Here is a 56149-nt window from a genome sequence, read left to right on the forward strand (position 1 = left end):
GGGCGCCGGCCAGTGGCTGGAGGCCATGGCGCAGCTCGATTGCGAGGTGCTGGGCCTGGACTGGACGGTCAACCTGGCCAGGGCGCGCGCCCTGGTCGGCGAGCACGGGCCCCAGGCCAAGGCGCTGCAGGGCAACCTGGACCCGAACGTGCTGTTCGCCAACCCGGCCCAGATCGAGGCCGAGGCGGCCGCCGTGCTGGACAGCTTTGGCGCCCCCCATACCGATACCAGCCGGCCCGGGCCCACCCATATTTTTAACCTGGGCCACGGCATCAGCCAGCACACGCCGCCCGAAAGTGTGGAAGTGCTGGTGAACGCAGTGCACGCTCACTCTCGCAGCATGCGCACCGCGCGTAGCTGAATCCTTTCGCCTACCCCTTATTCCAGCCGGCCCGGGGCGTATTTCCACCATGGCTAGCACAAAACCGGGCCCCGCCGGCTGGACTTATGCACAAAAATCTTGTTGCGCCGCCGCAATGCAAGCACCCCGGTTCACCTCGCGCTATCAAAGCAATAGCGCGCGTAAGTTGTTGATTTATATAGAGACTTTAAATTGCTTTTTTTACGGGCAATTTAAGAAAAGCCTTGATTTACAAGGCTTCGCGACCTTCGCCGACAAGCTGTCAACAAAGTTATCCACAGAAAATCTGGAAATCTGTAAAGTGGCGCCAAATCAAGGACTTAGCGCATTGTCTGGATGTATTTCTCAAGAATTAAACACATTTAGTTACTCTGAATGAGCTATTGGCTGCAAGTCGTCGTCGCGGCGCCCGCGCACAGTTCCATCGCCGGGCCGCTGACTTACCAGAGTGAGTCGCCACTGCCGGTGGGCACGCTGGTGCGCGTGCCGCTGGGCCGGCGCGAGGTGCTGGGTGTGGTCTGGGAGCTGCAGGCCGACAGCGGCGCGCTGCTGGAAATGCAGACGCGCCACGTGGCCGGCGCGCTGGAAGGCCTGCCGCCCCTGTCCGCCACCTGGCGCAAGCTGGTGCAGTTCACCGCCACTTATTACCAGCGCTCGCTGGGCGAGGTGGCGCTGGCGGCGCTGCCGCCCCAGTTGCGCGACCTCAGCAATGTGCAACTGGCGCGGCGGCTCAAGCGCCCGGTGGCCGACACCAGCCGCGCGCCCGACGGCCGGGCCCTGTGGGCGCTGAGCGCGCAACAGGCCGCCGTGCTGGCCGAATTCCATGCCGACAGCCGGCCCGCGCTGCTGTTCGGCGCCACCGGCAGCGGCAAGACCGAGGTTTACCTGCGCGCCGCGGCCCGTGTGCTGGAGCTGGACCCGGCCGCCCAGGTGCTGGTGATGGTGCCCGAGATCAACCTCACGCCGCAGCTGCAGTCGCGCTTTGAAGCGCGTTTTGCCCACCTGGGCAAGGAACGCGTGGTGGCCCTGCACAGCGGCCTGACCCCGGCCCAACGCCTCAAAAGCTGGCTGGCGGCCCACGCCGGCCATGCCCGCCTGGTGCTGGGCACACGCATGGCGGTGTTCGCCTCCATGCCCAATCTGCGGCTGATCGTGGTCGACGAGGAACACGACCCCAGCTACAAGCAGCAGGAAGGCGCGCGTTATTCGGCGCGTGATCTGGCGATTTACCGCGCCAAGATCGAAACCGAAGACGCCGTGCATGCGCATGGCCCCTGCCGCGTGCTGCTGGGCTCGGCCACGCCCTCCCTGGAAAGCTGGCAGGCCACGCTGGCCGGACGCTACCAGCGCCTCATCATGGATGAGCGCATTGGCACAGGCATAACGCTCTCAACCGGCGAGGAGGTCGCCGCCTATCCCGCCGGGCCGCAACCGGAGCCCTACACGCCGCCCAAAGCCAGCGAACCCGGCCCCCCGGGCGACGCCGGCAGCCTGCCCACCGTGCGGCGCGTGGACATGAACCACCAGCCCAAGCACTGCATCATCGCGCCGCCGCTGCTGGACGCGATCGCCCAGCGCGTGGCGCGCGGCGAGCAGTCGCTGATCTTTTTGAACCGGCGCGGCTATGCGCCCGTCCTCGCCTGCCACGACTGCGGCTGGAAAAGCGAGTGCCCGCATTGCAGCGCGTTTCGCGTCTTCCACAAGATAGACCGCACCCTGCGCTGCCACCACTGCGGCTTCACCGAGCGCGTGCCGCGCGCCTGCCCGAGCTGCGGCAACATCGACATCGCCCCCGTGGGCCGCGGCACCGAGCGGCTCGAAGAGCACCTGGCCGAACTGCTGGCCGGCGTGAAGCGGCCCGACGGCGAGGCCGTGCGCATCGCCCGCATCGACGCCGACAGCACACGGCTCAAGGGCGCGCTCGAATCCCAGCTGGCCAGCGTGCACGCGGGCGAGGTCGACGTGCTGGTGGGCACGCAGATGATCGCCAAGGGCCACGACTTCCGCCACATCACGCTGGTCGCCGCCATCAACCCCGACGGCGCGCTGTTTTCCAGCGACTTCCGCGCGCCCGAGCGCCTGTTCAGCCTGCTGATGCAGGCCGGCGGCCGGGCCGGCCGCGACGCGCGCCACAGCGGCGCCAGCGAGATGTGGGTGCAGACCTTCCACCCCGAGCACCCGCTGTTCGCCGCGCTCAAGCGGCACGACTACGCGGGTTTTGCCGCGCAGCAGCTGGCCGAACGCGAAGCCGCCGGCATGTCGCCCTTCGGTTTTTCGGCCCTGGTGCGCGCCGAGGCGCGCACGCAGGAGGTGGCGCAAGGTTTCCTCAACGCGGCGGCGGCGCAAGCCGAAGCCCAACAACTTACCGGCAACGGCCAGGTCACGGCCTACCCGGCCGTGCCCATGACGATACAGCGCGTGGCGAATATCGAGCGCGCGCAGATGCTGGTGGAGAGCCCCTCGCGCGCGGCGCTGCAGCGTTTCCTCGCGGCCTGGCAACCGGTGCTGTTCGAGACGCGCCAGCAGGTGGAATTCAAGAGCCTGATTCGCTGGGCGATTGATGTGGATCCGATTGCGATTTGATGGAGTGGTGGACGGCTCGCGATAGCTTCAAAGCAACCGCCATGACAAATGATATGAAGGACCAGACGGCGTGTAGCGGCGATCGCTTTCAGTAAACGTCATTTCCGCCTTGGCGCGCCTTGCGCCGCTTGGTATTGACTCTCGGCTGGTCTTGAGGACGGAGTTGATTTCATCCCAGCGCTCGTTTGTACCGGGATTGCCCGGGTGTTTCTCGACACCCACTCTTCCCGCCTCGTAATCGTCGTTCCAGCTCACAAAGATTTTCCACTGCTCTTGCTCAAGCGAAAGCTCTGCCGCCGGGATGGGCCATACGAGGAACGTCGCCCCATATTCGTCTTCCTGTTCATCGAACTGGGACACGAAGCGATGAGGCTTGCCGTCAATGCTGGCGACCCCAGCGCGTGGCCCGTCGTACCACTCATTTTCAACATAGACCTGTTCTGGTGGACCAAACTCTGTCATAGGGTTAGAGGGCTGGGGGCCGGTTGACCTGGGCATGTCCTCGATTGAAAGGTTTAGGCGCTTGCTTCAATTGGGGACGGCGATTGAGCGACTGCATCGATGAACCCTGTACAGCCAGATTGCGTGCATGCGTACCAGCGATTTTCAGTGAAATGGCAGTCTCCGCCCAGGTTGCTTTTGGCGAACACGCAGTCGATGAATTGGCATTCAGTGAAGCTGCAGCCTGCAAATGAGGTCCCGCGAAAGATGCATCTTTTGAATTTGACGTTCACAAATGTTGCGGTGTTGAACAGGCCCCAATACCACTCCGATTCTTCAATGACACAGCCAACGAGAACACCGCCGAAACCGCTACCTTCAATATCAAGCTTGCTGAAGTTGCAGTATTTGAACGACCCTTCATCCCAGCCTTTTGGCAGTGAGCCTTGGTCAAAATCAGTGCTCTCAACGTAGATGTTCATGGGGAATCTGACATAAGTGGTTTGAGTAAAGCGCCTGACGTAATGTATGCCGCAAAATGCCGCGGCATGAGTTGGCGGCTTCAACCACAAAAAAAGGTTGCGGGTGCGGTGCTCACACGGCCACGGTCCGCCGCTCCTGCCGCGCAGGAAACGCATTCCCTTCAGTGACCTGCCGCCAGCTCTCCTGCCCCATCCAACCACGCAGCGCCATCACACCCTTGGGCGTGATCTCCAGCGCCCGCATGCCCTGGCGGCGCAACAACCAGCCGCGCTCCAAGCTGTGCGTGCAAATCAGCGTGCCCAGTTGCCCGGCCACGTGGAAGCGCCGCTCGCTCCAGTCCAGGCACGGCCGGCAATAAGGACGCCGGGTGCCGGTGCCGGGCAGCGAAGCCGCCAGGTCAATGCCCAGGCGAGCCAGCACGGCGCCGGCCTTGTCCGTTGCGTGGCCGGCCTCGCCGTCAAACACAACCGCGCCGTCGGCGACCAGGTGCTGGGCAATGGCCACGCCGAGCCGCCCGGCGATGTGGTCGTAGCAGCTGCGCGCCATGCGCATGGCGGCGTCCTTGGGGCCGGGCACCACGGCGCGGCGCAGCGGGGGCGCGTTCTGCGCCGCGAGCTGGGTGATGCCTTCGAGCACGCGGGCCACCTCGGCCGAGGCCAGGCGGTGGTAGCGGTGCCGGCCGTGCTGCTCCACGCGCAGCAGGCCGCCTTCGACCAACAGCGCCAAGTGGCGGCTGGCGGTTTGCGGCGACACATTGCCGGCGCCGGCCAGTTCGTGGGCGGTGAGGGATCGGCCGTCCAGCAGTTCCATCAGCATGGCGGTGCGGGCCGGTTCGCCGACCAGCGAGGCGATGTGGGCGATCTGGTTGGTGTTCATAAATAAGGTCTCTTTAGCCCCCACCTTAGCAGCATCAGGGAGCCCATGCTTCGCTCCAGGGCGAAGCATGTCGGGCCCTCTTCACCGCACCATGGGCGCCATGCCCTACAAGGAGAAACCCATGGAACTGCCCATCACCCCCACCCTCCAGCCGCCCGCGCCACGCGCCTTTTTTGGCGCCACCGTGGTGCGTGCCGCTTTTGTGCTGGCCATCTTCGGCTGGGGCATAGGTTTTTACAGCCCGGCGATTTTTCTGCATGCGGTGCTGGCGCGCACCGGCTGGGCGCTGCCGCTGGTATCCAGCGCGGTGACCTTTCATTTTTTGTTCGGCGCGGGGGTGGTGGCCTGCCTGCCGCGCATACACGCGCGTCTCGGCGTGGCCGCCACCACGGCCGCCGGCGCCGCCGCGCTGGCGCTGGGCCTGATGGGCTGGGCGCTGGCCGCGCAGCCCTGGCAATTGTTGATGGCCGCGCTGCTGACGGGCGGCGGCTGGGTCACCATGGGCGCGGCGGGCATCAACGCCATCATCTCGCCCTGGTTTGCGCGCGGCCGGCCCATGGCATTGGCCAAGGCCTATAACGGCGCCAGCCTGGGCGGGGTGATTTTTTCGCCGCTGTGGGGTGCGCTGATTGCCGCGCTGGGCTTTACCGCCGCCACCGTGCTGGTGGGCGCGGCCATGCTGGCCGTCGTGGGCTGCCTGAGTTTCTGGGTGGTAGCGCAGACGCCCGAGCGCCTGGGCCAGCGGCCCGACGGTGATGCGCCGGGCACACCCTCGCCCAGTCTCACCTCGATGCACGCCAGGCCGCTGCCGGGCCGGCTGCTGTGGCGCGACCGCGGCTTTCGCACGCTGGCCGCCGCCATGGCGCTGAGCCTGTTCGCGCAGGCCGGGCTGATCACGCACCTCTATTCGCTGCTGGTCTCGGCGCTGGGCGCCCAGGGTGCGGGCCTGGCGATGGCGCTGGCGACGGCCTGCGCCATTGGCGGGCGCACCGTGGTCGCCAAATGCATGCCGGCTGGCGCCGAGCGCCGGCTGGTCGCGAGTGTGAGCTATGCGGTGCAGATTGCCGGCTCGCTGGCCCTGGCCTGTGCGGCGGAACACCAGACCGCGCTGATCCTGCTGGGCGTGGTGCTGTTCGGTGTCGGCATCGGCAACGCGACTTCGCTGCCGCCGCTGGTGGCGCAGGTGGAGTTCGTCAAGGAGGACGTGGCGCGCGTGGTGGCGCTGATCGTCGCCATGTCGCAAGGCCTGTGGGCGCTGGCGCCGGCCACGTTTGCGCTGCTGCTGGTGACGGGCAACGGAGGCCCGGCGCACCTGGGTGCGGGCACAGGCCTGTACTTCGGCGCGACGGTGCTGCTGCAACTGGCAGCGATTGCCTGCATGCTGGGCGGCCGCAAGCCCGCGGGCTGAACGCCCGTCAACCCAGGCGCGGCGTGGCGTCCGGCAAACAGGCCGCGGCGCGCGCCAGCAGCAGCTCGCGTTCACGCAGGTTGCGCGTGAGCGAGGCGGCGCGTTCGAACTCGGCATGGGCTTCGTCAAAGCGGCCCAGCTTGAACAAAAAGTCGCCGCGCACGCTGGGCAGCAGGTGGTAGTTTTTCATCAAGGGCTCGGCCAGCAGCGCATCGGCCACCTCCAGCCCGGTGGCCGGGCCGAAAGCCATGGCCAGCGCCACGGCGCGGTTGAGTTCCACCACCGGCGAGGGCGCGAGCTGCGCCAGCGCGTCATACAGCGCGGCGATGCGCTGCCAGTCGGTATCGGCGCCGGTAGGCGCGCGCGCATGACAGGCGGCGATGGCGGCCTGCAGCGCATACGGCCCCAGCGCGCCGCCCAGGGCCTCGGCGCGTGCCAATGCGGCCAGGCCGCGGCGTATCAGGATATGGTCCCAGCGCGCACGGTTCTGGTCCAGCAACAGAATCGGCTCGCCCGAAGGCCCGGTGCGCGCCTTGGCGCGCGAGGCCTGGATTTCCATGAGGGCGACCAGGCCGTGGACTTCGGGTTCCTGCGTCGCGAGTTCGGCCAGCACGCGCCCCAGCCGCAAGGCTTCGTCGCAGAGCGCGGGCCGCATCCAGTTGCCGCCCGAGGTGGCCGAGTAACCCTCGTTGAAGATCAGGTAGATGACCTCCAGCACCGAGGCCAGCCTTGTGTTGCGCTCTTCGGGGCCGGGCACCTCAAAAGGCACGCGCGCCTCGGCCAGGGTGCGCTTGGCGCGCACGATGCGCTGGGCCACCGTGGGCTCGGGCACCAGGAAGGCGCGCGCGATCTCGTCGGTGCTCAGGCCGCCCAGCAGCCGCAGCGTGAGGGCGATGCGCGCCTCGGTGGACAGCACCGGGTGGCAGGCGGTGAAGATCAGGCGCAGCAGGTCGTCGCCGTAGTCGTCCGCGCCGTCGTCGCCGGAGCCGGGCTCGTCTACATCGGCAAAAGCCATGTCCTGCTCCATCTCGAGTTCGCGGCCCAGCTCTTCATGCTTGAGCGCGAGCAGCTTGCGCCGCCGCAGGTAATCGATGGCGCGGTGCTTGGCGACGGCCATGAGCCAGGCGCCCGGGTTGTCCGGCACGCCTGTCTTGGGCCAGCGCTCAAGCGCCGTGACCAGCGCGTCCTGCGCGATCTCCTCGGCCAGGCCCACCTCCTGCACCATGCGCGCGACCTTGGCGATGACCTTGGCCGACTCGATGCGCCAGACGGCGTCGATGGCGCGGTGGGTTTCATGCGACGCCATGCGGCCTCAGGCGCCCTTGCCCTGGTTCTTTCCGCTGGGCGCCTGCTGCATCTCGGTGAAGCCGGCGGCCGCTTGCTGCACGTCGGGCGGGAAGTCCGACATCTCCTGCACCTGGCGCACCTCGATGACCTCGTTTTCACCGCCGGGGCAACGCGAGGCCCAGCGTATGGCCTCCTCGCGTGAGGCCACGTTGATCATCCAGAAGCCGCCCAGCACCTCACGCGCTTCGGCAAACGGGCCGTCGACCACGCGCGGCTTGCCGCCGGGAAAACTCACGCGCGCGCCCATGGAGGGCGGGTGCAGGCCTTCGAGCGAAAGCAGCACGCCGGCTTTTTGCAGTTCTTCGTTGTATTTCATCATCGCGGCCACGGCGTCGGCGCTGGGCAGGGTGCCGGCGGCGGCGCTTTCGTAGCCTTTGGGGATCATCAGCATCATGAATCGCATTTGAATACTCCTTGGGTGTGGGGTGGGTGGGTCAGCCTTGCTTTTCCGCGGCGGCCTTCATGGCGGCCAGGCCGTCCTCAAAGTCCTTGCCCACCATCTTGTCCATATTGAAGAACACCTGCATGACCCTGGACAGCAGCGGTGCCGGGCCGGCCATCTCCCAGCTCACGGTGGTGCTGCCGCCGGCCTGCGGCTGGATGCTGAACACCACCTTGTTGTGGGCCTCGAAGGGCTTGCTGAAGTTGAGGTCAATCCTGACCACGGAGGACGGCACGGACTCGGTGATCAGCATGTCGCCGACGCCGACCTCCTTGCTGTCCCAGGCGTAGGCCGCGCCCTTGCCGGCGGCCGGGCCGCTGAAGCTGCGCTTCATGGCCGGGTCTTTCTTTTCGTAAGGCGACCAGGCGCCCCAGTTTTTGTAGTCGTTGATCAGCGGAAAGATTTTTTCGGGCGGCGCCTGGATGCTGGCCTGGCGCTGGACGCGGAAGGTGTCGGGCTTGCCGGAGGCAAGCACCAGCACGGTCACGATAAAAAGGACTATCGCGACGGCGGCAATGATGGCTATGGTCTTGAACATGTAAATCCCCTTGTTGGTGTTCGTTCACTTCATGAATGGCGAGCGCCGGGTTTAGGGGCCCCACGCTGTGCGGCCCGCAAAAAAACGTCTGCTCACCACCACGACGAACGGAAAACGCGAAATCGACATGCCCGGCCAAAAAATTTCAAAAAATTTTTGGCCGGGGCCCTGAGGCTCAGGCCATGCCGAAGTCAGCCATTTCATAGAGCAGCCGGATTTCGACCTCGACCTCTTCCGTATCGCGGAACGGGAAGGGATAGTCCAGCGCCCAGTCCACCGCCGCCTGCAGCGAGCGCGCCTGGATGATCCAGAAACCCGCCAGCAATTCCTTGGCCTCGGCAAATGGCCCATCCATCACGCTCGGTTTACCCCGGGTGAATTTGAGGCGGGATGCGCTGGCGCTGGGCTTGAGGCCCTCGCCCATCAGCAGCACGCCGGCCTTGACCGCTTCGTCGTTGTGCCGGGCCATGCGCCCCAGCCACTGGCTGTCGGGCACGATGCCGGCTTCGGCCCTGTCATTGGCCTTGAGCAGAATCATGAAACGGCGAAAGCCCTGAGGCAGGGCCGGCGCGCCCTCACCGGCCACACCGCGCAGGCCGCCGGGGCAGCCGCCCTCGCGGATTTCCAGCGCGCTGTTGCCATCGGCATCCTCCTGCGGCCAGCGTTTGAGCCATTCAATGACCTCCTCGCGCGAGGCGGCTTCCACCATGGTGAAGCCGGCGATCAGTTCCTTGGATTCGGTGAAGGGGCCGTCTATCACCGTGGGCTTGCCGCCAGAAAAGCGAATGCGCGCGCCCTTGGCGCTGGGCTGCAGGCCAACGCCTCCCAGCAACATGCCGGCTTTCGCCAGCTCCTCGTTGTAGGCGCCCATGGCGGCCAGCAGCGCGGGGCTGGGCAGTTCGCCGGCTTCGGTCGCGGCATCGGCTTTGCGCAGGATCATGAATTGCATGCGTGCTGTCTCCTAAAGACGGCGACCCCAATGCCGCCGTCCCCCGGTTTTTACCTCAAACGCAAGACCCGCGCGTTTCAGCGCTGCGCCTCGACCTGCCGGCGCAGGCGCTCCTCGGCCTCGCGCAGTTCGGGCGTGAACTCGGCGCCGAAGTCTTCGGCCGAAAACACCTGGCGGATCTCGATTTCAGCTTCGCTCTCCAGCGGAAAGGGGGCGCGCTTGACCCATTCAATCGCTTCCTCTTTCGACGAGACCTGCAGCATCCAGAAACCGGCCACCAGCTCCTTGGTTTCGGGGAAAGGCCCGTCGGTCACGGTGCGTTTGCCGCCGGAAAACTTGACGCGCGCGCCTTTGGCGCTGGGGTGCAGCCCCTCGCCCGCGAGCATGACGCCGGCCTTGACCAGCGATTCGTTGAACTTGCCCATATCGGCCAGCAGCTGTTCGCTGGGCATTTCGCCGGCTTCGCTGTGTTTGTCGGCTTTGACGAGGACCATGAATTTCATATCGGACTCCTTAGGGGTTGTGTAGGGAGCGGAGAGCCCGGACCACCCGGGCAGAAACATCCTGCTCTCAGGGGTACGACGAATGGTTTGAGCGAAATCGACAGTGTGGATACGCTTTTTTCACAATATCCGACAAATAAATGGAAGCAGTCCTGGCCGGAAATTGAGTCTGAATTTATCCGCAGATTTCGCAGATTTACGCAGATTGAAAACAGCATCGTCGTCGTCAAAACGACACTTTTATCTTCCTGTGCCACTCGCCCGACTTTTCACATGAAGGTCTTTGTGTGCGTAAATCTGCGTAATCTGTGGATATGGATTCTTCCGCAGTTTCTGCGGATAAATGCAAAGGGTTTGTGTGCGGGTTCTCAGGCCAGCAAGGCCACGGCCGCCGAGAAGCTGAAGAAGGCGAGCACGGTGGACAGCAGGATGATGCGCGCGATGCGGCCGTTGTCGGCGCCGAAGCGCTCGGCCAGCATCGCGACATTGCTGGCGCTGGGCAGGGCCGCCACCAGCACGATCACGACGAGCGCGGAGCGCTGCAAAGGCACGCCCAGCGCGATGGCGCCCAGCCCCACCGCGCCCACCAGCAACGGGTGCAGCACCAGCTTGACCAGGACAACCGGCACATAGTCCCTGAGCGGCGTGGCCTGCGTGCTGTTCATCTGGGAGCGGGCCAGCACCGCGCCTATGGTGAACAGCGCCACCGGCGAGGCCGCGTCGGCCAGCAGCCCCACGGTCTGCATCACCGGCCCGGGCAAGGCCAGGCCCAGGCCGGAGGACAGCGCGCCCAGCACAATGGCCCAGGGCATGGGATTGAGCGCCACGCCCTTGAGCGCGTTCTGCGCGGCGACCTCGGCGCCGTGGATGTCGGCCGAGTCCAGCCGAGACAGCGCGATGCACAGCGAACTCGTGACCAGCAGGTCGACCAGGATGGTGACGATGGCCGGGCCGGCGGCCTGCGCGCCCAGCAGCGCCACCAGCAGCGGCACGCCCATGAAACCGGTGTTGGGAAAGGCCGCGACCAGCGCGCCGAAGGAGGCGTCGTTCCAGGCGATGCGGCCTTTGCGCGTGAGCACCACGGTGAAGGCCACGATCAGCAGCGCGCACAGCAGGTAGACGGCGACCAGGCTGGCATCCAGCAGCTGCGCAATCGGCGTGCCGGCGCCGAAGCGGTAGAGCATGCAGGGCAGCGCGAAATACAGCACAAAGGTGTTGAGGCCGGGAATGGCCAGCTGCGGAAGCAGGCCGCGGCGCGCGGCAAGGTAGCCGCACAGCACCAGGGCGAAAAAAGGGAAAGTGACAAAAAGAATGCTGAGCACGGCGCTGATTGTCGCCCACGCCTGGCGCAGGGGCGCGCGGCAAGGCTACGCCTGCCTGTCGAGGGAGAAAAAATGGCGGCAGCGCAGGAAGCTCCTGCGCTGCCGCTACTTATGACAGGGCAAATGATGGCGGGACAGCTGGCAAGCGGCGTGAACCAGACAGGAATCCCGCCGACCTGTCGCCGAACGCCTGGCATTCGCCCGGCGCCGCCGCTTTAAAAGCTGTGCGCAATGCCCGCATAAATGGTTCTTTGCGACTGGTTGACCGCCGGATTGCCCGAGACCCCGTCCACCCCGAAGTTGGCGCCATTGGAGTTGCTGACGTTGCCGAATGTCGCGTACAGCAGCGTGCGCTTGGACATGCTGTAGTCCGCGCCCACCATGCCCAGGGTGGCCTTGCCGGCGACGCGATCGGACTTGACGTGGAAGACCGAACCGATCAGCGTCAGCGCGGGCGTCACGTCGTAGCGAACGCCGACCCAGGCATGCTTGAGCTTGGACGCGGCGGCGAGGGTCGCCTCGGGTGCGGTGATGTAGTCGTAGGCCGCATACAGCTTGGCCGGGCCGAACTTGTAGGTGCCGCCGATGATGGTTTCCTTGGAGGTGCTGAAAACATCCGTGAAGGTGCCGGCGGCATTGTGGCGCTGGGAATAGATGGCGCGCAGCATCAGGTCCTGGTTCGCGTAGGTCAGCGAAATACCTTCACCGCGGTTGGCCTTGCTGTTGCCCGCCTGTTCGCCCAGCGAGATCTGCGCGGTGGCGTTGAAGCCGCCCATGTTCGGCGTTGAATATTCGACCACGTTGTTGGCCCCGGGCCAGTTGCGGCCCCTGACCAAGGTGGCGCTGCCCACCCACTGCTGGCCGGTCGGGTCCAGGTCCCACACATCATTGCTGATGAACAGGTTCTTGCCGAGGCGGAAGCTGCCCCAGCTGTCGTTGGACAGACCGACATAGGCGCGGCGGTTGAACAGCGCCCCGCCGGTCGAGCCGTTTTTAAGTTCGAAACCGCTTTCGAGAAGGAAGTTGGCCGCCAGGCCGCCCCCCAGGTCTTCTTTGCCTTTCATGCCCCACATGCTGGTGCCCCACTGGTTGCTGGCCACCATGGATTTGGAGAAGCTGGCATTGGCCACCGGGTCAAACACATGGTCGATATAGGCCAGGCCTGAAACGACCCGCCCATACAAGGTGACGGTGGACTGGGCAGAGGCTATTTGTGGCGCCAGCACGGCCGCGCAGGCAACACCCAGGGAGATAGTACGTAAAGCAGCTTTCATGGTTTGTCTCTTTTCTATGGTTGGATTGAGTCGGTTGAAGAAGTCCGGATATGCCCATTCGCCGGCATGGCTGCCCAGAGCGAACCCGGTTCGGGCGGGGAAACTTGGTCATTGCGGTCAGCGGGCAGGCAAAGCCCGGTCCAGGTGCACATAACCGCCATCGGGATGAATCCACTGGCCGGTGGTGTGTGAAGCGCGGTCGGACAGCAGGAACACCACCGTGTCGGCAATTTCGCGGTCGCTTGTCATGCGCTGGCCCAGGGGAATGCGGGCCGTGATGTCGGCGAGCGCCGCCGCCGGGTCTGCGAAGGTCTTGAGCCAGCTTTCATAGAGCGGCGTCATGACTTCGGCCGGCAGCACCGCATTGACGCGCACGCCATGCGGCGCCAGGGCGGCGGCCCATTCGCGCGTCAAGCCCAGTTGCGCCGCCTTGGCCGCGACGTAGCCGCTGGTGTTGCCCTGACCGGTGAGCGCCGTCTTGGAGGAAATATTGACGATGGCGCCGCGCCTGGCCTTGAGCTGGTCCAGGCACAGGTGGGCCATCAGGTAGCAGTGCGTCAGGTTGGACTCCAGCGAGCGCACAAAGGCCTCACGGCCCGCCTCCAGGCCGACGCTGTCGTTGACGCCGGCATTGTTGACCAGCGCATCAATGCCGCCGAATTCAGCCACGGTGCCCTGCACCGCGGCCCGGCAGGCGGCTTCATCCTCAAGGTTCAGCTGGAAAAATCCGTGGCGGCCGCCGATCTCGCGCAAGGCCGCGGAAAACGCCGGCAGCAAGGGACTGCGGCCGAGGATCACCGGCACGGCGCCCTCCCGCGCCAGCTGCAGACTGATGGCCCCGCCGATTCCGGCGCCCCCGCCGGTGACGATGACAATTTTGTTGTGAAGGTGCAAATCCATCAACGGGCTCCGGTCCTGGGTGTTGCCTGGGGGTTGGTCAATTAATAAGGGGGGGGGCGGAGGGCATCAGCCCCTGAAGGTGTAGCGGGCCAGCGATTCGGGCTTCATCTCGATCGAATAACCCGGCCGCTGCGGCGGCATGTAGGCGGCGTTGCGAATCACGCAGGGGTCCACGAAATGCTCGTGCAGGTGGTCCACGTATTCAATGACCCGGCCTTCCCTGGTGCCGGCGATGCAGAGGTAGTCGATCATCGACAGGTGCTGCACGTATTCGCACAGGCCGACGCCCCCGGCATGCGGGCACACCTTGAGCCCGTATTTGGCGGCCATCAGCATCACGGCCAGCACCTCGTTGACCCCGCCCAGCCGGCAGGCATCAATTTGCACCACGTCGATCGCGCCGCGCATGATGAGCTGCTTGAACATGACGCGGTTCTGGCACATCTCGCCGGTGGCGACCTGCATGTCGCCCTTGACCGCTTCACGGATGCGGCGATGGCCCTCGATGTCGTCGGGGCTGGTGGGCTCCTCGATGAACCAGGGCTTGGCAAAACCCAGGTGGCCCAGCCACTCGATCGCCTCGTCCACGTCCCATACCTGGTTCGCATCGATCATCAGCGCGCGATCGGGGCCGAGTACCTCGCGGGCAACGCGCAGCCGCCGGATGTCGTCCTGCAGGTCGCGGCCCACCTTGAGCTTGATATGCGAGAAGCCCGCATCCACCGCCTCCTGGGCCAGCCGCCTCAACTTTTCGTCGTCATAGCCCAGCCAGCCGGCGGAAGTGGTGTAGCAGGCGTAGCCTTCCCGCTCTAGCGTGCGCAGCCGCTCGTCCTTGCCGGCGGCTTGCCGCGTCAAGAGCGCCAGCGCCTCGTCCGGCGTGATGCAGTCGGTGATATAGCGAAAGTCGATCAGCCTGACGATCTCTTCAGGGCTCATGCGGGCCACCAGCTTCCACACGGGCAGGCCCTCCTGTTTGGCCCACAGGTCCCACACGGCATTGACCACGGCGGCCGTCGCCAGGTGGATCGCACCCTTGTCCGGGCCTATCCAGCGCAGCTGGCTGTCCGAGGTGATGTGGCGCCAGAAGCGGCCCATATCCTCGGTCACCCAGTCCATGTCCAGGCCGACCACCCGGTGGCGCATGGCTTCGACGGCGGCGCAGCAGATTTCATTGCCGCGGCCTATGGTGAAGGTCAGGCCGTGGCCTTCGAGCCCCGGCCGGCCGGTCTCGAGCACCACATAGGCGGCCGAATAATCCGGGTCCGGATTCATCGCGTCCGAGCCGTCGAGGTGCCGCGACGTGGGAAAACGCACGTCGACGACACGCATGGATTGGATAACGCTCATAGGAAGATTGCCTGTTGGAGGAAGTGCGGCCCGCCTCGGGGCCGCGCCGACCATCAGTCGTACAGGACCGCCGCGATCTTGGGATCGTTGATGGTCGACTTGTCGTAGTAGTAAAAGCCGGTGTCTATGACTTTGGGCAGCTTCTCGCCCTTGAGGGCCTTGACCGCCGCTTCCACGGTCTTGTAGCCGATGCCGACCGGGTTCTGGGTGATGGCGCCGGCCATGGAGCCGTCCAGGATGGCGGCTTTTTGCTGCTTGCCGGAGTCGTAGCCGATGATCACCACCTTGCGCTTCATCTCCCTGGCGCCGTTCAGCGCGCCTATGGCCGAGCCCTCGTTGGCGCCGAAAATCCCCTTGAGGTTGGGGTTGGCCTGCAGGATGGACTTGGTGATCTCGGTGGATTTGAGCTGGTCGCCGCCGCCGTACTGCACGCTGACGATCTTGATGTTCGGGTAGGTCGACTTGATGCGGTTGACAAAGCCTTCGGTGCGGTCAATGCCGGTCCGGCTGGTCTGGTCGTGCACCACCAGGGCCACGTCGCCGCTTTTGCCGATCAGCTCGGCCATCTTGTCGGCGGCCAGGGCGGCGGCGGCCACGTTGTTGGTGGTGGTCGTGGTCACCGGGATATCGCTGTCCACGCCCGAGTCAAATGCGATGACCGGGATCTTGGCGGCCTGGGCTTTTTTCAGCAGCGGGATGGACGCCTTGCTGTCCAGCGCGGCAAAGCCGATGGCCGACGGTTTCTTGGCCAGCGCCGCCGCGAACATGTCGATCTGCTTGTCCACCATGCTCTCGCTCTCGGGGCCTTCGAAGGTCACCTTGACCTTGTAGTCCTTGCCGGCCTGCTCCGCGCCGGATTTGACGGCCTGCCAGAACTGGTGCTGAAAACCCTTGGAGACCATCGGGATGTAAATCTCGTCGGCGGCCAGCGCCGTTGTGCTCAGGGTGGAGGCCAGGCCGAGACCCAGCGCGAGGTTGAGGAATGTGCGTTTCAGAATCATGTTTGTCTCCGTATCGTTATGGGGTGTTGCAAGGGATTTCAGGAATCAAGGCTTGGCGGGGATTGGGATTTCTCCTGGGGTGGAGCTGCAGGCCGGCGGCAGCCGGCTGGAGGCAGGCTTGCTTGCATTTATTTGCGCTTTCGCAGGATGTCGGCGTACACCGCCGCGATGATGATCAGGCCGGTCACCACGGTCTGCCACTCCTGCGCCACCGACATGATGCGCAGCCCGTTGGTCAGCACGCTCATGATGAAAGCGCCGATGATGGTGCCCAGGATGGTGCCGGCCCCGCCGCTGAGCGAGGTGCCCCCGATCACGACGGCGGCAATCGCATCCAGCTCATAGCCCTGGCCCAGCGCCGGCTGCGCGGAATTCAGGCGCGAGGCGATGAGCAGACCGGCGATCCCGCAGATCGCGCCGCTCAGGGTGTAGACGATGATCTTCCAGCGGTCCACATTCACGCCCGACAGGCGCACCGCCTCTTCATTGCTGCCCAGCGCGAAGGTGTAGGTGCCCAGCACCGTCTTGTTCAGGATCAGGCTGGACACCACCGCCACCACGAAGAGGATCAGCACCGCGTTGGGAATGGGCAGCTCGGGCAGGAAGTAGCTGATCAGCGAGTCCTGGGCAATCAGCGGAAACTCGGGCGTGTCGTTGAAGTAGATGGGCTTGGAATGGGTGATGACCAGCGACAGGCCCTTGAGCATGAGCATCATGCCCAACGTGGCGATAAAGGGCGGGATCTTCAACTTGGCGATCAGCACGCCCGAGATGAAGCCCGAGAACGCGCCGAAGAAAATCGCCGCCGCCACCCCCAGGTAGAAGGGCAGGCCCCAATAGGTCAGCACCACCCCGGCCATGACCGCGCAGAAGGTCATCAGGGTGCCCACCGACAGGTCTATGCCCGAGGTGATGATGACAAAGGTGCAGGCGATGGCCAGGACGCCGTTGACAGCGGTGGCCTGCAAGATGCCCACCATGTTGTCGGTCTGCATGAAACTCGGCGAGGCCATGCTGAAGAAAATGAGCAACCCCAGCAAGCTGGCAAACGCCAACAGCTTTTGACGGGTGTTGCTGCTGAAAGCCGCAGTCTTGATACCCTGCAGCAACTTGGAGACGGTCATGTGTGGTCGTTTCGGTGTGGTTTTTAAAACGCGGCGGCAACCGCACCGGAAGCGGCCGCCGGGGCTTCGCGCCGGGTGGCCAGCTGCATGATTTTTTCCTGCGTGGCATCGCGGGCCGAGAGCTCGCCGGTGACGCGGCCCTCGCACATCACCACGATGCGGTGGCTCAGGCGCAGCACCTCGGGCAGTTCCGAGGAGATCATCACGATCGCGCGCCCCTGCGCCGCCAGCGCATTGAGCAGCTTGTAGATTTCGCTCTTGGCGCCCACGTCGATGCCGCGCGTGGGCTCGTCGAAGAACAGGATGTCGCAGTCGCGCACCAGCCATTTGGCGATCACGATTTTTTGCTGGTTGCCGCCCGACAGCAGCGCCACCTTTTGCAGCGCGCTCGGTGTCCTGATGCCCAGCTGCGCGATCAGCTTGGCCGCCGCGCCCTGTATGGCCGCTGGCTTGAGAAGGAAGCCGAAGTCCAGGAAGCGCCGCAGGCTCGTCATCACGATGTTGGTCTGCACGTCCATGCCGGTGGCCAGGCCAAAGTGCTTGCGGTCTTCCGACAGGTAGCCGATGCCGTGCTCGACCGCATCGGCCGGGCTGCGCACGTCAACCCGGCGGCCCTTGACCCATATCTCGCCCGAGTCCCTTTTGTCGGCGCCGAACACGGCGCGCGCCACTTCGGTCCGGCCGGCACCCATCAGGCCGGCAAAGCCCAGGATCTCGCCCCGGTGCACGGTGAAGCTGACGTTCCTGATGGTGCGGCCGCGGTTGAGGCCGCGCACCTCCAGCAGGGTCTCCCCGCCCTGGCCGGTTTGCGGCGGGCGCTCGTCTTCGAGCAGGGCGCGCCCCACCATCATGCCGATGATGGTGTCCATGCTGGTGCTGGCCGTCGGCACGGTGCCGATGTACTGGCCGTCGCGCATCACCGTCACGCGGTCCGAGATGCGCTTGAGCTCGTCCATTTTGTGCGAGATGTACACGATGCCGACGCCCTGGCGCTTGAGCTGGCCGATGATGCGGAACAGGTCGTCGATTTCGGCGTTGTTCAGCGCGGCGGTGGGCTCGTCCATGATCAGCACACGCGAATCGAAGGACAGCGCCTTGGCGATCTCGACCATCTGCTGGCGCGCCACCGTCAGGTCGCAGACCAGCGTGTGCGGCTCCAGGTTCAGGTGTAGGCGCTCGAAGATCGCCGCCGTGTCGCGGGCCATCTTGTCGGTGTCGATGAACAGGCCCAGCCGCCCGCGCGGCTCGCGTCCGATGAAGATGTTCTGCGCCACGCTCAGGTGGCCCATCAGGTTGAGCTCCTGGTGGATGATGCCTATGCCCAGCGCCTGGGCGGCGCGCGGGCTGGCGATCTCGACCGGCCGGCCGTCGATGCTGATTTCGCCCGAATCTTTCTGGTAGACCCCGGCCAGTATTTTCATGAGGGTCGATTTGCCGGCGCCGTTCTCGCCCATCAGCGCATGCACTTCGCCGGCGGCGATTTCAAGCCGGGCGTTGTGCAGCGCCCGCACCCCCGGGAAGGATTTGCACAAGTCGTTGATGGCCACAAGAGCTGTCATGGGTGATTGCGGGCGGTTGGCGTCGCTCAGAAAGTCCGGCCGCCGGCCGGGTGGACGTCAGCCGCGCTCACCCGGGCCTCCTGCCCGGCGCGAACCCGTGCGCCGGCCAGGCCCATGCCTTGGGCGGCGGCGCTGGGCGGCATTGCTTTTTCCTCCAAGCTTGCTGGGCACATGGCAAAGACCTTTTTGAGCTGACAGACCATTCAATGAAGCGAGATGCCGGGAAAAACTTGTTGTTACAAATCATTCATTGATGAACAAACTATTCACTTATGGACTTGATCATAGAAATCGGCGGTCTTTTCGAGCCTCGGACTTTCCCTAGGTCAGAATTTTATTTATTGATGAACATTAGATGCAAAAGTGAATAAATTTCCACCAACTAGAACGAAAATGCTCACAAATGCCCCCTGCCATATCAAGAGCGCTGCGTTACATATCAAAATTGCAATAGCTTCGGCTTCACTCACCCTGCCGCCATGAAACCAAAATACTCATTTCCCGCGATCGACCAGAACCCGGACGGCGCTGATACCATCGCGCCGCCCCCTCCCGCGGAAGACCGCTACCGCGCACCGGCGCTTGACAAGGGACTGGACATCCTGGAATTGCTGGCCCGCCAGCCGCAGGGGCTGACGCGCGCGGAGATCGTCAAGGAAATGGACCGCAACGCCAGCGAGATCTACCGCATGCTGGAGCGCTTGGTCGCCCGGCAATATGTGCTGCGCTCGCTCTCGGGCGACCGCTATTCGCTGAGCCTGAAGCTCTTCACGCTGGCGCACATGCATCCGCCGCTGAACCGGCTGGTGACCCAGGCCATTCCCATCATGGAAGCTTTCGCGCAAAAGGCGGAGCAGGCTTGCCACATGGGTGTTTATGACCAGGGCAATGTGCTGATCACCGCGCAGGTCAACGGCCCCGGCACCTGGAGCATGACGATCCGCGTGGGCGTGCACGTCGGGCTGGTCGATACCGCCTCGGGCCGGGTTTTGCTGGCTTTCGCGGATGCCAGCCGGGCCCAGCAAATGCTGGCCCAGCACACGGCGGTCGAAGGCGAGGTGCCTATCGAGTCCGATGCCTTGGCCGCCGCCCTCGGCGTCATCCGCCAGCAAGGGTATTTCGAGCGCGACAGCCTGCAATCTTTCGGCGTGGCCGATATTTCCTGTCCCATCTTCGGGCCCGACCACAGCGCGCTGGCCGCGCTGACCTGCCCCTATGTGCGGCGCATAGACCGCCACGTCGGGCCGGACCAGAAAACCGTGCGCCTGCTGCTGCAGCAGGCGGCCCAGGCGCTGTCCTTGACGCAGGGCGGCTTCGCCCCGGCGAGCCGGCACACGTAAAGCCGCGCGTGCACGCTGCTATTGATTGAATAGCAAATCTGTTGAGGAAAACATTGCGCCGCGGGCATTGACTGCGCGAATCGGCGCTTCACGGCTTGCGCCCGGCATGCTTTGTGCTCACCCAGCCCGGCCGCGCTGCGGGCCCCAAAGGGCAGCCGCTATGATTTGCCGTTCACCAGCCGCCCCTGAAAGGGCCGGCCTCGCGCATTTTCTTTTTTTCCCCTTGGAATCGATTCATTTTCATGACCCATGGCCTGAACCCCGCCCAGCAAGAAGCCGTCAACTACCTGCATGGCCCTTGCCTGGTGCTGGCGGGAGCCGGCTCGGGCAAGACGCGGGTGATCACGCACAAGATAGGCCGGCTGATCGAGTCGGGGCTCAAGCCCGAGCAGGTCGCCGCGATCACCTTCACCAACAAGGCCGCCGCCGAAATGCGCGAGCGGGCCAAGGCGCTGATCGGCAAAAGCGCCAAGGGCGTGCTGATCTGCACCTTCCATGCGCTGGGCGTGCGCATGCTGCGCCAGGACGGCGAGGCGCTGGGCCTCAAACCGCAGTTCTCCATCCTGGACAGCGACGATGTGACCAGCATCCTGAAGGACGCCGGCGGCAGCACCGACGCGGCCACCGCGCGGCAGTGGCAATGGACCATCAGCCTCTGGAAGAACATGGGCCTCAACGCGGCCGAGGCCATGGCGCAGGCCAATGGCGACGAGGAACGCGCCATCGCCCGCGTGATGGCGCACTATGAGGAGCGGTTGACCGCCTACCAGAGCGTGGACTTCGACGACCTTGTGGGCCTGCCGCTCAAGCTGCTGCGCGAGCATGACAGCGTGCGCAGCAAATGGCAGGAATCCCTGGGCCATGTGCTGGTCGACGAGTACCAGGACACCAACGCCACGCAGTACGAGATGCTCAAGCTGCTGGTGGGCGCGCGCGGCCGCTTCACCGCCGTGGGCGACGACGACCAGTCGATCTACGGCTGGCGCGGCGCCACGCTGGACAACCTGCGCAAGCTGCCGCAGGACTATCCCAACCTCAGGGTGGTCAAGCTCGAGCAAAACTACCGCTCGACCAGCGCCATCCTGCGCGCGGCCAACAACGTCATCGGCCCCAACCCCAAACTCTTCCCCAAGACGCTGTTCAGCGAACTCGGCGAAGGCGAGCCGGTGCGCGTGGTGGATTGCGACAGCGAGGAGCACGAGGCCGAGCGCGTGGTGGCGCGCATCCAGAGCCTGCGCGCCGAAGGCAGCCTGCAGGCCGAGGGCGGGCAGTACAAGGAGTGGAAGGATTTCTGCGTGCTCTACCGCGCCAACCACCTGGCCAAGCCTTTCGAGAAGGCCTTTCGCCGCGCCAACATTCCCTACAAGGTCTCGGGCGGGCAGAGCTTTTTCGACCGCGCCGAGATCAAGGACCTGTGCTGCTGGATGCGGCTGCTGGTCAACAACAACGACGACCCCGCGTTTATGCGCGCGGTGACCACGCCCAAGCGCGGCATAGGCCACACCACGCTGGGCGCGCTGGGCACCTTCGCGAGCCAGTCCAAACAAAGCCTGTTCGAGGCACTGTTCAGCAACTCGCTGGGCTCGGTGCTGCCGGCCAAGGCGGTGGGCTCGCTGCACGAGTTCGGCCGCTACCTCAACGACCTCGAGTACCGCGCCAGGCGCACCGTGGGCGCCGAGGACGCGCGCGCTTTCCTGAACGACTGGCTCAAGGAGATCGACTACGAGAAACACCTCTATGACGGCGAGGACAGCGAAAAGCTCGCGGCCGCGCGCTGGACCAATGTGATGGATTTCTGCGATTGGGTGGCCCAGCGCTGCGGCGGGCAGATCGAGGACGCCTCGGGCGCGGTGGTGGCCGCCGAGACCAAGACCATGCTGGAGGTGGTGCAGACCATCGCGCTGCTGTCCACCATCAGCGAACGCGAGGGCGACCAGAACGTGGTGACCCTGTCCACGCTGCATGCCGCCAAGGGCCTGGAGTGGCCGCACGTGGTGCTGGCCGGCGTGAACGAGGGCCTGCTGCCGTTCAAGCTCGAAGACGACGACGGCAGCAACACCGACAACATCGCCCTGCGCCTGCAGGAAGAGCGCCGCCTGATGTACGTGGGCATCACGCGCGCGCAGCGCACGCTGGCGGTGAACTGGCTGCGCAAGCGCAAGAAAGGCCGCGACATGATTCCCGGCGCGCCCAGCCGCTTCATCGCCGAGATGGCGCTGGACAAGGCCACCGTGAAGGAAGACCCGCGCGAAAAACTCAAGGCCCTGCGCGCGGAGTTCGCGAAAAAATCCGCTGAGGGGATTGCCGCGGCGGCGGCGGCGGAAATCCGCTAGCGCCGCGTTATTCCGTGGCTAATCTCGCACCGAAGTAGCCGCGGAATCACAGCCCCAGCCATTTGCCCAGTTCGAGCAGCTTGGCCTGGTCATACGGGGCAAAGCCCTGCACTGTCAGCGCGTCCAGCCGCTTTTTGCCGTCGGCGGATTGATCCAGCCCCACAAAGTAGGCGGTGAGCTGGGCGCGCTCCGAATCGCTCAGCTTGCCGCTGGCGATCAGGTGCTTGATGGGCACGGGCTTGCTGGTGGCCAGCACTTTGCCGCCTTTGGCCTGCCAGTCTTTGACCACCGCGCGCGATGCGGTGACGCCCGAGGCCACCATGCTGTTTTCCACCATGAAGGGCACCGCGTCCTGCAGTTTCACATAAACGGTTTCCAGCGGCTGGGGGCCCAGCGCATCACGCAAAGCGGCGCGCATGATCACCGAGGTGATGGAGTCCTCACTGGGTGCGCCTATCTTGAGGCCCTTCAGGTCGCCGATGGTCTTGAGCGGGGAATCGCTGCGCACCATGAAGGACGCGCTGTATTCGGTAAAGCCCTTGGTCACCGCAATGAGTTGGTAGCCATTTTTGGACAGCGCACGGATTGAGTGGTGCGCGGGATGCACATAGGCGATGTCGTAACGCTGCTCGGCCAGGCCGGCCGCGAGCTCCTTGTAGTCTGTTACGGGTTGTATCTTGACGGGCCGCTTGAGCAGCTTGCCCAGGTCGTCGGACAGCTCGCGAAAGCGGTCAACGGTAGCGCCCGGGTTGACGCGGTAAGTCACGCCCTCATTCACGGCGAACACCAGTGGAGCGCCTTGGGCCCAGGTTTGGCCGGCCAGCAGAACCAGCACCAACATACTCATATATTGACGGATTTTCATAATGAACACCTCTCGGATAATGGGAAAGTAATACCAGTGTCGCAGTTACAAATAGTTTCAAGTCACGGGTTTACCTGAGTTGTGCGTCATAGAAGATGTATTCGTGAGATAGTGCGCAAGCTCCTGGGCTTGTGCGTTGCGTAAACCCCGCACCGTGCCGCCCTGGGTTTTCCTTCCACCGCTGCGTTGCGGTCCTGGCCGTCCGGCCGGAGCCGCGCAGCGTTCCCGCAGCCCCGTTCCGCAAGGCCCCGAGCCGGCGTTCACCTGTTCATGACTTCGAAGACCTTCCGATTCGCTCTTTTTTTGATAGCGTCCTACGCAATATCCACTGGAGTTGCCGCCCAAACCAAGCCGGATGCAGAATGCCCCGCGGCGGCGGACATGAAGGCCGCGCAGCTCTACGGGCTGTGGGCCGTGCGCTTTGCCAATCCACCCGCCGGTCTACCGGAACGCGCCACCATGCTGCTGGAACGGCACGCCGAATTCGCCGAAAGCCTGGCCGGTATCGTGAGCCGCGACCTGGGCAAGGCCGCCGGCTCCAAGGCCATTGCCGGCCATGCCGCCAAGGCCGCGCTGGCCGGCGACCTCGAGGGCGGCATGCTGCTGCTCGACGAGTCCTCCGACAACATCAGCATCACCGGCACCTGGAACGGCGAGATGGTCGAGGGCTCCTGCGGCAAGGCCTTCAAGGGCAGCTGGAAAGACACCAGCAGCAGCGCGCCCGACAACGCGCCGGATGTGCCCTTCACGCTGACCCGGCTGCCTTGAGCCCAACCCTCACCGTTTAAAAATTCCTTAAACACCACCGGACAGACTGCCCACCCATGCGACCGCCATCTTCCTCATTTGCCGCGTCCCTGTTGTGGGCCGGCCTCCTGGGACTTTCCGCCACGGCCCCGGCACAGGCGCAAACCCCTGCGCGCGCTTCCGCAGCCTCGGGCTGGCAGGCCTGCCAGGCCCTGAAAGCCGACCCCGCCGCGCAACTGGCCTGCTTCCAGCAGTGGGCCGATGCCCAGACACCGGCCAACATGCCCGCGCCCAGCCTCACCACCGCGCCGGCCAATCCGGCGACCGGCCAGCCGGCCACGCCGGTGCTGCTGCTGCCTTCGCTGAACACCGAGGCGCCCGACGGCAAGCCCATAGGCTGCAAGAACACCAAGTACTCCGAACTCTCGCGTTTCTGGGAACTGCAGCGCGGCACCGACTGCGACACCTTCTCGCTGCGCGGCTACCGGCCGATCACGCTGGCGGTGTCCACCTCCGACAGCGTGAACATGCAGCCGTCTTCGCCCTCGGCGGGCCACACCGCGCTGACCTCGCAGCCCTATATGCGGACCGAGAACAAGATCCAGCTTTCCGTGCGCACCAAGATCGCCAAGGGCTTGTTCAAGAATGGCCCGGAGGACGACGACGACCACGACTCGCTGTGGTTCGGCTACACGCAGCAAAGTTACTGGCAGCTGTTCAACGGCAGCATTTCGCGGCCCTTCCGCACCACCGACCATGAGCCCGAGGTTCTCTACATTTACCCGCACCAGATCCCGCTGGCTGGCGGCTGGACCTACCGGCTCTCGGGCCTGGGGCTGGTGCACCAGTCCAACGGTCAGTCGCTGCCGCTGTCGCGCAGCTGGAACCGCGTCTACCTGATGGGCGCGGCCGAAAAGACGCTAGGCCAGGACTCGGGCCTGACCCTGCAGGGGCGCATCTGGGACCGGCTCAAGGAATCCTCCGGCAACGACGACAACCCCGGCATCGAGAACTACATAGGCCGTGCCGAAGTCACCGGCAGCTGGCAGGTCAACAAGGCCAACACCCTGGGCATCACGCTGCGGCATTCGCTGCGCAAGGAAGCCCGCGGCTCGGCGCGCCTTGACTGGATGATGGCGCCGGCCTCCTCGCCCAACTACACCGGCCTGCGCTACCACGTGCAGCTCTTCAGCGGCTACGGCGACAGCCTGGTCGACTACAACCGCAAGCGCACGGTGCTGAGCGTGGGCCTGAGCCTGGTGGACTGGTAAGGCGGCGCCCGCCAGCACGCGGACGGCGTGCCGGCTGATACACAAAAGCGCGGGCCGGCCCCAAGCTGGGCCCATGACCGAGCCCACCACCTTCACCCTGGCCTGTATCGTGGCCGGCGCGCTGCTGATCGCGATGACGCTGGGTGGCTCCTTCATCGCGCGCCTGCCGCTGAGCGCCGCCATGCTCTACCTCGGCGTGGGCGTGGCCGTCAGCCCGGTGGGGCTGGGGCTGCTCAAGCTCGACGCGATGAAGAACACCGTGCTGCTGGAGCGCCTCACGGAGGTGGCCGTGCTGGTCTCGCTGTTCACCTGCGGCATGAAGCTGGAGTTCCGCCGGGGCGACGGCCGCTGGCGCATTCCGGTGCAGCTGGCGACGGTCTCCATGCTGCTCACGATGGCGGCCGTCGCCGCGCTGGGCGTCTATGCCCTGGACCTGCCGCTGGGCGCGGCCGTGCTGCTGGGCGCCATACTCGCGCCGACGGATCCGGTGCTGGCCTCCGATGTGCAAGTCGCCAACCCCGGCGACCGCGACCGCCTGCGCTTCGGCCTCACGGGCGAAGGCGGGCTCAACGACGGCACGGCCTTTCCTTTTGTCATGCTCGGACTGGGCCTGCTGGGCCTGCACGAACTCGGCGAAGGCGGCTGGCGCTGGTGGGCCGTCGACGTGCTGTGGGCGGTGGCCGGCGGCCTGGCGCTGGGCTGGCTGCTGGGCACACTGGTGGGCCGCCTCATTCTTTACCTGCGCATGCGGCACCGCGAGGCGCTGGGCTCGGACGAGTTCATCGCGCTGGGACTGATAGGGCTGACCTACGGCCTGGCGCTGCTGAGCCACACCTACGGATTCCTCGCGGTGTTCGCGGCCGGGCTGGCGCTGCGCCGCATCGACGAGCCCCATGTGCGCCCGCAGGTGCGGGCGCCCAAGCCCGACGAGGCACTGAGCCCCGCGGAACAGGAAGCCTCGGGCGCCGAGGCGCCGGCCCACATGATGCGCGCGGTGGAGCGCTTCAACAGCCAGCTTGAAAGCTTTGCCGAAGTCGCCATCGTGCTGGCTGTCGGCGTGCTGGTGGCGACGACGCGCTTTCGCGCCGAGGTGCTGTGGTTCATCCCGGTGATGTTCCTGGTGGTGCGGCCGCTGGCGGTCTACATCGGCCTGCTGGGCACGCCGGTCAAGGGCGCGCAGCGCCGGCTCATGGGCTGGTTCGGCATACGCGGCATCGGCTCGCTGTATTACCTGCTCTATGCGATCAACCACCACATCGAACGGGCGCTGGCCCAGCAGCTGCTGTCCATCACGCTGGCCGTCATCGTGGCCTCGGTGGTCGCGCACGGCGTTTCGGTCACGCCGCTGATGAAGCGCTATGAGGCGCGCAAAACCGGCCGGCGGCGCTGAAAGCAGCTCTCGGCGTCGCCCCCCTCTTTCACCCCGCCGAACCGGGGAGAAAAGACCCGGTATTCCGTGTGTCGATGATATTGATAACTATTCTCATTTGTATAATCCTGGTTTTGCCCTTCACAAAACCCAGGAGCCGCCATGACACCCGTGCTGAAACCCGTCTTTCTTGCCACCCTGCTCGCCGTGCTGGCAGCGCCTGCCATGGCCCAGCCCGCAGCCGCCGCAAATGGCACCGTGGCGGCGGCACCGGCCGCGCAGGCAGCGACGGCTCCCGCCGTGGCCAAGCACTATGCCCAGCTGGTGCTGGCCAGCTATGAAGACACGCTGGCCGGCGCGCTCACGCTGCAAAAAGCCGTGCAGTCCCTCACCGCCGCTCCCTCGGACGAAGGCCTCAAAGCCGCGCGCAAGGCCTGGCTGGACGCCCGCGAGTTCTACGGCCAGACCGAGGCCTTCCGTTTCTACGGCGGCCCCATTGACGACAAAAACGGCCCCGAAGGCCGCATCAACGCCTGGCCCATGGACGAGTCTTATGTCGACTACGTCAAAGACGCGCCCAACGCCGGCATCATCAACAACCGCAAGGCCGTCATCGGCAAGAAGCAGCTGGCCAGCCTCAACGAGCGCAACGGCGAGGAGAACATCGCCACCGGCTGGCATGCCATCGAGTTTTTGCTGTGGGGCCAGGACCTGAGCACCACCGGCCCGGGCAACCGTTCGTTTGAAGACTTCGTGGACGGCAAGAAGCCCAACGCCGACCGCCGCCGCCAGTACCTGCAGGTGGCGACCGAGCTGCTGGTCGACGACCTGCGCAGCCTCACCAAGGCCTGGGCTCCCACGGCCAGCTCCTACCGCGCGAAGTTCGAGCGCGGCGGCATGGAGTCGGTACGCAAGATATTCGTCGGCCTGGGCTCGCTCTCGCGCGGCGAACTCGCGGGCGAGCGCCTGGAGGTCGCGCTGGCCAGCCAGGACCAGGAAGACGAGCACTCGTGCTTTTCCGACAACACCCACCGCGACGTGGTGGCCAACGCCAAGGGCATACAGAACGTGTGGCTGGGCCAGTACAAGCGCGCCGACGGCAGCACCCTCACCGGTGCTTCGCTGCGCGAACTGGTGGCGGCCAAAAACCCGGCGCTGGCCGAGCGCACCACCAAACAGATCGCCGCTTCGGTCGCCGCGGCCGAAGGCCTACAGGCGCCGTTTGACCGCGAGATCGTCGGCGCCAAGGACGCGCCCGGCCGCCTGCGCGTGCAAAAAACCATAGACAGCCTGGTGCAGCAAAGCAAGGACCTGGTCGAAGCGGCCAACGCGGCCGGCATCACCAAGCTGACTTTGGTCAAACCTTAAGTGTTGCGCGGCGCTTCCCTCCAACCGGCCACGCGCCGCCTGCGCGCGGGTCTCGCCTGGCTGGCCGTGGCGGGTCTCGCGGGCCTGGCCCTCTGGACCCACGCGGGCGTCGCGCAGGACCGCGCGGCGCCCGATGACGAGAAAACCGGCGGCGACACTACCGTCTTCGCCACCGGCCAGAACGCGTTTTCATTTCCGCTGGCCAACCTGCCCGACGAGGAGCGCACGCGCTTTGTCATCGGCAATTCCTTTTTCAGGCGCAACTGGGTGCAGGCGCCGTCGTCCACCACCGCGCGCGACGGCCTGGGCCCGCACTTCATCGCGCGCTCCTGCGGCGGCTGTCACGTGCAGGACGGCCGCGGCGCGCCGCCTGATTTCACGCGCGGCCTGTCCGACCAGCCCGTGGGCCTCTTGCTGCGCCTGTCGATTCCGGGCAAGGACACGCACGGCGGCCCCATGCCCGACCCGGTCTATGGCGACCAGTTTTCCAACTTCGCCGTGCAGGGCGTGGTGCCCGAAGGGCAGATTTCGCTGCGCTACGAAACCGTGCGCGGCAAGTTCGCCGATGGCACGCCTTACCAGTTGCAAAAGCCCCGCTACGGTTTCAGCAAACTCAATTACGGCCCCATGGCCAAAGACGTGATGCTGAGCCCGCGCATCGCGCCGCAGATGGGCGGCGTGGGCCTGCTCGAAGCGATCCCCGAAGCGGAAATCCTGCGCAATGCGCACGAGCAGGCCGCCCTGGGCGGCCCGGTGCGCGGCGTCGCCAACCAGGTGTGGGACGCGCCTTCGCAACAGATGCGCGTGGGGCGTTTCGGCTGGAAGGCCAATGTCGCCACGCTGGCGCACCAGACCGCGGGCGCTTTCCTCGGCGACATGGGTATCACCTCGCCGCTCTTTCCCAAGGAAACCTGCACCGCCGCGCAGAAAGACTGCCTGGCCGCGCCGCGCGGCGCGCAAGGCAAGGCGACCGAGATCGACGAGAAGACTTTCAACGACGTGGTGTTCTACGAAAGCACGCTGGCACCTGCCGCGCGGCGCAACCCGAAGGATGCCCAGGTGGTGCAGGGCCAGAAGCTCTTTGCCCAGGCGCAATGCGCCGCCTGCCACCGGCCCAGCTATGTCACCGGCGACATCCCCTTCCCGCGCCTGGGCAGCAAGGCCGCGCAGGGCCAGACCATCTGGCCCTATACCGACCTGCTGCTGCACGACATGGGCGAAGGCCTGGCCGACGGCCGGCCCGACTTTCTCGCCAATGGCCGCCAGTGGCGCACGCCGCCGCTGTGGGGCCTGGGCCTGGTACCCGACGTGAACGGCCATAACCGTTTGCTGCATGACGGCCGCGCGCGCGGTGCGCTGGAGGCCGTGCTCTGGCATGACGGCGAAGCCAAGGCCAGCAAGGACAAGGTCTTGCAGATGAGCGCGCAGGAGCGCGCCTCGCTGGTCAAGTTCCTCGAATCGCTGTGAACGGCATGAAGACCCCGCGCTCCCCATGGAAGGCCCTCGCCGGCATCGCCTTGCTGGCCTGCGGCGCCGCCTGCGCGCAAACCGTCGCCCCGAATGTCGCCGTGCCTTTTTACACCGCCGGTGATTTCATGCGCGGCGCCTACCGCTTCTGGTACGCGCCGCAGGCCGCCGCGTTTGCCGAGCAGGCCGGCGACCTTCCCACCGCCGTCTCCGCGGTCTGTGACGCGGACGCTGGCGCAGCCGCAAACAAACTGGAGCAGGCACGCGAACGCTGGAAAAGCAGTGCGCTTGCCTGGGACCGCCTGAGCGGCGTACAGATAGGCCCGCTGGTACAGCGGCGCTCGGCACGCCAGATCGACTTCACGCCGACGCGGCCCGAGCTCATCAAGCGCGCGATCCAGGCCGCGCCGCAGGACGCGACCGCCATGGAAAGCATAGGCACACCGGCCAAGGGCCTGCCTGCGCTCGAGTGGCTGCTCTGGAGCCAGCCCATCGCGCCGGCCACGCCGGCCTGCCGCTATGCGCTGCAGGTGGCCGCCGACATCCAGCGCGAGGCCGACACCCTGGCCAAAGCCTTCGACGAACTGGCGGCGCGCCCGCCCGGCCAGAGCGAAGAAAGCCAAGGCCCGGCGATGAGCGAACTCATCAACCAGTGGACGGGCGCGCTCGAGCGATTGCGCTGGGCCGAGATGGAAAAGCCCCGCCTTGCCGGCAGTGCGCAGGGCGGCCGCAATGCCGTGGCCTATGCGCGCGGCGCCAGCGGCCAGACGGCCGCACGCTGGGCCGCGCAGTGGCAGGCGCTGCGCACGCTGGGCGCCTCGCAGGCCCCTGAAGCGCCGCGTCCCGGTGCCGGCCTGGCGCCGATCGAAACCTATTTGCGCGGCCTGGGCCGCAACGAACCGGCCGACCAGCTGGCGCAGAGCGTGGGCAAGGCCGACAAGGCGCTGCAAAACATCTCGCCCACGAACAAGGCCGGCATGGCTGCCGCCGGGCGTTCGCTGGCTGACCTGAAAAAACTCACCGAAGCCGAGATCGCGCCCGCGCTCGAAGTCAGCATTGGTTTTTCGGACGCCGACGGCGATTGAATCTCTTCACCGCCACGACATGAACGCGCCCTTCGCCTTGCAACGCCGCCAGTGGCTGGCCTATGCCGCCTCGCTGGCCGCGCCGTTCACGGCATCCAGCATGGCCGCGGCGCACACGCCCCGTCTGGTGACAGCCTGGGAGGGCGAAAACGGCTACCGGGTCGGTGTGCTCACGCAGCGCGGCGCGGCGCTGGCCGTGAGCGCCGCGCTGGACGTGCCGACACGCGCGCACGGCGTCTGGGCCGAATCCGGCGGCAGCCTGCTGGCGGTCGCACGCCGGCCGGGCGACTGGCTGCTGCGCTGGAAGCCCGATGCGGCCGGCGGCGGCCAGGCCCTCGTCTGGGGCTGGATAGAGCCCGACCGCGCCTTCAACGGCCATGTGGTCGCCAGCCCCGACGGCAGACTTCTGTACACCACCGAAACCAACCTTGAAACAGGCCAGGGCCTGATAGGCCTGCGCGACGCCGCCACGCTGGAAAAAACCGGCGAATGGCCCACCCATGGCATGGACCCGCACGAGTTGTTGCTGGGCGCCGACGGCAGCCTCATGGTAGCCAACGGCGGCATTCCCGCCTTGCCCGAAACCGGGCGGCTGAAGATCCACATGGACCGCATGGACGCCTCGCTGGTGCGGCTGGACACGCGCAGCGGCGCGCTGCTAGGCCAGTGGCGCCTGGCCGACCAGCGCCTGAGCCTGCGCCACATCGCCTGGGGCGAACCCGTCGCGAGCGGAGCGCCGGGGCAGCGCCAGCTGGGCATCGCCTTGCAGGCCGAGCATGACGATGCGGCCGCCAAAGCCGCGGCGCCCGTGCTGGCCATGTTTGACGGCCAGCGCCTGCAAACCCACGATGCGGGCCCGGGCCAGCAGCTCGCCGGCTACGGCGGCGACATCGCCCCTACGGCCGGCGGCTTTGCGGTGAGCTGCCCGCGCGCCAACGGCGTGGCGCTGTGGCGCGCCGACGGCCGCTGGGCGGGGTTTCTGCCGCTGCAGGAGGCCTGCGCGCTGGCGACCGCGGCGCCCGGCGGCGAGCCCAGCCTGTGGGCCGCCGGCCGCCTGGCCGCGCTCACGCAGGACAGCCGGGGCGCCACCCGCGCGTCGGCGCTCAAGGACCTGCGCCTGGACAACCACTGGGCCGCGCTGGGCTGAGCTTCAGCTCGCGGACGTGGCAAGGCCCCGGAACCCAAAGGGCGCCGGGGCCTTGCGGAATGAAGCGCCGCGCTTACTGGGCGTTGGTCTTCACGAGCTCTGCAGCCGCCTGGGGGGCTGCACCGGCTTTTTCAGCACGGGGAGCGGCCAGGTTTTGCTGGGCGGTCGCGCCGTTGAAGCTGGAAGTGGCATCGGCCTTCTGGGCCTGCAGCACTTCGCTCTTGACTTCAGCGCGGGTCTTGGTGGCGGGTGCCTGCATCTGGTCCAGCAGGAAGGCGTTCAGGGGCTGGGCGGAAGCGGCGACGGAAGTCAGGGCGGCAACAGCAACAACAGCGGCGGCAACAAAGTTCGATTTCATGATGAATATCCTCTCAAAAGTTAAGTGACGTTCCGGGCATGGCGGGCTCATCTCCCCGTCTGTCCAGCCTCGGTGAGTCGCCTTGTAAGGGGCTCCGGCTCATCGATGTATGAACTGTATTCCTGTTAAATCAAACAAAAAATGCCAATTCCAACAATACATTGCTGTTAAATTAGCAACAATAAAGGTGCTATATAAGGGTTAACCATGGATCGACTCCAATCAATGCGGGTGTTCCAGCAAGTCGTGGACGACGGCAGTTTTGCCGCTGCGGCGCGCAAATTCGACATCTCGTCCGCCGTCGTGACCCGCCTGGTCGGCGACCTGGAAGACCACCTGGGTGTGCGCCTGCTGCAACGCACCACGCGCCGCCTGGCGCTGACCGATGCCGGCGAAACCTACCTGGCCCGTGTGCGGCACATCCTGAGCGACATCGACGAAGCCCATGCCGCCGCCCAGGCCCACGCGCAGGAGATGTCGGGAACCATACGCATCATGACGCCGCCGGTCTTCGCCGTGCACGTGCTGGCGCCGCTGGTGGCCGAGTTCGGCCGGCGCTATCCCAAGGTGGTGCTCGACATCCACGTGGACTCGCCGCTGGTGCCGCCGGTCGAAGACTACGACCTCACGCTGCTGGGCGCCGGCGACGCCTTTGACGCCAACATCATCGCGCGGCCCATTGCCTCATCGGACGGTGTGCTCTGCGCCTCGCCCGACTACCTGCGTCGCAACGGCACGCCGGCGCGGCCCGAAGACCTGCCGCAGCACCACAACCTGCGCGTCAAGCAGGCCGCCAACCGCCACCGCACCTGGCGCCTGACCAATCCCGACGAGGGCAAACGCGTCGTCGAAGTGCAGATAGAGCCCAGCATGCTGGTCAACCACAGCGACACGCTGATACGCGCCTGCGTGGACGGCGCCGGCATCATGAGCCAGTCCATAGACCTGGTGGCCAACCACCTCAACAGCGGCGCGCTGCAGCGCATCCTCGCGCCCTGGATCACCGGCACCAACACCTTGTACGCGGCGTTGCCCAGCCGCAAATTCATTCCGGTGCGCACCAGCGTGTTTCTCGAATTCATGACCGAGTACACGCGCAGGGTGATCAAGAGAATGGACACGCGTCAGGAGTGAGCCCCGCGTATTCAACGCGTGGCGTCAACGCCATTTGATTTCGCCATGCGCAACAACGGGCGCATGCGCTTCTTGACGCAAAGCTTTCAAAAGACTTTCGCCAAAAAAGTTCCGTGAATTCGCGCCTTCATTGTTCCGATTTCGGCAATGGAATGTTCTGCAAACACGCACTTGTCTATGGCCCTTGCGGAACAAGCTGGGACGCATCGGTGAGCCACATTGATAACGCGACTCAGCGAGGAAGGCCCCTCGGGCATACAGCCCGTCCGACCGGATATTTCAAAAACTGTTCTAAAGGAAATTCATCATGAAATCGAATCTCGTCTCCGCCTCCGTTCTTGCCGTCTCCGCATTGGCCTTCTTCGGCTCGGCCAGCAGCTTTGCCGAAGGCCGCGATCCTTTCCCGCAAGACCAGGTGAAGTCGGTCAGCACCAAGACCCGCGCCGAAGTCAAAGCCGAACTGGCACAAGCCCAGCGCGAAGGCTATTCCGTGAACGTGCCCCGGAACTACCAGGCCCCCGAAGCCAGTGCACCCGTGAGCACCAAGTCCCGCGCCGAAGTGAAAGCCGAAATCGGCACCACCGTGTCGGCCTCGGCCTTTGACCGCGACTACCCAGTCGTTCAATAAGCGCATTCCGCGCTGTTGAGCGCTATTGACCACCGGTGATGGTTGCGAAGGCAGCCGCCGCCGGCAGTCTCTGGTCCAAACACAAGGCATCCCGCTGCGCCCTGGCGCAGTGGGATGCCTTGCTGTGCGCGCGCCATCAAACGCCTTGCGCGCCGTACAACGGTGCGACGCCGGCGTACAGCGCGGCAAAACGCGCCCCGCGCTCCTTCCATCGTTCCCGTTCGGCGGGCCGGGGCGTGTAGCTGTCCAGCGCCGCGGGCGCCTTCAGCACATCCTGCGCATCCGTCTTGTCCACACAAAGCCAGGCAAGCCGGGCAGCGCCCAGGGCGGGCCCCACGGCGGAGTCCTCGCGCCTGACCACCTCCAGCCCCGTGGCGTCGGCCAGCATCTGGGCCCAGTAAGCGCTGCGCGAGCCGCCGCCTATCAGGCTGACCTGCTCGAGCCCGGCGCCAGTGACTTGCAGTGCCGCAATGCCCTGGGCCAGCCCATGGCACACGCCTTCCAGGGTGGCGTTGACCAGGTCGGCGCGTACGGTGCCGGCATTCAGGCCGAAAAACACGGCCTCGGCCTGGGGATTGTTGTGCGGCGTGCGCTCCCCGTTCAGGTAAGGCAGGAACAGCGGTGTGGACGGCCGCAGGCCGCGCGCCTCGGCCTCGGCCAGCAGCCGCCCCAGGTCGGGCTCGCCGAGCAGCGAGGCGGTGAAATCCAGGCAGGAGGCCGCCGACAACATGACCGACATCAGGTGCCAGGTGCGCGGCAAGGCATGGCAAAAGCTGTGCACGGCCTGCCCGGGATTGCAGGCGAATTCGCGCGTGGCGACGAAGACCACACCCGACGTGCCCAGCGACAGCATCGCGTCGCCGGGGCGGTAAACGCCGGCGCCCAGCGCACCGGCGGCGTTGTCGCTCGCGCCGGCCGCCACCGGAATGCTGCGCAAGCCCCAGCGCAGGGCAAGGTCCGCGCGCAGGCTGCCCGTAGTCTCCGGCCCCTCGTGCAAGACCGGCATGTGCGCGCGCGACAGGTTGCAGGCGGCGAGCAGTTCGTCGCTCCAGTCGCGCCCGGCCACGTCGAGCCACAGCGTGCCCGCGGCGTCCGACATGTCGGTGGCGAACTCGCCGGTCATGCGCCAGCGCAGCCAGTCCTTGGGCAACAACACGCGCCGCACGCGCTCGAACACTTGCGGCTCATGGCGCGCCACCCACAGGAGTTTGGGGGCCGTGAAGCCGGGCATCATCATGTTGCCGGTGATCTCGCGCGAGCGCGGCACCTGGCGCTCGAGCAGGGCGCATTCCTCGGCGCTGCGCCCGTCGTTCCACAGAATGGCGGGCCGCAAGGCCTGGCCTTGCGCGTCGAGCAAGGTCGCACCGTGCATCTGGCCCGTCAAGCCAATACCTGCCACGTCGCCCGGGCTGCGCCCCGCCGCCGCCAGCCCCGCCAGCGCCTGGCGGACGGCGTCATCGCAGGCGCGCCACCAGTCCTGCGGCTCCTGCTCGCGCCACAAGGGGTGCGGCTGGTCGACCGCCAGCGGCGCCCTGCCGCTGGCCACGACCTGGTGCCCGCGGTCCAGGACCACGGCTTTGACGGCGGAGGTACCGAGATCGATGCCGAGGAACATGCGTCAACGCATCGGCGTCCACTTGGCCTGGCTGCCGGCGGACTCCACCACCTTCTCGATGAAGCGCACCCCGCGCACGCCGTCGGCCAGGCGCGGGTAGTCGGCCTCCAGCGGATCCGGGGCCAGTCCCGCCTGCAGCGCACGGATGTGCGCGGCAACGCCGAGGTACACATTGGCAAAGGCCTCGAGGAAGGCCTCGGGATGGCCCGTGGGCAGCCGCGTGGCGCGGCGCGCGGCCTCGCCCAGCCAGGGCGAGCCGCGGGTCAGCACGCGCGCGGGGCCGTCGATGGGCTGGTGCACCAGGCGGTTGGGCTCTTCCTGGTGCCAGGTCAGCGTGCCCTGCGTGCCGAACACCCGCAGGCGCAAATCGTTCTCGCAGCCCACTTCGATCTGCGACGCGATGAGCACACCCCTGGCGCCATTGGTAAAGCGCAGCAACACATTGCCGTCGTCGTCCAGGCGGCGCCCGGGCACAAAAGCGGTCAGGTCCGCGCAAATGCTGTCCAGCTCCAGGCCGGTCACCGTGGCCACCAGGTTTTCGGCGTGCGATCCGATGTCGCCCATGGCGCCGGCCAGGCCGCTGCGCGCGGGGTCGGTGCGCCAGTCAGCCTGCTTCTGGCCCGTGGCTTCCAGGTTGGTGGCAAGCCAGCCCTGGTTGTACTCGACGATGACCTTACGCAACTCGCCGATCAGCCCCTTGGCCACCAGTTCGCGGGCTTCGCGCACCATGGGGTAGCCCGTGTAGTTGTAGGTCACCCCGAACACGCAGCCGCTGCGCTGCGCGGCCTTCTCCAGCGCCAGTGCCTCTTCGGTGCTGTGCACCAGCGGCTTGTCGCAGACCACGTGGATGCCCGCCTCGGCGAAGGCATGCGCCACCGGGAAGTGCACGTGGTTGGGCGTGACGATGGACACGAAGTCGATGCGCTCATGGGCCGGCCGATTCAGCTCATCGGCCAGCAGGTCCTGCCAGCGCCCGTGGTTGCGCGCGTCGGCCAGCCCCAGTTCGGCGCCCGAAGCGCGCGCGCGCTGCGGGTCGGACGACAGCGCGCCGGCCACCAGCGCCATCTGGCCGTCCAGCGCCATCGCCTTGCGATGCACGGCGCCGATGAAAGCGCCCTGCCCGCCGCCGACCATGGCGTAACGCAGCTTTCGCATCATGACCCCGCCATCCCGCCCTGCTTGGCCTTGTCGAAGACGGCGTCGAAGGCGCCCGCCGCCGGCTTGAAGTCCAGCCGCTTGCAGTAGGCCGCGCTCTCGGTGGCGCCGTGCACGCGGTCCATGCGGCTGTCCTCCCACTCCACGCTGAGCGGCCCGGCGTAAGCGATGTCGTTGAGCGCAACGATGATGGACTCGAAGTCGATCATGCCGCGGCCCACGCTGCGGAAGTCCCAGTAGCGGCGCGCATCGCCGAAGCTGGTGTGGCCGCCGAAAACGCCGGCCGTCCCGTCGCCCTTGCCCCACCACACATCCTTCATGTGCACGTTGTAGATGCGGTCGCTGAAGGTGCGCAGGAACTTCACGTAGTCCACACCCTGGTAGCCCAGGTGGCTGGGGTCGAAGTTAAAACCAAAGCGTTTGTGGCCCGCCACCGCCTCGACGGCGCGTTGCGCCGAGGCGGTGTCGAAGGCGATTTCGGTCGGGTGGACCTCCAGGGCGAAGTTCACCCCCGCGGACTCAAAGGTGTCGAGGATGGGTTTCCATCGATTTGCGAAGTCGGCGAAACCCTGGTTCCAGTATTCCTGCGTCGTGGGCGGAAAGGCATACAGCGAATGCCAGACCGACGAGCCGGTAAAACCGGTGACGACCTTCAGGCCCATTTTGGCGGCGGCGCGAGCGGTGTCCTGCATCTCGCGCGCGGCGCGCTGGCGCACGCCCTCGGCCTGCCCGTCGCCCCACACGTGCTCAGGCAGTATGGCTTTGTGGCGTTCGTCAATCAGGTCGCACACAGCCTGGCCCACAAGATGGCTGCCGATGGCGAAACAGCGCAGGCCATGCTGTTCCAGCAGGTCGCGTTTGTCCTGTACATAGCGCTCGCTCGCCAGCGCTTCCTGCACGTTGAAATGGTCGCCCCAGCAGGCCAGCTCGAGCCCGTCGTAGCCCATGCCGCGCGCCAGGGGTGCGAGTTCGGCCAGCGGCAGGTCCGCCCACTGTCCGGTAAAAAGTGTGACGGGTCTGGCCATGATTGCCTCAGAACGGGGAGTCGGGGAAATAGTACTGTTTGGCGTTGTCCTTGGTCACCAGCACCGAGGGAATGATGGTGGAGGCCGGCAGCTTCTCGCCCTTGACGCGCGCGGCCGCGGTGAGTTTCATCGCGTCGGCGATCATGGCGGGCGAGTAGGTCACGTCGGCCGTGACCATCTTGTCGCCGTCCATCACCTTCTTGATGTAGTCCTTGGAGCCGGCACCGCCCAGCACCATCTTGATGTCGCCGCGCTTGGCCTGGTCTATCGCCTTCTGCACGCCCACCGCCATGTCGTCGTCCGAGGCCCACACGGCGTCGATCTGCTTGAAGCGCGTGAGGTAGTCCTGCATCACCTTGAAGGCGTCGTCGCGGTTCCAGTTGCCGTGCTTGGCGTCCAGCACCTTGATGTCGGGGTGGCTCTTCATCACCGCCATGAAGGCGTCGACGCGCTGGTTGTCGATCACGGTCGGGATGCCGCGCAGCACCACGACGTTGCCCTTGCCGCCCATCGCCTTGGCCATGTACTCGCCCGAGACCTTGCCGAAGCCGGGGTTGTCGCCCGCCACGTAGGCGTCCTGCGCGCCGGCATCGGTCAGGCCCCGGTCCACCACGGTGACGTACACACCCTTGCCCTTGACCTGCGCGACGGGCTGCGTGAGCGGCGCGGACTCGAAGGGAAGAATCACCAGCGTGTCGATCTTGTTGGCCGTCTGCAGGTCCTGCACCTGGTTGGCCTGCTCAGCGGCCGAGCCGGCCGTCTTGACGGTGACCTTCAGGCCGGGGTACTGCTTTTCCAGCTCCGTCTTGGTGCGGTTGGCCCAGTACACCACCCCGCCCGTCCAGCCGTGGGTGGCGGCGGGAATGGACACGCCGATGTGCGGCTTGTTCTGCGCCAGCGCCGCCGGCGCGGCGCCGAGCAAGGCCAGGGCCGCGGCACCTGTCGCCAGCAATTGGGTGATCGGTTTCATGGTTTGTCTCCTCTTTGGGTTGGCTGAAAAGACGGCAGTGCCGCCGGTGGAAATCATGATTTACGCCCGCGCTGGAAGAACGCCACCGCGATGATCACAAAGCCCTGCACCGCGGCGTTCAGGTACACGCTGATGATGCTGGTGAGATTCAGGATGTTGCTGATCACCGAGAGCAGCACCGCGCCGATGACGGTGCCGGTGATGCTGCCGGCGCCGCCCTTGAGCGCCGTGCCGCCGACGATCACGGCCGCGATCGCCTCGAGTTCCCAGAGCAGGCCCGTGGACGGCGAAGCCGACCCCAGGCGCGGCACGTACAGCACGGTGGCGATGCCCACGCAAACGCCCAGCAGCACATAGGTCAGCACCTTGACGCGGTCGACCTCCACGGCCGCATAGCGGGCCACCTGCTCGTTGGAGCCTATGGCCTGCACGTAGCGGCCGTAAGCCGTGCGGTTCAGGATCAGGCCGCCCAGCAGCGCGACCACGACAAAGACCCACACCGGCACGGGCACGCCCAGCCAGCTGCCGTAGTACACCGGGCCGTAGGCGCTGGCCAGCGAGCCGTCCAGCGTGATGGCGCCGCCGTTGGAGAAGTAGGTAAGGTAGGCGCGGAAAATACCCAGCGTCCCCAGGGTCACGATGAAGGGTTCTATGCGCCCCTTGCTGATCAGCAGGCCGTGGGCCAGGCCGAACAGCGCGCCCAGGCCGATGGCGCAGGCCATGCCGGCCAGGATGGCGGCCAGCGGCGGCCAGCCGGCGCCCGCGGCGGCGTTCATCAGCAGGATCATGGCGCCCGCGATCAGCGCCGCCATCGACCCCACCGACAGGTCGATGCCGCCGGAGATGATCACAAAACACATGCCCACGGCAATGATGCCGATGAAGGCCGTTCGGGTCAGCACGTTCATGGCATTGTCCAGGCTGGCGAAGTTTTCGTTCAGCATGGCGCCGAGCAGGCACACCAGGACCAGGCCCGCCAGCGGACCGCCGCCGCGCAGGCCGGCCCAGCGGCGCGCGACCAGGGGCGCCGGCGATACACCGGCCATGGGTTTAGTGGGTTCCAGTTGCATGGGCGATCAGCAGTTCTTCAGTGAGCTGGTCCTGCGCCAACTCGGCCGCCATCCGGCCCTGGCGCATGACGATGACGCGGTGGCACAGGCCTATGAGCTCGAGCAGCTCGGACGAGACGATGACGATGGCGCGGCCCTCGTCGGCCAGGCGCCGGATCAGGAAATAGATGTCGCGCTTGGCGCCCACATCGACGCCGCGCGTGGGCTCGTCGAGCACCACGACCTGCGGCTGCGGCTGCAGCACGCGGGCCAGTGCGAGCTTTTGCTGGTTGCCGCCGGACAGCGCCGATGCCGGCACGCCGGCCGCCGCGCGTATGCCGAAGGCTTCGCTCGCCTGCTTCAGGGCCTCGCGCTCCGCCGCGGGGTCCAGCCAGGGCTTGGCGTAGCGCTCCAGCGCCATCAGCGTGAGGTTCTCGGGCACACCCATGCGCAGGTGCAGGCCGCGGCTCTTGCGGTCCTCGCTGAGGTAGGTCAGCCCCAGGCGCGCGGCCGAGCGCGGGCTGCGCCGCGTCCACGGGCGGCCCGCGATGTCCACGGCCGCGCAGCTCGCGGGGCGCAGGCCCAGCAGGCCTTCGAAAAGTTCGGTGCGCCCGGCGCCGACCAGTCCGGCGAAACCCAGGATCTCACCGGCCCGCACCTCAAAGCCCACGTCCTGCGCCCAGCCGGGCACCTGCAGGCCCTGCACCTTCAGCAGCACCTGCGCGCCCTCGGGCACAGGCTGCCGCGGCGGAAACAGGTCGCTCAGCTCACGGCCCACCATGAGGCTGGCCATCTGGTGCCGGGTCACGCTGCCGGTGAGCCGCTGCGCCACCAGGCGGCCGTCGCGCATGACCAGTACTTCGTCGGTGATGCGCTCGACCTCGTCCAGCTTGTGCGAGATGTACAGCACCGTGGCGCCCTGCCCGCGCAGCTGGGCGATCAGGCCGAACAGCCTGTCTGTCTCCGACGGCGTAAGCGTGGCGGTGGGTTCATCCATCACCAGCACGCGGGCATTGCGGCTCAGCGCCTTGGCGATCTCCACCAGTTGCTTCTCGGCCACGATCAGGTCGCGCACACGCCGGCCTGGGCTGCAATCGAGCCCCACCGAACGCATGGCGGCTTCTGCGCGGCGCGCCATTTCGCCTTCGTCCAGAAAACCGTGGCGCGTCAGCTCGTGCCCGAGGAAGATGTTCTGGGCGATGGTCAGGTCGTCGGCCAGGTTGAACTCCTGGTGGATCATCACGATGCCTTCGGCCTCGGCGTCGCGCGGGCCCCTGAAGCTCACGGCCTGCCCGCCTATCTCCACGGAACCCTCGCTGGCGGCTTCATAGCCCGCCAGGATTTTCATCAAGGTGGATTTGCCGGCGCCGTTCTCGCCCAGCACGCCGTAGACGCGGCCGGGCGCAAAAGCGAAGCTCACGCCATGCAGCACCTGCACGGGGCCGAAGCGCTTTGTCACCTGCTGGAAGCCGACGTCCGGGTTCATGGTGTGCGCTCCTGCAGCTGCTTCAGACGACGGGGTCGAAGATCGCGGCGTTCACGCGGTTTTCCAGCCACTCCTGTCGCCCGCTCACGGGCCGGGGCCGGAGGTCCTGGACGAAAGCGTATTCCGCCACCTCGCTGAGCTTCATGTCCCCGCCCAGGATGCCGCGGCCCAGGTCGCCGTCCCAGCGGGCGTAGCGTTCGGCGCGAAAGCGCTCGAGCTCACCGGCCTCCACGAGCCGCGCGGCGCTCTTGAGCGCCAGGGCCAGCGCGTCGATGGCGCCGGCGTGCCCATGCAGGATGTCCACGGGGTCCATGCTCTGGCGGCGCACCTTGGCGTCGAAGTTGAAGCCGCCGCTGCCCACGCCGCCCGCGCGCAGGATCTCGTACATCGCCAGCGTGAGGTCTTCCACGCTGTTGGGGAACTGGTCGGTGTCCCAACCGTTCTGCGGGTCGCCCCGGTTGGCGTCTATGCTGCCGAAGATGCCCAGCGCGGCGGCCGTGGCGATCTCGTGCTGGAAGCTGTGGCCCGCCAGCGTGGCGTGGTTGGCCTCGATGTTCAGCTTGATCTCATGCTCCAGGCCGAAGTCCTTGAGGAAACCGTAGACCGTGGCGCTGTCGTAGTCGTACTGGTGCTTGGTGGGCTCCAGCGGCTTGGGCTCAATCAGCAGCTGGCCCTGAAAGCCTATCCTGTGCTTGTGCTCCACCACCATCTGCATGAAGCGGCCCAGCTGGCGCCGCTCGCGCCGCAGGTCGGTGTTGAGCAGCGTGTCATAGCCTTCACGCCCGCCCCACATCACGTAGTTCGCGCCGCCCAGGCGATGCGTGGCATTGAGCGCGCTGAAGACCTGCGTCGCCGCGTAGGCGAAGACTTCGGGGTCGGGATTGCTCGCGGCGCCGGCGGCGTAGCGCGGATGGCTGAACAGGTTGGCCGTGCCCCACAGCAGCGCTATCCCCGTTTCCTGCTGTTTTTGCGCCAGCACGTCCACCATGGCCGACAGGTTGCTGCGGTAGTCCGCCAGGCTTGCGCCCTCGGGTGCCACGTCGGTGTCGTGAAAGGTGTAAAAGGGCACGCCCAGCCGCGAGATCAGGCCGAAGGCGGCGTCGGCCTTCCTGCGCGCCAGTGTCAGCTCGTCACCGGGCACATGCCAGGGCCTCGCGAAGGTCGCCTGGCCGAACACGTCGTTGCCGGGCCACACAAAGGTATGCCAATAACAGACGGCCAGGCGCAGATGCTGCTCCATGGTCTTGCCCAGTACACGCGCCTTGGCGTCGTAGTGGCGGTAGGCCAGCGGACTCGTGGACTGAGGGCCCTCGTAGCGGACCTGGGGAAGGGATTCGAAGGAAGTCATGTCTGCCCGGATGAAGCAAAGAGGCGATGCTAGTCCTTGCGACGCCGCGAAAGGTTGCGAATTTGGCGAGCGCTGTTTGCGATATTTCTTTCTGCATTGCAGCAATTGGTGCAAATGCCTGCAAGTCGCGATGCAGGAGTCTGTTCGATGTCTACACGGGGCCGTCAGCCGGGCAACAGCGCGTGGAAGCCGGCGCCGGCAATTGCAAGGTAGCATGAATAGAGTGACGTCGTCGCCGTAATGAACAACCTGTTACCTCGGGGGCCGCCAAACTCGAGGTTGGCCACCGGCTCGGGAATCAGGATCTTGCCAAGCAGCTCGCCCTGCGGCGTGAAGCAATGCACTCCGTCGCCGGCGCTGGTCCACACATTGCCGAGAACATCCACGCGCAGCCCGTCCGGTATGCCGGCATCCACCGTTGCGAACACTTCGCCGCCCTGCAACCGGCCATCACTCACCTGGAACGAACGGATATGGCGCGGTCCTTCGGCATCGTGCGAGGCGCCGGAGTCCGCGATGTACAGCCGCTTGCCGTCGGGCGAAAAAGCCAGCCCGTTCGGTTGCACGAAGTCGGTCACGACCGCCTCCACGCGTCCGCTGGCGGGATCAATGCGGAACACATACCTGCCTCCATACTCGGGCTCGGCCGCGTAGCCCTCATAGTCGGAAAGAATGCCGTAGGTCGGATCCGAGAACCACACCGCTCCATCGGGCCCGGCCACCAGGTCGTTGGGCGAGTTGAGCTTCTTGCCTTCGAACGAGGACGCGAGCACCGTGCGCCGCCCATCGTGCCCGGTGCGGCTGACACTGCGCGTGCCGTGCTCGCAGCTGAGCAGGCGGCCCTGCCCGTCGCGTGTGTTGCCGTTGGTGAAGTTGGAGGGCTTGCGAAACTCCAGCACGCACCCGGGCCCGGCGCCGTCGGGCACCCACCTCAGCATGCGGTTGTTGGGGATGTCGCTGAACAGCAGGAAATCGCCGCCGGGAAAATACACCGGCCCTTCGGCCCAGCGGGCGCCGGTATAGAGCTTCTCGACAAAGGCATTCGGGGGCGCCAGGCTGCGAAAGCGTGCGTCGTGCAGGCGGAAGTCACCGCGAATGCCGTAGTGTTCACCCATGCCCATTTCACTTGACCTCACTTCATTCCGTTTCATCTCACCTTGGCCGATCTTCCATACAGTAACAGCATGGCCAGTATGAGAGCACCATAAATGATCTGGCGGCCCGCCTCGGGCAGCTGCAAAACCGCCAGCATGCTTTGCAACAGCACGATGAACACGACGCCGGCGACCGTGCCTAGGTAGCTGCCGCGCCCGCCCAGGATGTTGGTGCCGCCCAGCACCACGGCCGCGATCGCCGGCAGCAGATAAGGGTCGCCCATGGCCTGGTAAGCGTTGCCCGAATACCCGGCCAGCATCACCCCCGCGAACGCCGACAGCATGCCGCAGGCGACGAAACAGGCGATCGTCATCCTGGCGGTGCGCACGCCGCTGAGGTAGGCGGCGCGCTCGCTGTTGCCGATCACGTAGACATAACGGCCGGCTGCCGTGCGCGTCAGCAGCAGGTACACCAGCAGCGAGACGGCCGCCCAGGCCAGCACCGCGTTGGGCAGGCCCAGGGTCCTGCCCACGGCCAGCTCACGCATCAGCGGCGTAGCGGCATCCTGCGGCGCATGGCCGCCGGTGTACAGCACCATCAGCCCCTGCAGCACGGCGTTGGCGCCCAGCGTGAAGATCATCGAGGGGATGCGCAGCAGCGCCACGCCCAAGCCGTTGACCAGGCCGACCAACGCGCCGCAGAGGAGGCCGGCCGGGATGGCCCACCCGGCCCCATAGGCCGACCCCGCGGCGGCGGCCATCATGGCGCCGGTGGTGACGGTCCAGGGCACCGACAGGTCGATGTGGCCCAGCAGGATGACGGCCATCAGCCCCGCCGCGGCAAGCCCGAGGAAAGCGGCGATCTGCAGCTGCTGCAGCAGGTAGACGGGCATCAGGAAGTTGCGGTTCACGGCGCTGCCGGCCAGCAACAGCAAGAGGCAGCACAGCCCCACCACGGCGGGCGGGTTCAGCAGCAGGCGCTGCACGGGGTTCCTGCTGACCCCGGACGAAGGCTGCGCGGTCAGCTCGGTGGCGCTCATCAGAACAGCTCCAGGCGGTTTCTGACGCGCAGCACGCGCGCCGCGCCCATGCACACAGCGGCCAGCAGGATCAGGCCCTCAAAAAGGGGCTGCCAAAGCGCCGGCGCATTGAAGACGAACAGCAGGTCGCCTATGGTGCGCAGCACGAAGGCGCCCAGGATGGAGCCGACCATTCCGCCGGTGCCGCCGTACAGGGATGTGCCGCCTATCACAACCGCCGCGATCGAATTGAGGGTGTACAAGCCGGCCTGCGGGCCGCTGGCCTCGCCCGACAGCGCGATCAGGGACAGCAGCAGCCCGGCCACACCCGACAGCAGGCCGGCGACGGTATAGGCCAGGAACTTGGCGCGCTCCGACGGAACGCCGGAAAGGTAGGCCGCCTGCTCCGAGGACCCGACGGCATAACATGCGCGGCCCGTCACCGTCCGCTTCAAAGGCATCCACCCCAGCACGACAAGCACGGCCAGCAGCACCATGGTGCTGGGGATCACCCCGAACAGCCGGCCGGTCAGCGCGTCCGACAGCCCTTCGCTGACCTCCCCGCCCGGCGCGGGCCGCAGCAGCAGGGCAAAGCCGAAATAGACCGCGCCGGTGGCGAGCGTGACGATGATGGGCTGCAGGCGCCCGAACACCACGATGGCGCCGTTGAGGGCGCCGGCCGCCGCGCCGCAGGCGAGCACCAGCACGATGCCCAGCGCCACCTGCCAGGGCGCCCCGTTCACGACCGTGGAGGCGAGGCAGCCGGTCAGCACCATGACCATGCCGACGGAGAGATCCAGCCCCCGGGTGATGACGGGCAGGGTCTGCGCCATCGCCACGATGGCCAGCAGCACCGCCTTGTTGGATGCGGTGGTCACGATGGCCACGGAAATCGAGCGCGGGTGCTCCACCAGGAACAGCGCGAACATCACGATGAACACCGCCAGCGCGGCCAGCGGCCCGCCGTTGCGCCGCAATGCCATGCGCCATTCGCCGCGCCGGCTCATACGGTGGCGGCCTCCCGGCCGCCGGACGAGACGTTGAGCGAGGAGGCCACGATCGCGTGCTCGCTGATGGCGTCGCCGGCCAGTGTGCGGGCGATCCGGCCCTCGTACATGATGAGCACGCGGTCGGCCAGGCCTATGAGCTCCTCATAGTCGGTGGAATACAGCAGCACGGCCACACCCTGGGCGGCCAGCTCGCGCAGCAGCGCATACAGCTCCTGTTTGGTGGCCACGTCGATGCCGCGGGTCGGGTCGTTGAGCAGCAGCACGCGCGGCTGGGCCATCAGCCATTTGGCGATCACCACCTTCTGCTGGTTGCCGCCCGACAGGGTCTGCACCGGGTCTTGCGCGGAGCCTATCTTGATGCTCAGCTGCTCCACCATGCGCGCCACGGCGGATTCCTCCGCCGCCGCGCTGAGCATGCCCAGGCGCCCGAGCGCCGGCAAGTTGACCAGGCTCATGTTCTCGCGGATGCTCATGGGCAGGATCAGCCCCTCGGTCTTGCGGTCCTCGGGGATCAGCGCGATGCCCAGCTCCGGGCCCTTGCAGACATGCGGCGCCAGGTCGCGGCGCAACTGGCCGAATACCTGCACCTGGCCCTGCACACCCTTGAGCACGCCGAACAGCGCCAGCAGCAACTCCCGCTGCCCCTGCCCGTCCAGCCCTCCCAGCCCGACGATCTCTCCGGCCTTGATCTCCAGCGAGACGTCGTGCAGCGCGGGGGGCCAGCCCAGGCCCTGCACGCTGATGGCGGGCTGGGCCCAGGGCGCGGGGCCGGTTTTCGGCGGATAGGTCTTGGCGACGTCGCGGCCTATCATCAGTTGCACCACCTGCGCATCGGATCGGGTGCCGCCGGCGAAGCTGTCCACGCGCCGGCCGCTGCGAAACACCGAGCAGGTGTCGGCCAGCGCCTTGACTTCGTGCATGCGGTGCGAGATGAACAGGATGCCCGCGCCGCGCGCGCGCAACTCGAACAGCAGCGTGTAGAGCCGTTCCACGTCCTCGCTGCTCAGCGCGGAAGTCGCCTCATCCAGGATCAGCAGGCGTGGCTGCAGGCTCAGCGCCTTGGCGATCTCGATCAGCTGGCGGCGCGAAAGCGGCAGGTCCCGCACGCGCTCCCTGGGGTGGATGTCGCCGCACCCCAGCATGGCCAGCAGCGCGGCGGCCTGCTCCTGCTGCGCCTTCGCGTCGATCAGCCCGCGCCGGCGCGGCGGCCGCGACAGGAAGATGTTCTCGGCCACCGAGAGGTCAGGCACCAGGGACAGCTCCTGGAACACACAGGCGATCCCATGGTCGCGGGCGACGTTGGGTGAAGCCAGGCGCAGCTCCACGCCTTCCATGAGGATGCGCCCGGCGTCGGGCTGCACCACCCCGGCGATGACCTTGATGAGGGTGGACTTGCCCGCGCCGTTTTCTCCCAGAACGGCGTGGATCTCGCCGGCATGGCAAGCGAGATCCGCGCCGTCCAGCGCACGCACGCCCGCGTAGCGCTTGGAGATGTCCTGGAGCTGCAGCAAGGTCTGGGGCACGGCGCGTTCCTTCAGGTCCTTCAGGTCCTTCAGGTGTTGCCCTCGCTCTGCTTCATGATGTCCGGCGCCGTGATGTTGATGTTGCACGGCGGGAACTCATTGGCCACGTAGAAGGTGTCCGGCAGCTCGGGATAGAAGTTTTTGCCCGGTGCCATCTGCGGGTATTCCACGTAGGGAATGGGCACCGAGATGTACTGGGGCAGCTTCTGCCCTTGCAGCGCGGCGACGGCCGCCTTCAGCGCCACGGCCACCAGGCCGGGGGACTGCGCGGCCGAAGCGCCCTTGAGCCCGTCCTTGTGGTGCGCGTAGACCATCTTGCGAAAACCGTTCTCTCCTTCAGCGCCTATCGGCACGAAAGGATGCTTGGCCTCGATGAGCGCGCGAACCGTGCCGTTGGAGCCGGCCTGGGTGTAGATGCCGTTGAACCGTCCGTGCACGGCGATGGCGTCCGCCGCCACTTTCTGGGAAGTGCCGTCATCCCAGTTGCCGACCACCTCGACGATCTGCACGCCCTTGTGCTTTTCCATGATCTCGCGAAAGCCCAGGTGCCGGTCGCGGTCGACCGAGTTTCCCGGCAGCCCGCGGATCTCGAGCACCTTGCCGCTGGTGACCCCGTTCTTCTCCAGCCAGCGTCCCATGAGGCGGCCCATTTCGAACTGGTCCTCGTTGACCTGGATGACCTCGTCGGTGTCCAGCACGTTGTCGAAGGGGATCAGGACCACACCCGCATCCTTGGCGCGTTTGATCACCGGTTTGAAGGAGGTGGGCGACACCGCGATGGTGAGGATGGCGTCGAAGCCCGCATTGATGAAGTTGTCGATGGCGCCCAGCTGCGCGGCGACGTCAGTGCCGGTGGAGACCACCTTCAGCTCCTTGATGTGCGGCTTGATCTCGGGTGTCGCCGCGTAGGCCTTGAGCGACTTGATCATCTGGATGCGCCAGCTGTTTCCCGCATAGCCGTTGGCCAGGGCAATGCGGTAGGGGCCCTTGCGGGCCGGATACTGGATGGTCTTGGTGCTGGCGGAAAAGGGCTTGAAGCAGCCGGGCTCATAGGTCTGCGCCGCCGCCGTTCCCGCGATGCCGGCCAGTGCTGCGCCCGCGCCAGCGGCAAGAAGGTCTCGTCTCGTATGCATGGTTGTCTCCTGATCGTTATTTGCCGGCCTGGCGGCGGCATGGGCGCGATCGCTAAATCGCGCGGCTTGGTCGTAGTGAGCGGCGACTCCCAGGCCAATCGCTTTTGTCACCCTACGAATGGCAAAACCGTTTCGCTGATTCGCTAACCAGTTGGTCAATTTCAATTAGTACTTGCGGTTGGGAAATTCCTTGGCCGCGACTTCGGCGGGAAACACACCCTCTATCGTCTTGATCCAGCGCGGCAGGGTCTGGCCGGCGGCGGCCTTGGCCGCGGCTTCCATCAGCTGCGGGCCCAGGAGCGGGTTGCATTCCACGCTCACGTTCATCTTGCCGGCGATCATGGCTTCGAAGGCGCCCTTGACGGCGGCGACGCCGATGACGAGGATGTCCTTGCCGGGTTTGAGGCCCGCCTCCTCGATCGCCTGGATCGCGCCTATGGCCATGTCGTCGTTGTGCGCGTAGAGGACATTGATCTTTTTGCCCTCGGCCTTCAGGAAGGCCTCCATCACTTCCTTGCCTTTGGCGCGCGTGAAGTCGCCGGTCTGGGAGCGGATGACCTTGTAGCGCGCATTCCCCTTGAGGACTTCGTCGAAGCCTTTCTTGCGGTCTATGGCCGGGTCCGAGCCGACCGTCCCCTGCAGCTCGACGATGTTGACCGTCCCCGTGGTGTTCTTCGTGTTGTCGAGGAGCCACTGCGCCGCGCGGCGGCCTTCCTCCACGAAGTCGGAGCCTATGAAGGTGGTCCAGGTGGACGTGTCCTTCACCACCACGTTGCGGCTTTCCAGGATCACGGGAATCTTCGCGGCCTTGGCTTCCTTGAGCACCGTGTCCCAGCCTGTGGTGACCAGTGGCGCGAGGATGATGACGTCCACCTTCTGGGTGATGAAAGACCGGATGGCCTTGATCTGGTTCTCCTGCTTTTGCTGCGCGTCGGAAAACTTCAGTTCATGGCCGGCCGCTTTGGCCGCGGCCTTGACCGACTCGGTATTGGCCGTCCGCCATTCGCTTTCGGCGCCCGTCTGGGCAAACCCGATCACCAGTTTCTTGCCGGCGGCTTGGGCGCGGGCCAACGGGCTCCATGCCGCCGCCAGGCCGGCGCCGGCCAGAATTACCGTGAAGGTGCGTCGCTGAAGCTGTCTCATGTCCTGTCTCCTCAAGTTGATTTTTCGAATCGCGCCGCCACTCCATGCTTTCAGCTCCTCCCGGTGCGGCGGCGGGAGCAGCGGTGTTGCTATCCGGGATACCAGACGACGCGGGGCTCGTCGGCGGGGCGCTGGTAGGCCCACGCGGCCTCCACGAGCCGCGCCATGTCGTAGCGGGGCCGCCAGTCCAGAAGGAATTTCGCCTTGCTGTTGTCCAGCCATGTCGAGTGGTAGGGCGTGCGCAGCGGAACCAGCGGCACACCGCGGGTGCGCGCCAGGTAGTCGCCCAGGACTCCGTAATCGACGGGCTCGTCCATGCAGATGTTCATCCGCTGGTGCCGGGCCCGCGGCGCATCGAGCGCCAGCAAAAGCGCTTCCACGAGGTCGTCCACATGCACGAAGTTGCGCTTGACCGGCTCGCCTTGTGGATCCAGCATGACCGGAACGGCCCCGGACGCGCGGTATTCGCGCGCCTTGTCCGTCCCCACCAGTTCATGCCAGCGCGGGCCGCCGAAGACGTCGTCGCCGAAAGACAGGGCGTAACGGAAGTCGTCTTTTTCCATGATCCAGGGCGCGCGCAGGCAGCAGCTGCTCAGCCCGTACTGGACCTGGTATTGCTCCAGCATGACTTCCTCCAGCACCTTGGACAGGGCATAACACCCCGGGTAGGCGCTGTGCGGCTGGCTCTCGACGACGGGAACGCTGTGCGGATAGTAGAAATGGCCTACCGCGGCATCACCGCCCACGAGCAGGAACTGCCGGAATGTCTTGCTGGCGCGGCACTCCTCGAGCAGCCAGAACATTCCCTTGACCGCCACATCCATCACCTCGTCGGGCGTCTCCTTGCTGGTGGCAAGGTGCAGCACGTGCGTGGAGCCCTCCAATGCGCGGCGGACGTCGGCGCGATGCTGGATGGAGCCTTTCACCGATTCGACGCGAGGATGCGGCGGCAAGGCCCGGTTATGGCACAGCGCGCGAATTCCGAACCTGTCGTAGCGCGCATCGCCCAGCAGGCGGTCCATGAATGCGCGTCCGACTTTGCCGGTCGCGCCCGTCACCAGGATGAGATCGCGCGCGGCCGGAGCGTTCATGTCCAGCCACCATCGACGACCAGGTCATGCGCAGTGATCATGCTGCTGTCGTCGGAAGCGAGAAAGAGCACGGCGCGCGCGAGGTCCGCGGGTGCAAGTTCGCCGGGCAGGCATTGCGCTTTGGCCAGTTCGACCTTCGCTTGCGGCGTCACCCACAGCCGGATCTGCTTTTCGGTCATCACCCATCCCGGGACAACCGTGTTGACGCGGATGCGATGGGCGCCGAAGTCGCGCGCCAGGCTTCTGGTGAGCCCCTGGACCGCGGACTTGCAGGTGGTGTACACGGGCATGCCGCCCGTCTTGACCATCCAGCTCACGGAGCCGAAATTGATGATCGAGCCCCCGCCCAGGGCTTTCATGTCCTTGAAAACTTCCTGCGCGGCGAAAAAGTAGTGCTTGAGGTTGACCGCCACGCCGCTGTCCCAGGACTCGGGCGTTGTCTCTTCAATGAGATGGCGCTGGTCATTCGCCGCGTTGTTCACCAGCACCTGGATAGGGCCTATGCGCTGGCGCAGCGTGCCGATGGCGCTGCGCAGGCGGGGCGTGTCGGTGACGTCGCATTCCTCGAAATGGACGCCGTGCAGGCCTTCGCGCGCCAGCCGGGCTTGTAAGGCCAGGGCTCCCTCGGTATCGATGTCCACAAACCCCACTTTGGCGCCTTGCGCGGCGAAATGTTCCACCAGGGACGCGCCTATCCCGGTCGCGCCACCAGAGATGAACACGCTCTTGCCCTTGAGACTCGGATAGCGGGTTTGCTCAGTCATCGAGTTCCTCGTTGCTTGCCCGGAAACCGTTGGCATTTCGCGCACACGAAAAAGCGGCGTCTTCGTGCGTCGACGCCCGCGGATCCGGCTCGCGATGCCACGCGATGGGGCCCGGACGGTACCCGCATCACGATCAGCAGAGTGGCGATGCTAGCGGGCGCGCCTGCGCGGCAGCTTGCGAAATTGCCGAGCGCGGCTTATGAAATTTCTTTCTGCATCGCAGCAATCGGCGCAATGTGCCAAGATCGGCCTTCCATGACCAAAAGCCCGACCACGCGCCGGCCCGACCGGACCAGCGGCCCCGCAGTCCTGCGCGTGGCCCTGCTGTTCCACGCCAGCAAGGTCTATGACCGCGAAATCCTCATCGGCATCGGCGACTATGTGAAGCAGACGCGCGTGGCCTGGGACCTGTTCCTGGAGGAGGACTTCCGCTTTCGCCTGGATGGCATCCACGAGTGGGAGGGCGACGGCATCATCGCGGACTACGACGACCCCGCCGTCGCGCGGGCGCTCGCGGGTGCCCATGTGCCGGTCATCGCCATCGGCGGCTCGTACGAGGATCCCGCCTGCTACCCAGGACAGGTCCCCTACGTGGCCACCGACAACCAGCTGCTGGTGGCGCGCGCGCTCGAGCACCTGGTGGAAGCCGGCGTGACGCGCTTCGCCTGCTACAGCCTTCCGGAATCGCCGCTCAACCGCTGGGCGCAGGAACGCGAAAGGGCATTCTCTGCATGGCTGCAGCGCAACGGCGCTTCAGGCGAGATCCACCGCGGACTGGCCACCAGCGCCCCCACCTGGGGGAGCGCCACCAAAAAACTGATCGACTGGCTGGACAGCCTGCCCAAGCCGACAGGCATCGTCGCCGTCACCGACGCGCGCGCGCGCCAGCTGCTGCAGGCCTGCATCGTCGCCAACATCGCGGTGCCCGACGAAGTGGCGATCATCGGCATCGACAACGATACGCTGGGGCAGCACCTCACCCGCATCGAGCTCAGCTCCGTGAGCCAGGGCACGGCCGAGATGGGCCGCCGGGCGGCCCAGCTGCTGCACCAGGCCCTGAGCGGCTCGCCGGTGCGCGGCGCCCGCGTGGTGGTGCCGCCGGCCGAGGTGCACAGCCGGGCGTCGACCGCGCGCGACGTGCAGCACAGCCCGCCGGTGATGCGGGCGCTCTATTACATACGCCAGTACGCCTGCCAGGGCATCAAGACCGAGCAGGTGGCCGAAATGATGGGCATGTCGCGTTCGTCGCTGGAGATGTACTTCCGCCGGGATCTCAAGCGCTCCGTGCACGACCTGATCCTGCAGTGCAAGCTGGAGCACTGCTTTGAACTGTTGGCCCACACGGAAACCGGCATCGCGGAGATAGCGCTGGCCTCAGGCTTTCGCTCGGTGCAATACCTGAACGCCGTGTTCCGGCGCGAGGTCGGGTCAACACCGGCGGTGTGGCGGGAGGCCAGGCAGGCCACGGAAATTCGTTGACCCGTCCATGCTGCACGCCAATACGGGGCCGGGCCTGAACGGTTGCCTGGATAGCCGCGTCAAACCGCACTCACCTTTTAACCAGCGGCCAATCTCAGGCCGCCAAGGCGGTTTCGAGGATAGGCCTTATGTCCCGGCTTCGCATGGCCTCAAATCCGGCTTCTTCTATCGCTTGGCGGCGAGCGTCGTTGAAGATAATGTTGTGGCATTCCTGAACAAGCATTGACGGAGACGCGACGCAGATTCCGGCGCGAATATCCTCTTCAATAATGGTTTCCGGATCAATGTCGGCCACCACGGCTTTGCGATTGGCCAACAGATAAGAAACGCGAACGACTTCAAATATTTTTTTGGCTGTATAGAGATTGATGTTCACGATGACTTTTGATCGCGCAATCAACTCATCCCTCGCCTTCCCATACAGCCCGCACACAAAGACTGACTTGAGCCCGGAATGGCACAGGTGATGGAATGCATCCATACGATCGGGCCCGGGTGCCCCGTACATCAGGACGTCAATGTCCTGGATCGGCGCTTTGGGAATCCGCGTCAGAGGCTCCGCATAACCCACCGGCACGACCCGGCAATCTGCGTTGAGCTTCCTCCACACATCCGCATTCCCTTCGCTGTAATCCCATATTTTGAAGTTCGCCGCGGCGTGCATCAGCGCCGGCTTCAGTAAGGTCGCGCCCCGAATTTGCTCGAAGTTATAAACAATGGTGGAGGGCGGCAGTTTGCTCACCACATCCATCTCAAGCATCTGAGCACCAAAAATGATGTTCGTTGCCGTTTCAGAGAAGGTGTCTACGCCGGACTCCACTGTGTGCCCCAGCTCACGCAGACCCCAAACGACGGACTCAATGACCTCCTGGTAGGCGTGTAAGCCATACGCCCGGCCTTCGCACATGATGTGACTGACGTGGTACTTCAATTGAACTCCTGGTATTGGCGGCTCGGCTGAAATTCATCGCCCCGGCCAAGCCTTCTACCGAAATGCGAGGACGACACTACAGCGGGGCATCTTACAGGCGCTCCATATCCGAAGAGGCGGCGGTACGCCCTGGAATCTGCCAATCCCGCGAACCCCAATGTTGCCGCGGCACATGGGGCCCAGTATCCCAACGCAAGGGAAAGCGGCACACCAAAAGTCAAAAAGCCCTTGATTCCATTAGAAATCAAGGGCTTGCGCATCTGGTGGCCTGGGGCGGAATCGAACCACCGACACAAGGATTTTCAATCCTCTGCTCTACCGACTGAGCTACCGGGCCTGAGCCTTAGATTATATATCACCCGCGAGGGGTGCCCGGCAGGCCGGCCGCAAAAGCTCAGATGCCGCGTTTGCCGCGCGTGAGATCCACGCCCAGCTGCTTCAGTTTGCGGTACAGGTGGGTGCGCTCCAGGCCGGTTTTCTCGGCGACACGGGTCATGGAGCCGCCCTCCTTGGCGAGGTGGAATTCGAAATAGGCTTTCTCGAATTCGTCGCGCGCATCGCGCAGTGGCTTTTCCAGCAGAAAGCTCTGCGTGGCCTGGGGGCCCAGGTCGACGGGGGCCGGCAAGGTGCCGCCGGTCATCACGGCCTCCACCGTGAGGTCGGCCAGGGGCATCGCGGAATTGTTGTTCAGGGCGGCGGGTTTGCGCGGGGAGGCCTTGCTCAGGCCCTGCTCGACGGCCTTGAGCAGTTTTTGCAGCGTGATGGGTTTTTCCAGAAAGGCCATGGCGCCTATCTTGGTGGCCTCGACGGCGGTGTCTATGGTGGCGTGGCCGCTCATCATGATGACGGGCATGCTGAGCAGGCCGCTGGAGGACCACTCCTTGAGCAGGGTCACGCCGTCGGTGTCGGGCATCCAGATGTCCAGCAGCACCAGGTCGGGCCTGGAACGCCCGCGTGCGGCACGGGCCTGGGCCGCGTTTTCTGCGAGCTCGACCTGATGCCCTTCGTCATTGAGAATTTCTGAGAGAAGGTCGCGTATGCCCAGCTCGTCGTCGACCACCAGAATATTTGCCATGATTGAATTGCTGCCTGCCTGTTGTTGCGATGCCGTGCGGATCTTGAAATCGAAGTGTTACTGAATGTGTTGTTAAGCCACAACTGCAAATGATAACGACACTTGCGCCCCCTGCACCGCGCCGTCCACCACACGGTTGGAAATATCGATACGCGCGCCGTGCTCGTCGGCGATTTTTTTGACCACCGCCAGCCCCAGCCCCGTGCCCTTGACCTTGGTGGTGACATAGGGTTCGAAGGCGCGTTTGAGGATGTGCTCGGGGAAACCGGTGCCCTTGTCGCGCACGCTCAGGCGCACGCGTTTGGAGGTTTCGGAGTACTCGGTCTTGAGGGTGACGAGCGCGCCCTCCTTGCCTTCCTGGGCGTCCTGCGCATTTTGCAGCAGGTTGTGGATGACCTGGCGCAGCTGCTGGGCATCACCCTGGATCAGCGGGGCCTTGGGGTCGAGTTCGGTGACGACGGGCACGGCGGCCGCGGCATCGCTGCGCCGCCCGCCATGACCGTCGCTGTGGTTGTCGTGCAGGTAGAGCTGCATGACGTCGGCGACCAGGGCATTGAGGTCCACGGGCTTGAGCTCGGCGGCGGGCAGCCGGGCGTAATCGCGGAACTCGTTGACCAGCCGCTTCATGGCGTCGACCTGGTCCACGATGGTCTTGACGGATTTGGTGAGCAGCTGCTGCTCGGCCTCGCCGACCTTGCCGCTGAGCTTCATTTCCAGGCGCTCGGCCGACAGCTGTATCGGGGTGAGCGGGTTCTTGATCTCATGGGCCAGCCTGCGCGCCACCTCGCCCCAGGCCTGGGCGCGCTGGGCCGAGACCATTTCGGAGATGTCGTCGAACACCAGCAGGAACTCCTCGGTGCCGGGCATCTCGGCGCCGCGCGCGATCAGCGTGATGGCATTGTCGGGCGCGCCGGGCATGGCCGCGTTGAGCTCGAACGACTGCTGCCAGTGCTCCAGCCCGTGCGGCGCGGCGTCGCTGAGGTAGTCGGCGAACTGGGCCAGCACATCCTTGGCGAACACGCCCAGCCCCGGCACCTCGCCAAGCGACTGGCCGTGGTAGGCCGCCAGCGGCGCGCGCAGGATGCGCGTGGCGCCCGGGTTGCTGGACTGGATGCGGCCGCGCACGTCCAGCACGATGACGCCGGCCGTGAGGTTGTCCAGGATGGTCTGCAGGTTGGCGCGCGCCGCGTCGACCTGGCTCATGCTGTGCTGCACCGCCGTGCGGGCGTCGGACAGCTGCTGCGTCATGTCGGCGAAGGAGCGCGTGAGCCCGCCGAGTTCGTCCTTGCCTTGCAGCGCGGCCTTGGGCGTGAGGTCGCCCTGGGCCACCTGGCGCACGCCTTCGGCCAGCACCAGCAGCGGCTTGGCCAGCTGGTTGCCCAGCAGCACCGCCAGCAGCACCGCGCCGAACACAGCGAGGAACAGGCTGAGCGTGAGCGTGCCTATGTACATCTTGCGCAGGCCGCCGCGCGCCAGCGCGCGCTCCTGGTATTCGCGGTTGGCTTCCTGGACGGCGACGGCGTTGGCCACCAGGCCTTCAGGCAGCAGCTGGGTCACCTGCAAAAACCGCGCATCGCCCAGCACATTCACATTCGGGCTGTTGACCACCGCGACGGCCTTGACGCGCGGCGCGTTGCCGGCGTTGACCGGCGGGCCGCTGGCGCCCGCC

General features: G+C 65.9%; 51 protein-coding genes, 1 tRNA gene and 1 pseudogene. 16 read left to right on the top strand and 37 right to left on the bottom strand.

Annotation, left to right across the window (positions count from 1 at the left end; genetic code table 11):
* The 3 genes from PMI15_RS02855 to priA all read left to right on the top strand — a co-directional run.
* Positions 1-361 (top strand): uroporphyrinogen decarboxylase family protein (locus tag PMI15_RS02855; RefSeq protein ID WP_007863456.1); only part of this gene is annotated, 361 nt, incomplete at its 5' end.
* 49 nt (positions 362-410) lie between these two features.
* Complete coding sequence (locus tag PMI15_RS24650; protein ID WP_157214515.1) at positions 411-740, top strand: hypothetical protein; 330 nt, start codon at positions 411-413, stop codon at positions 738-740.
* Entirely contained in the window at positions 737-2944 is a 2208-nt protein-coding gene (gene priA, locus PMI15_RS02860; RefSeq protein WP_007863457.1) for a primosomal protein N', read from the top strand. The genes PMI15_RS24650 and priA overlap by 4 nt, the downstream gene beginning before the upstream one ends.
* Before the next feature lie 27 nt (positions 2945-2971).
* Here the strand turns inward: priA and PMI15_RS24655 are convergent, their stop codons facing one another.
* From PMI15_RS24655 to PMI15_RS02865, 3 genes are all read right to left on the bottom strand, one after another.
* Complete coding sequence (locus PMI15_RS24655) at positions 2972-3406, bottom strand: hypothetical protein (RefSeq protein WP_157214516.1); 435 nt, start codon at positions 3404-3406, stop codon at positions 2972-2974.
* A 53-nt stretch (positions 3407-3459) separates the two neighbouring features.
* Positions 3460-3867 carry a pentapeptide repeat-containing protein gene (locus PMI15_RS24270; RefSeq protein ID WP_007863458.1) on the bottom strand — a complete coding sequence of 136 codons (408 nt, stop codon included), beginning with the start codon at positions 3865-3867 and terminating at the stop codon, positions 3460-3462.
* A gap of 112 nt (positions 3868-3979) precedes the next feature.
* Positions 3980-4744, bottom strand: a complete 765-nt coding sequence (locus tag PMI15_RS02865) for a helix-turn-helix transcriptional regulator (RefSeq protein WP_007863459.1) — start codon at positions 4742-4744, stop codon at positions 3980-3982.
* Positions 4745-4865: 121 nt separating this feature from the next.
* Between PMI15_RS02865 and PMI15_RS02870 the strand changes: the two genes are divergently transcribed.
* A complete protein-coding gene (locus tag PMI15_RS02870) occupies positions 4866-6152 on the top strand; it encodes an MFS transporter (RefSeq protein WP_051001909.1) in 1287 nt (428 codons plus the stop codon).
* A 7-nt stretch (positions 6153-6159) separates the two neighbouring features.
* Here the strand turns inward: PMI15_RS02870 and PMI15_RS02875 are convergent, their stop codons facing one another.
* The 13 genes and pseudogenes from PMI15_RS02875 to PMI15_RS02930 all read right to left on the bottom strand — a co-directional run bounded on the left by PMI15_RS02875 (position 6160) and on the right by PMI15_RS02930 (position 18458).
* Positions 6160-7458, bottom strand: a complete 1299-nt coding sequence (locus PMI15_RS02875; protein WP_007863461.1) for an RNA polymerase sigma factor — start codon at positions 7456-7458, stop codon at positions 6160-6162.
* 6 nt (positions 7459-7464) lie between these two features.
* Entirely contained in the window at positions 7465-7902 is a 438-nt protein-coding gene (locus PMI15_RS02880; RefSeq protein WP_007863462.1) for a YciI family protein, read from the bottom strand.
* A gap of 31 nt (positions 7903-7933) precedes the next feature.
* A complete protein-coding gene (locus tag PMI15_RS02885) occupies positions 7934-8479 on the bottom strand; it encodes an SRPBCC family protein (protein WP_007863463.1) in 546 nt (181 codons plus the stop codon).
* Positions 8480-8654: 175 nt separating this feature from the next.
* On the bottom strand, positions 8655-9017 hold the full coding sequence (locus PMI15_RS25245) for a YciI family protein (RefSeq protein WP_238541062.1): 363 nt from the start codon (positions 9015-9017) through the stop codon (positions 8655-8657).
* A 75-nt stretch (positions 9018-9092) separates the two neighbouring features.
* A pseudogene (locus PMI15_RS25250) lies at positions 9093-9428 on the bottom strand (YciI family protein); the annotation flags it as partial.
* Positions 9429-9505: 77 nt separating this feature from the next.
* Positions 9506-9931: a YciI family protein gene (locus tag PMI15_RS02895; RefSeq protein ID WP_007863465.1), complete on the bottom strand. Its 426-nt coding sequence runs from the start codon at positions 9929-9931 to the stop codon at positions 9506-9508.
* A gap of 368 nt (positions 9932-10299) precedes the next feature.
* Entirely contained in the window at positions 10300-11253 is a 954-nt protein-coding gene (locus PMI15_RS02900; protein ID WP_007863466.1) for an AEC family transporter, read from the bottom strand.
* Between the two features lie 215 nt (positions 11254-11468).
* A complete protein-coding gene (locus tag PMI15_RS02905; RefSeq protein WP_007863467.1) occupies positions 11469-12527 on the bottom strand; it encodes a porin in 1059 nt (352 codons plus the stop codon).
* Between the two features lie 117 nt (positions 12528-12644).
* A complete protein-coding gene (locus tag PMI15_RS02910) occupies positions 12645-13427 on the bottom strand; it encodes an SDR family oxidoreductase (RefSeq protein WP_007863468.1) in 783 nt (260 codons plus the stop codon).
* Positions 13428-13493: 66 nt separating this feature from the next.
* Positions 13494-14774 (bottom strand): L-fuconate dehydratase, encoded by a 1281-nt coding sequence (locus PMI15_RS02915; protein WP_007863471.1) that lies wholly within the window; start codon positions 14772-14774, stop codon positions 13494-13496.
* Between the two features lie 53 nt (positions 14775-14827).
* The gene (locus PMI15_RS02920; RefSeq protein WP_007863472.1) at positions 14828-15775 is read right to left on the bottom strand and encodes an ABC transporter substrate-binding protein; all 948 of its coding nucleotides are present in this window, start codon (positions 15773-15775) and stop codon (positions 14828-14830) included.
* Between the two features lie 128 nt (positions 15776-15903).
* Complete coding sequence (locus tag PMI15_RS02925) at positions 15904-16899, bottom strand: ABC transporter permease (protein ID WP_007863478.1); 996 nt, start codon at positions 16897-16899, stop codon at positions 15904-15906.
* Positions 16900-16922: 23 nt separating this feature from the next.
* Positions 16923-18458 carry a sugar ABC transporter ATP-binding protein gene (locus PMI15_RS02930; protein WP_007863480.1) on the bottom strand — a complete coding sequence of 512 codons (1536 nt, stop codon included), beginning with the start codon at positions 18456-18458 and terminating at the stop codon, positions 16923-16925.
* Between the two features lie 479 nt (positions 18459-18937).
* On the opposite strand from PMI15_RS02930, the gene PMI15_RS02935 reads away from it, so the two are divergent.
* Together PMI15_RS02935 and PMI15_RS02940 are read left to right on the top strand one after the other, a co-directional pair.
* Complete coding sequence (locus PMI15_RS02935) at positions 18938-19798, top strand: IclR family transcriptional regulator (RefSeq protein WP_007863484.1); 861 nt, start codon at positions 18938-18940, stop codon at positions 19796-19798.
* 242 nt (positions 19799-20040) lie between these two features.
* On the top strand, positions 20041-22131 hold the full coding sequence (locus PMI15_RS02940; RefSeq protein WP_007863485.1) for an ATP-dependent helicase: 2091 nt from the start codon (positions 20041-20043) through the stop codon (positions 22129-22131).
* A gap of 46 nt (positions 22132-22177) precedes the next feature.
* Here PMI15_RS02940 and PMI15_RS02945 read toward each other — a convergent pair whose 3' ends face one another.
* Positions 22178-22996 carry a phosphate/phosphite/phosphonate ABC transporter substrate-binding protein gene (locus tag PMI15_RS02945; RefSeq protein ID WP_007863487.1) on the bottom strand — a complete coding sequence of 273 codons (819 nt, stop codon included), beginning with the start codon at positions 22994-22996 and terminating at the stop codon, positions 22178-22180.
* A 381-nt stretch (positions 22997-23377) separates the two neighbouring features.
* Here PMI15_RS02945 and PMI15_RS23920 point away from each other — a divergent pair, with 381 nt between their 5' ends.
* The 7 genes from PMI15_RS23920 to PMI15_RS02980 all read left to right on the top strand — a co-directional run bounded on the left by PMI15_RS23920 (position 23378) and on the right by PMI15_RS02980 (position 31450).
* On the top strand, positions 23378-23764 hold the full coding sequence (locus tag PMI15_RS23920; protein ID WP_007863489.1) for a hypothetical protein: 387 nt from the start codon (positions 23378-23380) through the stop codon (positions 23762-23764).
* A 56-nt stretch (positions 23765-23820) separates the two neighbouring features.
* Positions 23821-25014 carry a phospholipase A gene (locus PMI15_RS02955; RefSeq protein ID WP_007863491.1) on the top strand — a complete coding sequence of 398 codons (1194 nt, stop codon included), beginning with the start codon at positions 23821-23823 and terminating at the stop codon, positions 25012-25014.
* 73 nt (positions 25015-25087) lie between these two features.
* Positions 25088-26404, top strand: a complete 1317-nt coding sequence (locus tag PMI15_RS02960; protein ID WP_007863493.1) for a sodium:proton antiporter — start codon at positions 25088-25090, stop codon at positions 26402-26404.
* Positions 26405-26545: 141 nt separating this feature from the next.
* Complete coding sequence (locus tag PMI15_RS02965) at positions 26546-27751, top strand: imelysin family protein (protein ID WP_007863497.1); 1206 nt, start codon at positions 26546-26548, stop codon at positions 27749-27751.
* Complete coding sequence (locus PMI15_RS02970) at positions 27752-29218, top strand: di-heme oxidoredictase family protein (RefSeq protein WP_007863501.1); 1467 nt, start codon at positions 27752-27754, stop codon at positions 29216-29218.
* 5 nt (positions 29219-29223) lie between these two features.
* Positions 29224-30303, top strand: coding sequence for an imelysin family protein (locus tag PMI15_RS02975; RefSeq protein WP_007863502.1), 1080 nt, complete (start codon positions 29224-29226; stop codon positions 30301-30303).
* A gap of 19 nt (positions 30304-30322) precedes the next feature.
* Entirely contained in the window at positions 30323-31450 is a 1128-nt protein-coding gene (locus PMI15_RS02980; RefSeq protein WP_007863507.1) for a DUF1513 domain-containing protein, read from the top strand.
* 73 nt (positions 31451-31523) lie between these two features.
* On the opposite strand, the gene PMI15_RS02985 is transcribed toward PMI15_RS02980, so the two are convergent.
* Positions 31524-31808 carry a DUF4148 domain-containing protein gene (locus PMI15_RS02985; protein ID WP_007863511.1) on the bottom strand — a complete coding sequence of 95 codons (285 nt, stop codon included), beginning with the start codon at positions 31806-31808 and terminating at the stop codon, positions 31524-31526.
* A 207-nt stretch (positions 31809-32015) separates the two neighbouring features.
* Here PMI15_RS02985 and PMI15_RS02990 point away from each other — a divergent pair, with 207 nt between their 5' ends.
* Both PMI15_RS02990 and PMI15_RS02995 read left to right on the top strand, forming a co-directional pair.
* On the top strand, positions 32016-32942 hold the full coding sequence (locus tag PMI15_RS02990) for a LysR family transcriptional regulator (RefSeq protein ID WP_007863513.1): 927 nt from the start codon (positions 32016-32018) through the stop codon (positions 32940-32942).
* 307 nt (positions 32943-33249) lie between these two features.
* Complete coding sequence (locus PMI15_RS02995; protein ID WP_007863514.1) at positions 33250-33570, top strand: DUF4148 domain-containing protein; 321 nt, start codon at positions 33250-33252, stop codon at positions 33568-33570.
* 136 nt (positions 33571-33706) lie between these two features.
* Here the strand turns inward: PMI15_RS02995 and xylB are convergent, their stop codons facing one another.
* From xylB to PMI15_RS03070, 15 genes are all read right to left on the bottom strand, one after another.
* Complete coding sequence (gene xylB / locus PMI15_RS03000; protein ID WP_007863515.1) at positions 33707-35185, bottom strand: xylulokinase; 1479 nt, start codon at positions 35183-35185, stop codon at positions 33707-33709.
* 3 nt (positions 35186-35188) lie between these two features.
* Positions 35189-36343 carry a Gfo/Idh/MocA family protein gene (locus PMI15_RS03005; RefSeq protein WP_007863516.1) on the bottom strand — a complete coding sequence of 385 codons (1155 nt, stop codon included), beginning with the start codon at positions 36341-36343 and terminating at the stop codon, positions 35189-35191.
* Complete coding sequence (locus PMI15_RS03010) at positions 36340-37365, bottom strand: sugar phosphate isomerase/epimerase (protein ID WP_007863517.1); 1026 nt, start codon at positions 37363-37365, stop codon at positions 36340-36342. The genes PMI15_RS03005 and PMI15_RS03010 overlap by 4 nt, the downstream gene beginning before the upstream one ends.
* A 7-nt stretch (positions 37366-37372) precedes the next feature.
* Positions 37373-38335 carry an ABC transporter substrate-binding protein gene (locus PMI15_RS03015; protein WP_007863519.1) on the bottom strand — a complete coding sequence of 321 codons (963 nt, stop codon included), beginning with the start codon at positions 38333-38335 and terminating at the stop codon, positions 37373-37375.
* A gap of 53 nt (positions 38336-38388) precedes the next feature.
* Positions 38389-39381 carry an ABC transporter permease gene (locus PMI15_RS03020; RefSeq protein ID WP_051001908.1) on the bottom strand — a complete coding sequence of 331 codons (993 nt, stop codon included), beginning with the start codon at positions 39379-39381 and terminating at the stop codon, positions 38389-38391.
* Positions 39382-39385: 4 nt separating this feature from the next.
* Positions 39386-40870: a sugar ABC transporter ATP-binding protein gene (locus PMI15_RS03025; protein ID WP_007863523.1), complete on the bottom strand. Its 1485-nt coding sequence runs from the start codon at positions 40868-40870 to the stop codon at positions 39386-39388.
* A gap of 22 nt (positions 40871-40892) precedes the next feature.
* Positions 40893-42218, bottom strand: coding sequence for a xylose isomerase (gene xylA, locus PMI15_RS03030; protein WP_007863525.1), 1326 nt, complete (start codon positions 42216-42218; stop codon positions 40893-40895).
* Between the two features lie 164 nt (positions 42219-42382).
* Positions 42383-43339 (bottom strand): SMP-30/gluconolactonase/LRE family protein, encoded by a 957-nt coding sequence (locus PMI15_RS03035; protein WP_007863527.1) that lies wholly within the window; start codon positions 43337-43339, stop codon positions 42383-42385.
* A gap of 26 nt (positions 43340-43365) precedes the next feature.
* On the bottom strand, positions 43366-44352 hold the full coding sequence (locus PMI15_RS03040) for an ABC transporter permease (RefSeq protein WP_007863528.1): 987 nt from the start codon (positions 44350-44352) through the stop codon (positions 43366-43368).
* Positions 44352-45338 (bottom strand): ABC transporter permease, encoded by a 987-nt coding sequence (locus tag PMI15_RS03045; RefSeq protein WP_007863531.1) that lies wholly within the window; start codon positions 45336-45338, stop codon positions 44352-44354. The genes PMI15_RS03040 and PMI15_RS03045 overlap by 1 nt, the downstream gene beginning before the upstream one ends.
* Positions 45335-46864 (bottom strand): sugar ABC transporter ATP-binding protein, encoded by a 1530-nt coding sequence (locus PMI15_RS03050; RefSeq protein WP_007863533.1) that lies wholly within the window; start codon positions 46862-46864, stop codon positions 45335-45337. Before PMI15_RS03050 ends, PMI15_RS03045 begins: the two co-directional genes overlap by 4 nt.
* A gap of 29 nt (positions 46865-46893) precedes the next feature.
* Entirely contained in the window at positions 46894-47997 is a 1104-nt protein-coding gene (locus tag PMI15_RS03055) for a sugar ABC transporter substrate-binding protein (RefSeq protein ID WP_007863535.1), read from the bottom strand.
* 165 nt (positions 47998-48162) lie between these two features.
* Positions 48163-49140, bottom strand: coding sequence for an ABC transporter substrate-binding protein (locus PMI15_RS03060; protein ID WP_007863536.1), 978 nt, complete (start codon positions 49138-49140; stop codon positions 48163-48165).
* Between the two features lie 89 nt (positions 49141-49229).
* Entirely contained in the window at positions 49230-50231 is a 1002-nt protein-coding gene (locus tag PMI15_RS03065) for an NAD(P)-dependent oxidoreductase (RefSeq protein ID WP_007863538.1), read from the bottom strand.
* Positions 50228-50995, bottom strand: a complete 768-nt coding sequence (locus tag PMI15_RS03070) for an SDR family NAD(P)-dependent oxidoreductase (protein WP_007863540.1) — start codon at positions 50993-50995, stop codon at positions 50228-50230. The genes PMI15_RS03065 and PMI15_RS03070 overlap by 4 nt, the downstream gene beginning before the upstream one ends.
* Before the next feature lie 255 nt (positions 50996-51250).
* On the opposite strand from PMI15_RS03070, the gene PMI15_RS03075 reads away from it, so the two are divergent.
* The gene (locus PMI15_RS03075; RefSeq protein WP_007863542.1) at positions 51251-52474 is read left to right on the top strand and encodes a DNA-binding transcriptional regulator; all 1224 of its coding nucleotides are present in this window, start codon (positions 51251-51253) and stop codon (positions 52472-52474) included.
* A 94-nt stretch (positions 52475-52568) separates the two neighbouring features.
* On the opposite strand, the gene PMI15_RS03080 is transcribed toward PMI15_RS03075, so the two are convergent.
* The 4 genes from PMI15_RS03080 to PMI15_RS03095 form a co-directional block, all read right to left on the bottom strand.
* On the bottom strand, positions 52569-53405 hold the full coding sequence (locus tag PMI15_RS03080) for a hypothetical protein (protein WP_007863543.1): 837 nt from the start codon (positions 53403-53405) through the stop codon (positions 52569-52571).
* A gap of 261 nt (positions 53406-53666) precedes the next feature.
* Positions 53667-53742: transfer RNA gene (locus PMI15_RS03085), tRNA-Phe, on the bottom strand.
* Between the two features lie 57 nt (positions 53743-53799).
* A complete protein-coding gene (locus tag PMI15_RS03090; protein ID WP_007863545.1) occupies positions 53800-54480 on the bottom strand; it encodes a response regulator in 681 nt (226 codons plus the stop codon).
* 72 nt (positions 54481-54552) lie between these two features.
* On the bottom strand, positions 54553-56149 hold a 1597-nt coding region (locus PMI15_RS03095), incomplete at its 5' end, for a PAS domain-containing sensor histidine kinase (RefSeq protein ID WP_007863547.1).

This window comes from Polaromonas sp. CF318, assembly GCF_000282655.1.
Taxonomy (GTDB): domain Bacteria; phylum Pseudomonadota; class Gammaproteobacteria; order Burkholderiales; family Burkholderiaceae_C; genus Polaromonas.

Coding starts and splice junctions, on each gene's coding strand:
- PMI15_RS24650 (WP_157214515.1), top strand. CDS start 411: ATGGCTAGCACAAAACCGGGCCCCGCCGGCTGGACTTATGCACAAAAA.
- priA (WP_007863457.1), top strand. CDS start 737: ATGAGCTATTGGCTGCAAGTCGTCGTCGCGGCGCCCGCGCACAGTTCC.
- PMI15_RS24655 (WP_157214516.1), bottom strand. CDS start 3,406: ATGACAGAGTTTGGTCCACCAGAACAGGTCTATGTTGAAAATGAGTGG.
- PMI15_RS24270 (WP_007863458.1), bottom strand. CDS start 3,867: ATGAACATCTACGTTGAGAGCACTGATTTTGACCAAGGCTCACTGCCA.
- PMI15_RS02865 (WP_007863459.1), bottom strand. CDS start 4,744: ATGAACACCAACCAGATCGCCCACATCGCCTCGCTGGTCGGCGAACCG.
- PMI15_RS02870 (WP_051001909.1), top strand. CDS start 4,866: ATGGAACTGCCCATCACCCCCACCCTCCAGCCGCCCGCGCCACGCGCC.
- PMI15_RS02875 (WP_007863461.1), bottom strand. CDS start 7,458: ATGGCGTCGCATGAAACCCACCGCGCCATCGACGCCGTCTGGCGCATC.
- PMI15_RS02880 (WP_007863462.1), bottom strand. CDS start 7,902: ATGCGATTCATGATGCTGATGATCCCCAAAGGCTACGAAAGCGCCGCC.
- PMI15_RS02885 (WP_007863463.1), bottom strand. CDS start 8,479: ATGTTCAAGACCATAGCCATCATTGCCGCCGTCGCGATAGTCCTTTTT.
- PMI15_RS25245 (WP_238541062.1), bottom strand. CDS start 9,017: ATGATTCTGCTCAAGGCCAATGACAGGGCCGAAGCCGGCATCGTGCCC.
- PMI15_RS02895 (WP_007863465.1), bottom strand. CDS start 9,931: ATGAAATTCATGGTCCTCGTCAAAGCCGACAAACACAGCGAAGCCGGC.
- PMI15_RS02905 (WP_007863467.1), bottom strand. CDS start 12,527: ATGAAAGCTGCTTTACGTACTATCTCCCTGGGTGTTGCCTGCGCGGCC.
- PMI15_RS02910 (WP_007863468.1), bottom strand. CDS start 13,427: ATGGATTTGCACCTTCACAACAAAATTGTCATCGTCACCGGCGGGGGC.
- PMI15_RS02915 (WP_007863471.1), bottom strand. CDS start 14,774: ATGAGCGTTATCCAATCCATGCGTGTCGTCGACGTGCGTTTTCCCACG.
- PMI15_RS02920 (WP_007863472.1), bottom strand. CDS start 15,775: ATGATTCTGAAACGCACATTCCTCAACCTCGCGCTGGGTCTCGGCCTG.
- PMI15_RS02925 (WP_007863478.1), bottom strand. CDS start 16,899: ATGACCGTCTCCAAGTTGCTGCAGGGTATCAAGACTGCGGCTTTCAGC.
- PMI15_RS02930 (WP_007863480.1), bottom strand. CDS start 18,458: ATGACAGCTCTTGTGGCCATCAACGACTTGTGCAAATCCTTCCCGGGG.
- PMI15_RS02935 (WP_007863484.1), top strand. CDS start 18,938: ATGAAACCAAAATACTCATTTCCCGCGATCGACCAGAACCCGGACGGC.
- PMI15_RS02940 (WP_007863485.1), top strand. CDS start 20,041: ATGACCCATGGCCTGAACCCCGCCCAGCAAGAAGCCGTCAACTACCTG.
- PMI15_RS02945 (WP_007863487.1), bottom strand. CDS start 22,996: ATGAAAATCCGTCAATATATGAGTATGTTGGTGCTGGTTCTGCTGGCC.
- PMI15_RS23920 (WP_007863489.1), top strand. CDS start 23,378: ATGAAGGCCGCGCAGCTCTACGGGCTGTGGGCCGTGCGCTTTGCCAAT.
- PMI15_RS02955 (WP_007863491.1), top strand. CDS start 23,821: ATGCGACCGCCATCTTCCTCATTTGCCGCGTCCCTGTTGTGGGCCGGC.
- PMI15_RS02960 (WP_007863493.1), top strand. CDS start 25,088: ATGACCGAGCCCACCACCTTCACCCTGGCCTGTATCGTGGCCGGCGCG.
- PMI15_RS02965 (WP_007863497.1), top strand. CDS start 26,546: ATGACACCCGTGCTGAAACCCGTCTTTCTTGCCACCCTGCTCGCCGTG.
- PMI15_RS02975 (WP_007863502.1), top strand. CDS start 29,224: ATGAAGACCCCGCGCTCCCCATGGAAGGCCCTCGCCGGCATCGCCTTG.
- PMI15_RS02980 (WP_007863507.1), top strand. CDS start 30,323: ATGAACGCGCCCTTCGCCTTGCAACGCCGCCAGTGGCTGGCCTATGCC.
- PMI15_RS02985 (WP_007863511.1), bottom strand. CDS start 31,808: ATGAAATCGAACTTTGTTGCCGCCGCTGTTGTTGCTGTTGCCGCCCTG.
- PMI15_RS02990 (WP_007863513.1), top strand. CDS start 32,016: ATGGATCGACTCCAATCAATGCGGGTGTTCCAGCAAGTCGTGGACGAC.
- PMI15_RS02995 (WP_007863514.1), top strand. CDS start 33,250: ATGAAATCGAATCTCGTCTCCGCCTCCGTTCTTGCCGTCTCCGCATTG.
- xylB (WP_007863515.1), bottom strand. CDS start 35,185: ATGTTCCTCGGCATCGATCTCGGTACCTCCGCCGTCAAAGCCGTGGTC.
- PMI15_RS03005 (WP_007863516.1), bottom strand. CDS start 36,343: ATGATGCGAAAGCTGCGTTACGCCATGGTCGGCGGCGGGCAGGGCGCT.
- PMI15_RS03010 (WP_007863517.1), bottom strand. CDS start 37,365: ATGGCCAGACCCGTCACACTTTTTACCGGACAGTGGGCGGACCTGCCG.
- PMI15_RS03015 (WP_007863519.1), bottom strand. CDS start 38,335: ATGAAACCGATCACCCAATTGCTGGCGACAGGTGCCGCGGCCCTGGCC.
- PMI15_RS03020 (WP_051001908.1), bottom strand. CDS start 39,381: ATGGCCGGTGTATCGCCGGCGCCCCTGGTCGCGCGCCGCTGGGCCGGC.
- PMI15_RS03025 (WP_007863523.1), bottom strand. CDS start 40,870: ATGAACCCGGACGTCGGCTTCCAGCAGGTGACAAAGCGCTTCGGCCCC.
- xylA (WP_007863525.1), bottom strand. CDS start 42,218: ATGACTTCCTTCGAATCCCTTCCCCAGGTCCGCTACGAGGGCCCTCAG.
- PMI15_RS03035 (WP_007863527.1), bottom strand. CDS start 43,339: ATGGGCATGGGTGAACACTACGGCATTCGCGGTGACTTCCGCCTGCAC.
- PMI15_RS03040 (WP_007863528.1), bottom strand. CDS start 44,352: ATGAGCGCCACCGAGCTGACCGCGCAGCCTTCGTCCGGGGTCAGCAGG.
- PMI15_RS03045 (WP_007863531.1), bottom strand. CDS start 45,338: ATGAGCCGGCGCGGCGAATGGCGCATGGCATTGCGGCGCAACGGCGGG.
- PMI15_RS03055 (WP_007863535.1), bottom strand. CDS start 47,997: ATGCATACGAGACGAGACCTTCTTGCCGCTGGCGCGGGCGCAGCACTG.
- PMI15_RS03060 (WP_007863536.1), bottom strand. CDS start 49,140: ATGAGACAGCTTCAGCGACGCACCTTCACGGTAATTCTGGCCGGCGCC.
- PMI15_RS03065 (WP_007863538.1), bottom strand. CDS start 50,231: ATGAACGCTCCGGCCGCGCGCGATCTCATCCTGGTGACGGGCGCGACC.
- PMI15_RS03070 (WP_007863540.1), bottom strand. CDS start 50,995: ATGACTGAGCAAACCCGCTATCCGAGTCTCAAGGGCAAGAGCGTGTTC.
- PMI15_RS03075 (WP_007863542.1), top strand. CDS start 51,251: ATGACCAAAAGCCCGACCACGCGCCGGCCCGACCGGACCAGCGGCCCC.
- PMI15_RS03090 (WP_007863545.1), bottom strand. CDS start 54,480: ATGGCAAATATTCTGGTGGTCGACGACGAGCTGGGCATACGCGACCTT.